The sequence below is a fragment of the Thermosulfurimonas dismutans genome (genome assembly GCF_001652585.1).
Classification (GTDB): domain Bacteria; phylum Desulfobacterota; class Thermodesulfobacteria; order Thermodesulfobacteriales; family Thermodesulfobacteriaceae; genus Thermosulfurimonas; species Thermosulfurimonas dismutans.
In genome coordinates this window covers 1-54,193 of record NZ_LWLG01000012.1, presented here as the reverse complement: position 1 = coordinate 54,193, position 54,193 = coordinate 1, and the positions used below count along the sequence as shown (strand labels likewise).

At 50.9% G+C, this 54,193-nt stretch carries 60 protein-coding genes and 4 tRNA genes (1 of these 64 cut by a window edge); 47 read left to right on the top strand and 17 right to left on the bottom strand.

Features of this window, described 5'->3' with window-relative positions; translation table 11 throughout:
• The 4 genes in view from glk to TDIS_RS07825 are tightly spaced (at most 22 nt apart) and all read right to left on the bottom strand, a layout consistent with a single transcriptional unit that may run on beyond the window.
• A protein-coding gene (gene glk, locus TDIS_RS07840) for a glucokinase (protein WP_068671051.1) crosses the window boundary here: on the bottom strand, positions 1-377 show its 5' portion. It extends 562 nt beyond the left edge of the window; the window shows 377 of its 939 coding nt (coding positions 1-377); it begins with the start codon at positions 375-377; its stop codon lies off the left edge, out of view.
• Positions 378-905: an OmpH/Skp family outer membrane protein gene (locus TDIS_RS07835; protein WP_068671049.1), complete on the bottom strand. Its 528-nt coding sequence runs from the start codon at positions 903-905 to the stop codon at positions 378-380. It lies immediately after the preceding gene.
• 22 nt (positions 906-927) lie between these two features.
• On the bottom strand, positions 928-1,545 hold the full coding sequence (gene pal, locus TDIS_RS07830; RefSeq protein WP_068671047.1) for a peptidoglycan-associated lipoprotein Pal: 618 nt from the start codon (positions 1,543-1,545) through the stop codon (positions 928-930).
• Between the two features lie 17 nt (positions 1,546-1,562).
• Positions 1,563-2,126 (bottom strand): hypothetical protein, encoded by a 564-nt coding sequence (locus tag TDIS_RS07825; RefSeq protein WP_068671045.1) that lies wholly within the window; start codon positions 2,124-2,126, stop codon positions 1,563-1,565.
• A gap of 61 nt (positions 2,127-2,187) precedes the next feature.
• Between TDIS_RS07825 and TDIS_RS07820 the strand changes: the two genes are divergently transcribed.
• The 8 genes from TDIS_RS07820 to holB are packed head-to-tail and all read left to right on the top strand — an operon-like array spanning position 2,188 to position 9,487.
• Positions 2,188-3,063, top strand: coding sequence for a YicC/YloC family endoribonuclease (locus tag TDIS_RS07820; protein WP_068671043.1), 876 nt, complete (start codon positions 2,188-2,190; stop codon positions 3,061-3,063).
• Between the two features lie 49 nt (positions 3,064-3,112).
• The gene (locus tag TDIS_RS07815) at positions 3,113-4,051 is read left to right on the top strand and encodes a magnesium transporter CorA family protein (protein WP_068671041.1); all 939 of its coding nucleotides are present in this window, start codon (positions 3,113-3,115) and stop codon (positions 4,049-4,051) included.
• 28 nt (positions 4,052-4,079) lie between these two features.
• Positions 4,080-4,826: an undecaprenyl-diphosphate phosphatase gene (locus tag TDIS_RS07810; protein WP_208595686.1), complete on the top strand. Its 747-nt coding sequence runs from the start codon at positions 4,080-4,082 to the stop codon at positions 4,824-4,826.
• Positions 4,813-5,817 carry a S1C family serine protease gene (locus TDIS_RS07805; protein WP_068671037.1) on the top strand — a complete coding sequence of 335 codons (1,005 nt, stop codon included), beginning with the start codon at positions 4,813-4,815 and terminating at the stop codon, positions 5,815-5,817. Before TDIS_RS07810 ends, TDIS_RS07805 begins: the two co-directional genes overlap by 14 nt.
• On the top strand, positions 5,814-6,449 hold the full coding sequence (locus TDIS_RS07800; protein ID WP_068671035.1) for a class I SAM-dependent methyltransferase: 636 nt from the start codon (positions 5,814-5,816) through the stop codon (positions 6,447-6,449). Before TDIS_RS07805 ends, TDIS_RS07800 begins: the two co-directional genes overlap by 4 nt.
• Positions 6,449-7,282, top strand: coding sequence for a peptide chain release factor N(5)-glutamine methyltransferase (gene prmC / locus TDIS_RS07795; RefSeq protein ID WP_084271023.1), 834 nt, complete (start codon positions 6,449-6,451; stop codon positions 7,280-7,282). Before TDIS_RS07800 ends, prmC begins: the two co-directional genes overlap by 1 nt.
• On the top strand, positions 7,279-8,598 hold the full coding sequence (gene murA / locus TDIS_RS07790) for a UDP-N-acetylglucosamine 1-carboxyvinyltransferase (RefSeq protein ID WP_068671033.1): 1,320 nt from the start codon (positions 7,279-7,281) through the stop codon (positions 8,596-8,598). The genes prmC and murA overlap by 4 nt, the downstream gene beginning before the upstream one ends.
• The gene (gene holB, locus TDIS_RS07785; RefSeq protein ID WP_068671031.1) at positions 8,540-9,487 is read left to right on the top strand and encodes a DNA polymerase III subunit delta'; all 948 of its coding nucleotides are present in this window, start codon (positions 8,540-8,542) and stop codon (positions 9,485-9,487) included. The genes murA and holB overlap by 59 nt, the downstream gene beginning before the upstream one ends.
• Here holB and TDIS_RS07780 read toward each other — a convergent pair.
• Complete coding sequence (locus TDIS_RS07780; RefSeq protein ID WP_068671030.1) at positions 9,464-10,084, bottom strand: FmdE family protein; 621 nt, start codon at positions 10,082-10,084, stop codon at positions 9,464-9,466. The genes holB and TDIS_RS07780 overlap by 24 nt on opposite strands.
• A 185-nt stretch (positions 10,085-10,269) precedes the next feature.
• Here TDIS_RS07780 and speD point away from each other — a divergent pair, with 185 nt between their 5' ends.
• The 12 genes from speD to TDIS_RS07720 all read left to right on the top strand — a co-directional run bounded on the left by speD (position 10,270) and on the right by TDIS_RS07720 (position 21,899).
• A complete protein-coding gene (gene speD / locus TDIS_RS07775; RefSeq protein WP_244147497.1) occupies positions 10,270-10,728 on the top strand; it encodes an adenosylmethionine decarboxylase in 459 nt (152 codons plus the stop codon).
• Positions 10,729-11,595, top strand: a complete 867-nt coding sequence (gene speB, locus TDIS_RS07770) for an agmatinase (protein ID WP_068671028.1) — start codon at positions 10,729-10,731, stop codon at positions 11,593-11,595. It abuts the gene before it with no gap.
• Positions 11,596-11,613: 18 nt separating this feature from the next.
• Positions 11,614-12,960 carry a sigma-54-dependent transcriptional regulator gene (locus TDIS_RS07765; RefSeq protein ID WP_068671026.1) on the top strand — a complete coding sequence of 449 codons (1,347 nt, stop codon included), beginning with the start codon at positions 11,614-11,616 and terminating at the stop codon, positions 12,958-12,960.
• Positions 12,950-14,095 (top strand): ATP-binding protein, encoded by a 1,146-nt coding sequence (locus TDIS_RS07760; RefSeq protein ID WP_068671024.1) that lies wholly within the window; start codon positions 12,950-12,952, stop codon positions 14,093-14,095. The genes TDIS_RS07765 and TDIS_RS07760 overlap by 11 nt, the downstream gene beginning before the upstream one ends.
• Positions 14,096-14,212: 117 nt before the next feature.
• Entirely contained in the window at positions 14,213-14,917 is a 705-nt protein-coding gene (locus TDIS_RS07755) for a MamS/MamX family magnetosome protein (RefSeq protein WP_068671022.1), read from the top strand.
• A gap of 11 nt (positions 14,918-14,928) precedes the next feature.
• A complete protein-coding gene (locus TDIS_RS07750) occupies positions 14,929-15,735 on the top strand; it encodes a DUF4405 domain-containing protein (protein WP_068671020.1) in 807 nt (268 codons plus the stop codon).
• An 11-nt stretch (positions 15,736-15,746) separates the two neighbouring features.
• Positions 15,747-15,995, top strand: a complete 249-nt coding sequence (locus TDIS_RS07745) for an HPr-rel-A system PqqD family peptide chaperone (protein ID WP_068671018.1) — start codon at positions 15,747-15,749, stop codon at positions 15,993-15,995.
• Positions 15,988-17,016 carry an ATP-grasp domain-containing protein gene (locus TDIS_RS07740; protein WP_068671016.1) on the top strand — a complete coding sequence of 343 codons (1,029 nt, stop codon included), beginning with the start codon at positions 15,988-15,990 and terminating at the stop codon, positions 17,014-17,016. Before TDIS_RS07745 ends, TDIS_RS07740 begins: the two co-directional genes overlap by 8 nt.
• Positions 17,013-18,353, top strand: a complete 1,341-nt coding sequence (locus TDIS_RS07735; RefSeq protein ID WP_068671014.1) for an alanine racemase — start codon at positions 17,013-17,015, stop codon at positions 18,351-18,353. Before TDIS_RS07740 ends, TDIS_RS07735 begins: the two co-directional genes overlap by 4 nt.
• Complete coding sequence (locus TDIS_RS07730; RefSeq protein ID WP_068671012.1) at positions 18,350-20,425, top strand: urea transporter; 2,076 nt, start codon at positions 18,350-18,352, stop codon at positions 20,423-20,425. The genes TDIS_RS07735 and TDIS_RS07730 overlap by 4 nt, the downstream gene beginning before the upstream one ends.
• Positions 20,422-21,288, top strand: coding sequence for a hypothetical protein (locus TDIS_RS07725; RefSeq protein ID WP_068671010.1), 867 nt, complete (start codon positions 20,422-20,424; stop codon positions 21,286-21,288). Before TDIS_RS07730 ends, TDIS_RS07725 begins: the two co-directional genes overlap by 4 nt.
• On the top strand, positions 21,288-21,899 hold the full coding sequence (locus TDIS_RS07720; RefSeq protein ID WP_068671008.1) for a tetratricopeptide repeat protein: 612 nt from the start codon (positions 21,288-21,290) through the stop codon (positions 21,897-21,899). Before TDIS_RS07725 ends, TDIS_RS07720 begins: the two co-directional genes overlap by 1 nt.
• A 27-nt stretch (positions 21,900-21,926) precedes the next feature.
• On the opposite strand, the gene TDIS_RS07715 is transcribed toward TDIS_RS07720, so the two are convergent.
• From TDIS_RS07715 to TDIS_RS07705, 3 genes are all read right to left on the bottom strand, one after another.
• Positions 21,927-23,453: an MBL fold metallo-hydrolase gene (locus tag TDIS_RS07715; protein WP_068671006.1), complete on the bottom strand. Its 1,527-nt coding sequence runs from the start codon at positions 23,451-23,453 to the stop codon at positions 21,927-21,929.
• A 944-nt stretch (positions 23,454-24,397) separates the two neighbouring features.
• The gene (locus TDIS_RS07710; protein ID WP_068671004.1) at positions 24,398-25,516 is read right to left on the bottom strand and encodes a tyrosine-type recombinase/integrase; all 1,119 of its coding nucleotides are present in this window, start codon (positions 25,514-25,516) and stop codon (positions 24,398-24,400) included.
• 12 nt (positions 25,517-25,528) lie between these two features.
• Positions 25,529-26,308 carry a hypothetical protein gene (locus TDIS_RS07705; RefSeq protein ID WP_068671002.1) on the bottom strand — a complete coding sequence of 260 codons (780 nt, stop codon included), beginning with the start codon at positions 26,306-26,308 and terminating at the stop codon, positions 25,529-25,531.
• 141 nt (positions 26,309-26,449) lie between these two features.
• Here TDIS_RS07705 and TDIS_RS07700 point away from each other — a divergent pair, with 141 nt between their 5' ends.
• From TDIS_RS07700 to TDIS_RS07655, 10 genes are all read left to right on the top strand, one after another.
• Positions 26,450-26,665 (top strand): helix-turn-helix domain-containing protein, encoded by a 216-nt coding sequence (locus TDIS_RS07700; protein ID WP_068670999.1) that lies wholly within the window; start codon positions 26,450-26,452, stop codon positions 26,663-26,665.
• Positions 26,665-28,827, top strand: a complete 2,163-nt coding sequence (locus tag TDIS_RS07695) for a DUF3854 domain-containing protein (protein WP_068670997.1) — start codon at positions 26,665-26,667, stop codon at positions 28,825-28,827. The genes TDIS_RS07700 and TDIS_RS07695 overlap by 1 nt, the downstream gene beginning before the upstream one ends.
• Positions 28,814-29,833: a TubC N-terminal docking domain-related protein gene (locus tag TDIS_RS07690; protein ID WP_068670995.1), complete on the top strand. Its 1,020-nt coding sequence runs from the start codon at positions 28,814-28,816 to the stop codon at positions 29,831-29,833. The genes TDIS_RS07695 and TDIS_RS07690 overlap by 14 nt, the downstream gene beginning before the upstream one ends.
• 18 nt (positions 29,834-29,851) lie before the next feature.
• Complete coding sequence (locus TDIS_RS07685; RefSeq protein ID WP_068670993.1) at positions 29,852-31,555, top strand: DEAD/DEAH box helicase; 1,704 nt, start codon at positions 29,852-29,854, stop codon at positions 31,553-31,555.
• A gap of 89 nt (positions 31,556-31,644) precedes the next feature.
• Positions 31,645-32,379: a hypothetical protein gene (locus tag TDIS_RS07680; RefSeq protein ID WP_068670991.1), complete on the top strand. Its 735-nt coding sequence runs from the start codon at positions 31,645-31,647 to the stop codon at positions 32,377-32,379.
• A 43-nt stretch (positions 32,380-32,422) separates the two neighbouring features.
• A complete protein-coding gene (locus TDIS_RS07675) occupies positions 32,423-33,058 on the top strand; it encodes an ImmA/IrrE family metallo-endopeptidase (protein ID WP_068670989.1) in 636 nt (211 codons plus the stop codon).
• Positions 33,055-33,672, top strand: coding sequence for a hypothetical protein (locus tag TDIS_RS07670; protein WP_068670987.1), 618 nt, complete (start codon positions 33,055-33,057; stop codon positions 33,670-33,672). The genes TDIS_RS07675 and TDIS_RS07670 overlap by 4 nt, the downstream gene beginning before the upstream one ends.
• Before the next feature lie 187 nt (positions 33,673-33,859).
• A complete protein-coding gene (locus TDIS_RS07665; protein WP_068670985.1) occupies positions 33,860-34,483 on the top strand; it encodes a hypothetical protein in 624 nt (207 codons plus the stop codon).
• A gap of 25 nt (positions 34,484-34,508) precedes the next feature.
• Positions 34,509-34,703 (top strand): hypothetical protein, encoded by a 195-nt coding sequence (locus TDIS_RS11175; protein WP_161939501.1) that lies wholly within the window; start codon positions 34,509-34,511, stop codon positions 34,701-34,703.
• Positions 34,704-34,752: 49 nt separating this feature from the next.
• The gene (locus TDIS_RS07655) at positions 34,753-34,941 is read left to right on the top strand and encodes a hypothetical protein (protein WP_068670981.1); all 189 of its coding nucleotides are present in this window, start codon (positions 34,753-34,755) and stop codon (positions 34,939-34,941) included.
• Between the two features lie 40 nt (positions 34,942-34,981).
• Here the strand turns inward: TDIS_RS07655 and TDIS_RS07650 are convergent, their stop codons facing one another.
• The 3 genes from TDIS_RS07650 to TDIS_RS07640 are packed head-to-tail and all read right to left on the bottom strand — an operon-like array spanning position 34,982 to position 35,621.
• A complete protein-coding gene (locus TDIS_RS07650; RefSeq protein WP_068670979.1) occupies positions 34,982-35,206 on the bottom strand; it encodes a DUF2283 domain-containing protein in 225 nt (74 codons plus the stop codon).
• Positions 35,203-35,433 (bottom strand): hypothetical protein, encoded by a 231-nt coding sequence (locus TDIS_RS07645; protein ID WP_068670977.1) that lies wholly within the window; start codon positions 35,431-35,433, stop codon positions 35,203-35,205. Before TDIS_RS07645 ends, TDIS_RS07650 begins: the two co-directional genes overlap by 4 nt.
• A complete protein-coding gene (locus TDIS_RS07640) occupies positions 35,430-35,621 on the bottom strand; it encodes a ribbon-helix-helix domain-containing protein (protein WP_068670975.1) in 192 nt (63 codons plus the stop codon). Before TDIS_RS07640 ends, TDIS_RS07645 begins: the two co-directional genes overlap by 4 nt.
• A gap of 109 nt (positions 35,622-35,730) precedes the next feature.
• Between TDIS_RS07640 and TDIS_RS07635 the strand changes: the two genes are divergently transcribed.
• The 5 genes from TDIS_RS07635 to TDIS_RS11050 all read left to right on the top strand — a co-directional run bounded on the left by TDIS_RS07635 (position 35,731) and on the right by TDIS_RS11050 (position 37,339).
• Complete coding sequence (locus TDIS_RS07635) at positions 35,731-35,931, top strand: hypothetical protein (RefSeq protein WP_068670973.1); 201 nt, start codon at positions 35,731-35,733, stop codon at positions 35,929-35,931.
• A gap of 21 nt (positions 35,932-35,952) precedes the next feature.
• Complete coding sequence (locus TDIS_RS07630) at positions 35,953-36,294, top strand: hypothetical protein (protein ID WP_068670971.1); 342 nt, start codon at positions 35,953-35,955, stop codon at positions 36,292-36,294.
• Positions 36,295-36,311: 17 nt separating this feature from the next.
• A complete protein-coding gene (locus tag TDIS_RS07625) occupies positions 36,312-36,686 on the top strand; it encodes a hypothetical protein (RefSeq protein WP_068670969.1) in 375 nt (124 codons plus the stop codon).
• 79 nt (positions 36,687-36,765) lie between these two features.
• Entirely contained in the window at positions 36,766-37,155 is a 390-nt protein-coding gene (locus TDIS_RS07620) for a hypothetical protein (protein ID WP_068670967.1), read from the top strand.
• 22 nt (positions 37,156-37,177) lie between these two features.
• Positions 37,178-37,339 (top strand): hypothetical protein, encoded by a 162-nt coding sequence (locus tag TDIS_RS11050; RefSeq protein ID WP_153303807.1) that lies wholly within the window; start codon positions 37,178-37,180, stop codon positions 37,337-37,339.
• A 38-nt stretch (positions 37,340-37,377) separates the two neighbouring features.
• Here the strand turns inward: TDIS_RS11050 and TDIS_RS07615 are convergent, their stop codons facing one another.
• From TDIS_RS07615 to rpsT, 3 genes are all read right to left on the bottom strand, one after another.
• The gene (locus TDIS_RS07615; protein ID WP_161939500.1) at positions 37,378-37,707 is read right to left on the bottom strand and encodes a thermonuclease family protein; all 330 of its coding nucleotides are present in this window, start codon (positions 37,705-37,707) and stop codon (positions 37,378-37,380) included.
• A 703-nt stretch (positions 37,708-38,410) separates the two neighbouring features.
• Positions 38,411-38,486: transfer RNA gene (locus TDIS_RS07610), tRNA-Ala, on the bottom strand.
• A gap of 8 nt (positions 38,487-38,494) precedes the next feature.
• A complete protein-coding gene (rpsT, locus tag TDIS_RS07605; protein WP_068670963.1) occupies positions 38,495-38,779 on the bottom strand; it encodes a 30S ribosomal protein S20 in 285 nt (94 codons plus the stop codon).
• A gap of 65 nt (positions 38,780-38,844) precedes the next feature.
• On the opposite strand from rpsT, the gene TDIS_RS07600 reads away from it, so the two are divergent.
• Together TDIS_RS07600 and hypD are read left to right on the top strand one after the other, a co-directional pair.
• Positions 38,845-39,624 carry a DUF72 domain-containing protein gene (locus TDIS_RS07600; protein WP_084271021.1) on the top strand — a complete coding sequence of 260 codons (780 nt, stop codon included), beginning with the start codon at positions 38,845-38,847 and terminating at the stop codon, positions 39,622-39,624.
• Positions 39,621-40,673 (top strand): hydrogenase formation protein HypD, encoded by a 1,053-nt coding sequence (gene hypD / locus TDIS_RS07595; RefSeq protein ID WP_068670959.1) that lies wholly within the window; start codon positions 39,621-39,623, stop codon positions 40,671-40,673. The genes TDIS_RS07600 and hypD overlap by 4 nt, the downstream gene beginning before the upstream one ends.
• Here hypD and TDIS_RS07590 read toward each other — a convergent pair.
• From TDIS_RS07590 to mobA, 3 genes are read right to left on the bottom strand one after another with little or no spacing between them, the layout of a single operon-like run.
• Positions 40,623-42,632, bottom strand: coding sequence for a GAF domain-containing sensor histidine kinase (locus TDIS_RS07590; RefSeq protein WP_068670957.1), 2,010 nt, complete (start codon positions 42,630-42,632; stop codon positions 40,623-40,625). The two genes, hypD and TDIS_RS07590, sit on opposite strands and share 51 nt — an antisense overlap.
• Positions 42,629-43,768 (bottom strand): response regulator, encoded by a 1,140-nt coding sequence (locus TDIS_RS07585; RefSeq protein WP_068670955.1) that lies wholly within the window; start codon positions 43,766-43,768, stop codon positions 42,629-42,631. Before TDIS_RS07585 ends, TDIS_RS07590 begins: the two co-directional genes overlap by 4 nt.
• A complete protein-coding gene (gene mobA, locus TDIS_RS07580) occupies positions 43,765-44,391 on the bottom strand; it encodes a molybdenum cofactor guanylyltransferase (protein WP_068670953.1) in 627 nt (208 codons plus the stop codon). Before mobA ends, TDIS_RS07585 begins: the two co-directional genes overlap by 4 nt.
• Positions 44,392-44,539: 148 nt before the next feature.
• Here mobA and sat point away from each other — a divergent pair, with 148 nt between their 5' ends.
• The 10 genes from sat to TDIS_RS07530 all read left to right on the top strand — a co-directional run bounded on the left by sat (position 44,540) and on the right by TDIS_RS07530 (position 54,171).
• Complete coding sequence (sat, locus tag TDIS_RS07575; RefSeq protein WP_068670951.1) at positions 44,540-45,895, top strand: sulfate adenylyltransferase; 1,356 nt, start codon at positions 44,540-44,542, stop codon at positions 45,893-45,895.
• Between the two features lie 30 nt (positions 45,896-45,925).
• Complete coding sequence (locus tag TDIS_RS07570) at positions 45,926-46,285, top strand: DUF6955 family protein (RefSeq protein WP_068670949.1); 360 nt, start codon at positions 45,926-45,928, stop codon at positions 46,283-46,285.
• A 177-nt stretch (positions 46,286-46,462) separates the two neighbouring features.
• Positions 46,463-46,927, top strand: coding sequence for an adenylyl-sulfate reductase subunit beta (gene aprB, locus TDIS_RS07565; protein ID WP_068670947.1), 465 nt, complete (start codon positions 46,463-46,465; stop codon positions 46,925-46,927).
• Positions 46,928-46,970: 43 nt separating this feature from the next.
• The gene (gene aprA / locus TDIS_RS07560) at positions 46,971-48,971 is read left to right on the top strand and encodes an adenylyl-sulfate reductase subunit alpha (RefSeq protein ID WP_068670945.1); all 2,001 of its coding nucleotides are present in this window, start codon (positions 46,971-46,973) and stop codon (positions 48,969-48,971) included.
• A gap of 126 nt (positions 48,972-49,097) precedes the next feature.
• Positions 49,098-50,339, top strand: coding sequence for a CoB--CoM heterodisulfide reductase iron-sulfur subunit A family protein (locus TDIS_RS07555; RefSeq protein ID WP_068670943.1), 1,242 nt, complete (start codon positions 49,098-49,100; stop codon positions 50,337-50,339).
• 3 nt (positions 50,340-50,342) lie between these two features.
• A complete protein-coding gene (locus TDIS_RS07550) occupies positions 50,343-52,541 on the top strand; it encodes a hydrogenase iron-sulfur subunit (RefSeq protein ID WP_068670941.1) in 2,199 nt (732 codons plus the stop codon).
• A gap of 11 nt (positions 52,542-52,552) precedes the next feature.
• Positions 52,553-53,824 carry a quinone-interacting membrane-bound oxidoreductase complex subunit QmoC gene (qmoC, locus tag TDIS_RS07545; protein WP_068670939.1) on the top strand — a complete coding sequence of 424 codons (1,272 nt, stop codon included), beginning with the start codon at positions 52,553-52,555 and terminating at the stop codon, positions 53,822-53,824.
• 80 nt (positions 53,825-53,904) lie between these two features.
• Positions 53,905-53,986 (top strand) — tRNA-Tyr (locus tag TDIS_RS07540).
• Between the two features lie 19 nt (positions 53,987-54,005).
• Positions 54,006-54,078, top strand: a tRNA-Gly gene (locus tag TDIS_RS07535).
• A gap of 17 nt (positions 54,079-54,095) precedes the next feature.
• A tRNA-Thr gene (locus TDIS_RS07530) sits at positions 54,096-54,171 on the top strand.
• Positions 54,172-54,193: the final 22 nt, after the last annotated feature.

Here is a 54,193-nt window from a genome sequence, read left to right as displayed (position 1 = left end):
TTACCGAAAGGCGGCCTTCCACGCTGTAGAATTTCTAGATCCCGAGACTTGAGTTTGGGAATACCATAGGCCGCAGCCTCGAGATCATTGAGAAGGTAGACCTTCTTGAAACCGAAGGCCCGCCGGAGATTTGCAACCGATACTTGCCAGCCTAGATTGGTGAGGTGGACTTCTTGTCCCAGAACCGGACCGGCTAAGGAAAGGACCGCGGCCTCAGGACGAGCTCCGGTTTCCTCAAGATAGATCCGGATGAGATGGCCTACCCCTCGGAAATCTTTCGAAGGGTAAATCTTCAATTTTTGAGGACGAAGGGGCCCGCTTTCCGAAAAAAGGGCTAACCTCGCCCGTGTGCCCCCTAGATCTCCGCAAAGGAGCATCTATTTTTCAGCCTTAGAGGATCGATACTGATCGTAGAGTTCGATCACGTGCTGGGTGATCTCCACCCCGGGGGAGACCCAGTAGACTCCAGGCATGTTCTTTTCGATAATGAGATCGTAGCCTTCCTTCTGGGCCATTTCCTTTATGACTTTTTCAAGATCCTTAAAGATGGGCTGGAGGGCCTTCTTCTCCGCCTCCTTCATTTCATACTGGGCATCCTCCTGCTGGGCCCGGAATTCCCGAATCATTTTCTGGTATTCCCGTTGCTTTTCCGCCCGGGCCTCTTCGGAAAGAAGCGGGGCCTTTTTTTCAAACTCGGCTTTGAAAGCTGCGATTTCTTTTTGTTTGGCTTCCAGCTGCTTTTTTAATTTTTCAAACTTGGCCTGGAGCTGAGTCATGGCCTCCTGGCCGGCCTTGGAAGACCTGACTACCTTCTGGAGATCAATCACGCCTATCTTGAGATTTTCTGCCAGAGCGGTGCCGAAGCTGAGGCTGAAAATAATAAAAAAAAGCAGTAACTTTTTCATCTTTTCCTCCTTTATTTAATTTTTAATAGGTTTCTTTGATAATAACTAAATCTACCCGACGGTTGAGGGCCCAGGAACGTTCGTTGTGCCCGGGGGCAAGCGGTCTTTCCTCACCGAAGCTTACGGTGGAGAGCCTGTCTTCCGCCACCCCTAGGTTTACCAGAAAGCGCTTGACCTCAAGGGCCCGCTTCTCTCCTAAGGCTAGGTTATAGTCCCGGTCGCCGCGCTCGTCACAGTTCCCCTGAAGCTCTACCCGGTATTCCGGATGGGCCACCAGAAAACGGGCATTCTCTTTAAGTCTTTCGATCATGTCCTTACGGATACGGTAATCGTCAAAATCGAAGAAGATGGCCTTAAGGGGAGGAGTGCTCCGACCATAGATCTGCCAGCGTTCCTCTGGAGGAAGTTTCTCTGCCCTGTGAGCGGCTTCTTCTAAGCTTTCCTCGGTAAATTCGGGGGAAGTTTCGATCGCCGAGAGCTTTCCTGTTTCGGTTTCTTCAGGTTGAGGAGAGATCGCTTCCGGAGGGAGCACCTTTTCCGTAGCTGGAGCTTCTTCCGGAATGGGGCCTACCGGTACCTCCTTTTTGGCACAACCGACAAGTAAGAAAATAAGCCCTAGAAAAATCACCAGTCCTTTCATGATTCCCCTCCCAATTCTTAAATGTAGCCGGTAAGATCTAATTCCTGCATGAAGTCTCCGGTCCAAAACTCGAGTCGGGACCGCATGAGACTAGTGATCCGATAAAGGAGCGTGAGTTCATCGTTCAATATCTGGGTGATGTGGATCATCTCTTGTTCCGGGACCTTTTTGTGAAGTCTCCGGCAAAAATAGTCTCGGCAGAGCATAGGGCGGGCGAAGATCTTGCATCCTAGAGGCCCAACAAAAAAGCACCTTCCGGGAACTTCCCTATCTTTTGGGAATTCTACTCCTAGTAAGCGATTCAAGAGCAAAATCAATACCGTGCACTCGTTCTCTAAACCTATTTTGCAACAACCTAGGCCTTCTTCAACGCTACAGAGATAACATTCCCTAAAGGTACCCGCGGCTTCCATGGCCTGGTTAGATTTTTCTACCGCCTGGCGGTAGGCCTTGAGAAGCTCTGGGAGTTCTGGGTCTCGTAAAAGACTTTCTCCCCAGAGATTGAAAAGTTCCTCGGCTACGGCCATTTTTTCCTCAATGAGCTTGGTGGGATCAGGACGCCTTTCGCGGAGATACCGCATGCCCTTTTATTTAACACAGAGGGGGAGTAAATAGAAGGGCAAATTTTGTCGGAGGTTCGAGATGAAAAGTATGACCGGTTTCGGTAGAGGAGAGTACCAGGGAAAGGGCTTTAGCCTCCAGGTGGAGGTGAAGAGCCTTAACCATCGTTTCATGGAAATCATTTTGCGCCTTCCCCGCCGCTATCACGTCCTGGAAGAACGTATCCGTCGAGAAATTCAAGCCCGGTTTAATCGGGGGCGCTTTGAACTCCAGGCCCGTCTGATCGGCACCCCATCTGAGACGGCCCTTCTTTTCGTAGATCGGGCGCTAGCCGCCCAGTATTTGAGGACTTTAAGAGAGCTTAAAGTTGAGTTTGGTCTTTCCGGAGAAATCGAGGTAAGGGATCTCCTACGTCTTAAAGAAATCTTTACCCTGGCCGAAGCCCAACCGGAGATAGAGACTTTGTGGCAGGAATTCGAGCCGGCTCTGACAGAAGCCCTTGCGGCACTTTCGGAGATGAGGAACCAGGAGGGAGTCTATCTCAAGGAAGTTATTTTTCAGCACTTAAAGACCCTGGATGAGCTCCTGTTACAGATTGAAAACATCAAAGAAAAACATTTTGAGGAGGCTCGCCGACGGCTTGAAGAGCGCATTATGAGTCTCCTTGGGGACAAGGGGTTCGATCCCATAAGGCTTCATCAGGAGGCGGCCATCCTGGCCGACCGTCTGGATTTTACCGAGGAACTTGACCGTTTGAAGAGCCACCGAGAACATTTTGCAAAAGCGATAGAGGGAACCGGCCCCCACGGCCGTAAGCTCGACTTCCTTTGTCAGGAGATGTTTCGGGAGATAAATACCCTGGCCAACAAGGCAGCCTCGGCCGAGATCTCTCAGCTTGCAGTAGAGGTCAAGGCCGTTATCGAAAAAATACGCGAACAGGTGCAAAATATAGAATGATCTTCCTAAGGTTGACCGTAAAGCGTTTAAGGGGTTAGATAGAGGAGCCATGCTCAGGATTTATCGTTCTGAAAACGGTTTTCTAGTCCCAGCGGAAAAGATAAGCCCCCATTCCCTAGTAGTCCTTACTGCACCCACCGAGGAAGAACTCCACTATATGGAGAACAAGCTCCGCATCCTTCCGGATTTTCTGAAATACCCTCTCGATGCCGAGGAAAGGCCCCGGATCGAGGTCGAAGAGAAACAGCTTCTGGTGATCTTTCATGTGCCTGATCCTCGGCACGAGGGCGACATCATTCGTTACGAGACTATTCCGGTGGGTATCATCCTTACCGATGAAGCTGTTGTGGCCCTCTGTCTCAAGGAAAATCTGGTCTTCGAAGAGGTGTTGGCCCTCTCCGGCAAGACTTTTGCGGTGGACCTTGAGAGGCCCACGACCTTCATCTTCCTATTCTTTTATTGTGTAGCCAATCTGTATCTGCGTTATCTACGCTTGATCGATCGCCTTATAGACGACTATGAGGCCGAACTTCACCGCTCCATGCGAAACCGAGAACTCTTGAAGATTCTTAGCTTGGAGAAGAGCCTGGTCTATTTCAATACTGCGCTTCGGGGCAATGACGTCGTGCTCATTCGCATACAGTCCGGCCGCTACCTCCGCCTCTCGGAAGAGGACTTCGAGATGCTTGAGGACATCCAGATTGAGAATCGACAGGCCATGGAGATGGCCAAGATCTATTCTGACATTTTAGGCAACACCATGGATACCTACGCCTCCATTATCGGAAATAATCTCAATATTGTCATGAAATTCCTTACAGCTATTGCCATTGTTCTAGCTCTCCCGACCCTGATATCAAGTATCTATGGTATGAATATTCGCTTGCCTCTCCAAGACAATCCGCACGCCTTTTGGATATTGATGGGGGCGTCCTTTTTTCTTTCAGGTTCGGTGGTGGCTTATTTTATAAAAAAACGCATGTTTTAATCTTATGAAAATTGTGGAAGCATTTTTTTTGGGATTGGTTCAGGGGGCGACAGAGTTTCTCCCGGTCTCAAGCTCAGGGCATCTTATTTTGACGGAGGCCTTCTTTCGTGTCCGAGCAGGGTTGGCCTTTGATACCTTTATTCACTTGGGGACCCTCATGGCGGTTCTCATCTATTTCCGCAGGGACTGGCTGATGATTATTTCCTCTTTTAGAAGACCTGGCTTCGGAAGGTTGCTATTCCTTATGCTTTGCGTGGGGACTATTCCCGGAGCTGTGGCTGGCTTGTTCCTTGAGGATATAGTTTCGGCCCACTTTCGAGTGCCGGAAAGGGTGGCCTTCATGCTGATTCTCATGAGTTTACCCCTTTTGGCTGGCGAATTTTTCGGCCGAAAGGATAAAAGTCTTCGGGAGCTTGGTTTGTTGGGGGCCGCAGTCATTGGTTTGGCTCAAGCCCTGGCCCTCATTCCCGGGACCTCCCGGAGCGGAATCACCATGGCTGCCGGGTTACTTCTCGGGCTTTCAAGAGCCGAAGCCGCCCATTTTTCCTTCCTCCTCTCCGCGCCTATCATCACCGGGGCGGGTCTTTTTGAGGGCGTCAAAATCTTATCTCAGGGCGAATTGCCTTTTTTGACTCTGTTTTCCGGGGCCCTGGCCGCTTTCCTATCTGGTTGGCTGGCCATCTCCTTCCTGTTGAGTTTTCTCCAAACCCGGAGTTTTTATCCGTTTATCGTTTATCGACTCCTTCTGGCGATGCTGGTCTATGCAATCTTTTAGGCTGAGCGTAGTAATTTTTTTAATACTTAGCCTTTTAAAGACGGCTGGAGCCGCTTCGGAGCTAGACTTTTCAAGAGTAGTTACAGTACTTACCAAACCCGTGCCAGCCACGGCTCTCTACCGTAACGATAAAACCCTAGGGGCGACTACGGGCTTGCTTTTGCCCGGAGGGCGTTATGTAGTGGCTCCCTATTCCGAGGTTAAAGAAGCCCTTTTCATCGAGGTTGTCCTTCCAGATGGAGATTCTCTGTCCGCCAGATTTAAAACCTACGACCAATTTACGGAACTGGCCTTTTTAGAACTGGAGCACCAGATTCGGGAGAAAAGAAAACTCACCTATACCCGGAGAACTCCAGTCCCAGGCGAGAGGGTTTATCTTGTAACCCGCAGGGGGGAGCTTGAGGTTTATCCGGGATGGGTGGTCAGAAACCCAAGCCCTTTAAGGGTTCACGGATATCTTCGAGAGGACTATTTCAAGGTCTTCTCCCCGGCCGTTTATTCGGGGCCGGTTTTTAATGCCCGAGGAGAGTTTTGCGGTTTTTTGGTATCCCTGCCTTCAACGGTAGGAAAATTTGAAGCCTTAGTGGAGTCTGGACGCACGATTAGGCTCGCGGTGGAGCGTTTTTTGCAGGAGGGCCGAGTGACCTGGGCCTGGCTAGGGGTGGAGACCGTACCTATAAGTGCTTCCCTGGTAAGGGCTTTGGGAATCCCGAGCCGGCGGGGTCTCCTGGTTACTAAAGTCTATCCTAGGAGTCCGGCTGCCAGGGCCGGGCTTAGGGCCGGAAGGGCTACCAAATCTGTGGGAAACCGCATCTATCAGATAGGGGGGGACCTTATTCTCAAAGTTTCGGGACTTCCGGTGGAACGGCCCGAAGAACTTTTTAATTTAGTCCTTTCAAAGAGACCGGGTGAGACCCTTGAACTCGAGATTTTGCGGAGAGGCAAAAGACGGTATATTGCGATAAAACTCTCAAGGAGACCGGAGAGATGATTAAAGATCTTTCCCTAGTTAAAGAGCCTCTTCGCGTAAGGGACAAGGAGATTGTGATCTTCAGACCAGCGGATCTTAGCCCCTTTTTTGAGGGAGAGAGCGTTAGAGTTTCGGAGTTTCCTTTCTGGGCCAAGCTCTGGGAGGCGGCTATCGTGCTGGCGGACTTTGTGGCTACCCTTACCCCTCCCAAAAAGATCCTTGAGATTGGAGCCGGTTTGGGGGTGCCGGGCCTCGTGGCTGCAGCCTTTGGACACGAAGTCACCCTTACGGACTACGATGAGGTGCCACTGGAGCTCATCCAGCGCTCCGCGCAGGCCAATGGCCTTTCCGTAAAAGTTGCCAGACTGGACTGGTTTAAGCCCGATGACCTGGGAGAATTCGAAATCATCATTGGGGCCGAAGTGGTCTATGCCGGTAGATTCTTTCAGCCTCTCTTCGATCTTTTTAGGCACTATCTCCTACCAGGAGGTGAGATTTATCTGGCCCACGACCGGGAAAGGCTCAGGGTGCTCGCGCCTTTTATCAAAATGGCGGAGAATCAGTTTGATGTGGCCACTAGTATTCGTCGTCTCCGGTCCGGAGAAGATCAATATGAGATTATTCTAAATCGTCTGCGTCCCAAAGTTTTCTGATGACCGTCTCCGAGGCTCTAGCCCTGGGGAAAAAGTTTTTCCTCTCCCGGGGGTTTGACGCCAGGGACGCAGAACACGAAACCCGTCTCATCCTGGCCTTTCTCCTTGGCCTCCGGCCTCTGGATCTTTATCTTCGTTTAGATAGCGAGGTCCCAGAGGGACTATTCCGGAGACTACTTGCCGAACGGGCTTCCGGCAAACCCCTGGCCTATGTGCTGGGAGAGGTGGAGTTCTGGGGGCGGACATTCAAAATTCGTCCCGGAGTCCTCATCCCCAGACCGGAAACCGAGATCCTAGTGGAAGCCTTCCTCAAGGCCAAAGTTCCCGAGGGCCCGGTGCTTGAGCTCGGAGTGGGCTCCGGGGTGATTCTTGTTACCTGTCTCCTGGAGCGAGCTGGGCTAAAAGGGCTCGGGATCGACATCCAAGAGGGGGCCCTTAGACTGGCCTTAGAGAACGCCAAACTCCACGGAGTGGCCGAACGGATGTTTCTTGTGCGGGGCGACTGGCTTTCCCCTCTAAGGTTCGGTCCTAAATTTTCGGCCTTAGTATCCAATCCTCCTTATGTGTCCGCAAGGGATCTCTCCGGTCTTTCTCGGGAAATCCTGGATCATGAACCCCTTGAGGCTCTCTATGGGGGGTGGGATGGTTTGGCCTTTGTTCGGAGAACCCTTGAGAAAGGCCCTGGTTATCTCAAACCCGGGGGTAAGATCTTTCTTGAAATCGGTTACGATCAGAGAGAGGCCGTGGAAGAGATTTGCCGAAGATGTGATCTTAAGGTTTACTTTGAAAAAGACCTTTCGGGTATAGCCCGGGTGGCGGTGGTGGAGAAATGAGGGCCTTCTTTGAGATTGAAGGCGGTTTCCCAGTTTCGGGCGAAATAAAGATAAGCGGGGCCAAAAACGCCGTACTTCCGGCCCTGGCAGCTACCCTCCTTTCCCCTGGAGTCTATCGTTTCACCAACGCCCCTAGAGTGAGCGATCTTTGTACCATGCTTGAGCTTCTTTCCCATCTAGGGGCGAAGTGGTGGGAAGAAGGGCAAACTCTTCTAGTGGATACTTCTGGGGTGACGGAATTTGAGGCCCCCTATGATCTTGTAAGGCTTATGCGCGCCTCGGTGTTGGTGCTCGGGCCCCTCGTGGCCCGGTTTGGAAAGGCCCGGGTGGCCCTTCCCGGTGGGTGTCCCATTGGCAAACGCCCGGTTGATCTCCATCTCCGGGGGCTTGAACGCCTGGGGGCTCGGATAGAGATTTCACACGGTTACATTTTGGCTTTTGCGGAAAAAGGTCTTTCCGGAACGGAAATCGTCCTAGATATCCCCTCGGTTACGGCCACCGAAAATTTGATGATGGCTGCGGCCCTAGCGAAAGGGCGCACAGAGATCAGGAACGCCGCCCGGGAACCCGAAGTAGTCTTCCTCGGAGAAATGCTTTTGGAGATGGGGGCTAGGATCGAAGGCCTAGGGACCGAACGGATCGTGATCTACGGTCGCGATGATCTCTCCCCTCCTCCTTCGGAAGTAAGAATCATCCCGGATCGTATCGAGACTGGAACCTATCTCGTGCTTCCGGGTCTTACGGGCGGAGAACTCGTTCTCTCCGACACCGATGTCTCTTTCCTTGAAGCCCCGCTGGAAAAGCTTCGGGAAGCTGGTCTTGAGATCGAGACGGAGTCTCATCGGATCTTTGTAAGGGTTTCTCGAAGGATTTGCCCTCTCAAGGTGGTGACTGCTCCCTATCCAGGTTTTCCTACCGACCTTCAGGCCCAGATCATGGTCCTTATGACCCGGGCCAAAGGAGTTTCCCTTATCACGGAGAACCTTTTTGAAAATCGTTTTCAGCATGTCTTTGAGCTCCGGCGTATGGGGGCGGAGATCGAGGTTGACGGCCGAACCGCCGTGGTAAAAGGACCGGTGAGACTCCAAGGAGCCGAAGTCGAGGCCTCGGACCTTAGAGCTAGTGCTTGCCTGGTGCTAGCGGCTCTTGCGGCTGAGGGTGTGAGCCGGGTCTACGGGCTTGAGCACCTGGATCGGGGTTACGAAAGGATGGCTGAAAAGCTTTCCTCTGTAGGGGCCCGGATAAGAAGAGGAAGAGATGAAGCCGAGGAGTTGGGAAGAAGTTGTTGGTCAGGAGCCAGCCGTAAGGCTTTTTAAACGCGCCCTCGCCTCCGGCAAATTGGCCCAGACTTATCTTCTGGTAGGCCCGGAGGGTACTGGTAAGAAGACCTGTGCCTTTCTTTTGGTGAACTATCTTTTCTGTTCGGAGTCTTCGCCCTGTCATGAATGTACCAACTGTCAGAAACTATCCCGGGGAGTACATCCCGATCTTATGGTCCTGGACCCCCAGGGGGAAAATATCAAGATCTCTCAGGTGCGAGAGGCCGAAAATTTTATGAGGTTCAGGCCCCTTGAGGCTCCGGCCAAAGTGATTTTGATTCTTTCGGCTGAACGGCTTACTCCTGAAGCTGCCAATGCACTCCTAAAGTCCTTGGAGGAACCTCCCCCTTACGTTCATTTCATTATTACTGCAGTATCCACCGATACCCTCTTGCCTACCATTGTTTCTCGGTCACAGGTGGTGCGTTTCCGGGCCCTACCCCCGGAATTGGTGACAAAGATGCTCATCGAAAGGTTTGGTAGAGAGCCTGAGGAGGCCCAAATGCTGGCCCTGTTATCTGAGGGAAGCCTTGGGCGGGCGCTCTCCTTTGCGGAGAAGGGGCTACTTGAGGAACTCAACCGGGTGGTCTCGGTGGCCCGGATGAACGATCCGGCTCTGAAACTTAAGGCTGCCGAGGGGCTTGCTCAACGCAAAAAGGATCTGCCAGAGTTGATCTATCTTTTGAAACTCTGGCTCTGGTATTCCTATCTCAAAGCCAAAGGACTTTCCGAATACCCCAGAGTCTTTCCTGAACCTGCCCCCGCGGAGGCGATTAAAATTATTTCCTTTACGGATCGTATCTTAGAGGGTTTGGAACGTTATGCCAATCCGGAGTTGAGCCTCCTAGCTCTGATACTGGAGTTATCCTGTTTGCTCCAGAGGTAAGGTCCTTTTTACTCTGAAATACCCCCCTTCGGCACAGGGACGGCAAAGGATGCGGCCTTCCTTTTCTACTTCGCGTCCGTCCTGGACATGGATTCCGCAGACCTCGCATCTTACACGTTTTTTGGGCCTTCCCGGAAGATCGAATTCCGAAACCTCCACTTCTACTTCCTGCACCAGAAAAAGTTCTTCTTCCGGCATGACACGGTAGGCCTCAAGCTGACGACGATATTTGTCCTCGATTTCCGGGAAATAGCGATCAGCAAGTTCCCGAGCCTCCTCCCGGGCGATTACCCGATAGGCCTTGCCGGTCTCTAGATTTAGAAAAGTGGCGGCCATGATGCCGTAGTCGCAGAATTTGAGACTTCGCTTGCCGAGACTGGCTCCGGTTACGGACTGGATGGCATCTGTGGCGCAGCGATCTATTTCTACGAATACTAGGAATTTCTTGCGATCTTTTCCTTTCGGCTCTTGAATGCCGATGAGGCGTAGGCCCAAAAGGGCCAATCTTACGCCCAGAACCTGACCGGCACAGAGGTGTCCATGCACACGTACTGATTCCTCAAGGATCTTTTCAAAAGGGACTTCAAAGATGTTCATTTTCGGTTCTCCATGACCGTTTTTTTGAGAATCATACCATATTTATGTTTTGACATCCCAGGGGTTGACAAAGGGGAAAAGGTGGGTATTTTGTGTCTCGCCCAGGGTGGCCATCTAAGGGGTGGCTGCCCTTAATTTTTTGGCTGGGGCGGGTTTTTTAAGGAATTAAGCGAAGGAGGGCCGCCATGGAAAAGAAATTTATGGATTCGGAAAAGGTGGAGTACGGTTTCGGGCAGCATCTCATTCTTGACGGCTATGGTTGCAATCGGGAAAAGCTTATGGACTTGGATTTTATTTACAATTTTCTGAGTGAATACCCGTCCCAAATCAATATGACTAAGATTATGCCTCCTTATGTCTTCAAATATTATGCTCCGGTGCCCGAGGATTGGGGTATTTCAGGCTTCGTGATTATTGCTGAAAGTCACATTAGTATCCATACCTTTCCGGAAAAGCTTTATATGAGCGTGGATATCTTTTCCTGCAAGCCCTTCGATGTGGACAAAGCCATCGAGGATATTTCTCGACTCTTTGAAGTCCAGAAGAGCGAAATCCGGCTTCTTGATCGGGGCCACGAGTTTCCGCGTTCCATTCGGGCGGTGGAGCGTTTCATCCGGACCGAAAGGAACCAGCTTGCGGTCTAGATGAGACGGACCTTTCTGGGGCTACCCGAGGTCCGAGAGAAGGCTCGGGTAGCCCTCATTCCTGCTCCCTACGACGCCACTACTTCTTGGCGCCCAGGGACGAGAGAGGGCCCGAGACGTATCCTAGAGGTTAGTCCTTATCTCGAGTTTTTTGACGAGGAAACCGGAAGCGAACCTCACCGTAACTTGGGTTTCTATACCTTTCCGGAGCCCGAACTTCCGGTAGACCCCGAGAAAGCCATTCTTACTATAGAGAGCCTGGTCTGTAAGGCCCTGGACGAACAAAAGTTTCCGGTTCTCCTCGGGGGTGAACACACCGTTACCCTTGCGGCTCTGAGGGCTTTAAAGGAGCGCTTTTCGTCATTCAAAATCCTTCAGATAGATGCCCATCCAGATTTGAGGGATGTTTACCAGGAAACTCCCTTCAGCCATGCTTGCGTTATGCGGCGGGCTTATGAGATGGGCCTTGAGGTGGTGGCCGTGGGAATACGGACGGCCTCCCGGGAGGAATACGAACTCATTCAGAGGGAAAAACTTTCTGTCCTGTGGGCCCGGGACCTCAAACGGGACTTTGAAGCCGGTCTTGCAAACTTGAAAGACCTTTTGGGGGAGGGGCCGGTTTACGTGACTTTAGATCTTGATGGTTTTGATCCCGCGGAGGCCCCCGGAGTGGGCACTCCCGAGCCTGGAGGGCTTACCTGGTATGAGGTCCTCGAAATTTTGAAGTTGGCAGCCTCCTTCCGGGTCATTGGTTTTGATGTGGTAGAGCTTTTGCCTATTCCCGGAGATCCCCGTACGGAATACCTGGCTGCCCGTCTGATTTACAAGTTCCTAGCTTATTTGGAAAGGGGCCTTCGGACGTCTTAAAATGTTTTCTAAGCTACTATGAAAAGAAAAGAGGTCGACTCCGGTCCCGAAGGCGATAGCCTGCGTATCCTGATAGTAGAAGACGAGAAGATCCATCGCGAACTTCTGCGGAAGACCTTAGAGGAAGAAGGATATCGCGTTTGGAGTGTGCCCAGTGCCGAAAAGGCCCTGCCCGTGTTGAGCCAAGAAGAAATAGATGTGGCCATTTTGGATGTCCGGCTTCCGGGGATGAGCGGCTTGGAACTCCTTGAGCGTATAAAAGAGAAGAGTCCAGAAACCGAAGTCCTTATCATTACAGCCTTCGGTGAGATAGAAGACGCAATTTCTGCGATCAAGGCCGGGGCCTTTCACTATCTGGTAAAACCTTATGAGCCCGAGGTCCTCCTTAATTTGGTGAGAAGGTGTGGGGAACTCGTTAGTCTAAGAAGACCCCGAGAGCCGGGGCCTTTGGTTTATCGTTCACAGGTAATGAAGGATCTTCTGCGGCAGGCCGAGATCTTTGCCCGGCCCGAGGCCCCCATTCTTATTCTAGGAGAGTCCGGAGTGGGAAAGGAGCTTTTAGCCCGTTATATCCACGAAAAAAGCGGGCGTAAGGGTCGGTTTGTGGCCGTGAATTGTGCGGCCTTGCCTGAGCAACTCTTCGAAGCCGAACTTTTTGGTTATGAGCGTGGGGCCTTTACCGGGGCTGAAACTTCTCGGTCGGGTCTGATCGAAGAAGCCCAAGGCGGTACGCTTTTCCTTGACGAAATCGGAGAGATGCCCCTTGTTCTTCAGAGCAAACTCCTACGGTTCCTCCAGGAAGGCGAATTTCGTCGTCTAGGCAGCAATAAGATTCTGAAAAGCGACGCCAGAATCATAGCGGCTACCAATGAAGATCTTAAGGCCGCGGTCTCTCGACAAAAATTTCGAGAGGATCTCTATTTTCGCCTGAATGTCCTAGTCCTAAAGATTCCACCCCTTCGCGAACGAAAGGAAGATATTGCTGAACTTGTTGCTTATTTCCTGCGGAAGTTTAACCAGAAATACCAAAAAGATGTAAAGATCACCCCGGAAGCTATGGAAGAGCTACTCCGTTATTCTTTTCCGGGAAATGTCAGGGAGCTCGAGAATCTTATCCACCGGGCGGTGTTGGTAAGCGGCAGGGAAATTACTCCCGAAGTTCTTGGACTTGAGACTAAGGGCGAGTCGAAGATCGATCTGCATCTTCCGCTAGGAAAAGCCCTCCCCAAAGTCCTTGCCGACGTGGAGAAGCTCCTTCTCAAGGAAGCCCTAGAGCAGACTGGCTATGTGCAGACCAGGGCTGCCGAACTTCTGGGGATAGACGAGAAGTCCCTACGTTATAAACGCAAAAAATATGGCATCTAGACGTTATCTCTTTCTCTTTTTTACCGTACTTTTGGCCTTGGGTCTGGGTTTTCTTTACGATTTTTACCGTTTGAAGAAGGAATGGGAGAAATTTTTTTATTTGACGCTGGAGGAAGAAAAACGGCGTATTTATTCGGTTCTCAAGGCCACTGTGATCTCTGGAGGCGATCCTGTGGAAACCCTTGCAGAATATATGGAGGATTCCGACCTTCTCAAAGGGGCAGCCCTTATCCTTTCCGGAAGAACCATCATCGTTCCGGGGACGGACATTCCTCCCAAAAATCTGATTTACACCCTGGAACTCAACCCCTTCGTATTTAAACTCTACTTCTCGGGGGAGGTCTTTTACGAGATCAAACGCCATTTCTACATTGAACTCAGCTTGTGGTTACTCCTCAATTTCATGGGGTTAGGGTTAACCCTTTGGTTGCTCAGGAGTTATTACGAAAGCAGACTGATCCTTGCTCAGGAAAGGGCCGAAGCCGAACGGCTAAAAAGCGTATCCCTGGCCATCGCATCCATGCTTCACGAGGTCAAAAACGCCCTGAATAACCTCAATTTTGCGGTCTTTCGCCTGAAAAAGAAGACTTCGTCCGAAGAAATAAAAATCCTTGAGGAGGAAATTAGGCGACTCACCCTTTATCTGGTAGAGGTCTCCGATTTAAGGAAGCCTCTGGCTCTAAGGCCTGTTGAAACCAGAATAAACGATTTGATAAAAGAGATCCTCGGAGAATTTTCCGAAAGAGTAGAAGATCTTGGAGTCGAAACCGAGGTCAGACTTGCGCCCGCAAAACTTTCCGTTGATCCTGAAAAGATGCGCGTGGTCCTTCGAAACCTTATTAGAAATGCCCTGGAGGCCCTGGCTCAGGCACCTCCTCCCCGCAGAATGAGGCTTTACGGGGACGTTGAGGGCGAATTTTATCGTATAGAGGTGGCCGATTCTGCAGGCCTTCTTCCCGAGACCACCGAACTTTTCAGGCCCTACAAGAGCCAAAAACCCGGAGGCTTCGGTCTCGGCCTCTTCAATGTCAAGAGAATCGTAGAGGCCCACGGTGGAAGCGTCAAGGCCGAATTATGTTCCGGTTGGACCGTTTTTACCATTAGACTTCCCCTCGGAAACTTTTCCGAAAAATGATCCCTTTTTCGGAAAAGTTTCCGAGGTCAGAGACCTCGGAGCCGCTGTTTTTAAAGGTTTAGGGTTGGCATACCCTTTGCTTAATTTTTGCTAAAAAGGAAAAAGGAGGTCGTAGGTATGAACACGAGAAAAATTGAAATATTTAGTTTGCTTTTTCTTCTAATATGGTTCGGAGCCGCCTTTGGAAAGGGTCCCGGGGTTCCTATGCAGGAGGTGGAGGGCACGGTCAGGGAGATCCGGGTGGAAAAGGCCTCTCCCAAGGCCAGGTTCGGCTTCGTGACCGCGTTGGTAGCCACCGAGAAAAAGGAAATAAAGGTGAGGCTTTATCCCGAATGGTGGAAGCTCAAGCCTCCCTTTACTACGGGAGACCGGATCAGGGTTAGAGGCTGGATTCCCCCACGTACGGCCTTTGCCGGTCAGCCGGTTTTGGTGGCGGCGGAGGTAAAAAATCTCGATACCGGGGCGGTCCTCGTGCTGCGAGAGGGGCCAGGCAAGCCCTGTTGGAGAACTAGTCTGAAACCGCTGGTCTATTCCGGGGAAATCGTGGCCCGGAAGAGCAGCCCCGGTATAGGTCGGCCTCAGATTAAATGGTTGGTAATAGAAGTAAAAAATAGTGAGGGCCGGGTGGCTACCTTCAGGATTTCTCCCCTTTGGTTAAACGATTATCCGGAGCTTAAACCTGGCGAGAAGGTGGAGATCTTGGCCTACCAGCCTCCATTCTGGGCTGCTCGCAACATAGACGAATACATGGCCTGCCGGATCGTACTCCTCAAAGACGGCCGGACTTTGAGCCTTAGAAAATGCCCTCAGGAAAACAAATAGGGGGATCTGGGATGAGAAGCTTTGTTAGCCTCTTTCTCTTCTATGCTCTGGGGCTCACGGTCCTAACAGGACTCGTGCTTTATATCATGCCGCCTGGCCGCGTGGCCTACTGGACGGACTGGCGCCTTCTGGGACTGGGAAAGGATCAGTGGGAGGCTATCCATATCCTCTTCGGGGTTCTCGTGATCTTTCTTGCGGCCTGGCATTTCTATCTGAACTGGAAGCCCTTTAAACGCTATCTGGGCTCGACAAGGGCCCCGAGCAAGGTTTTGGTTTCCCTGACTCTGGTTACGGTGGCTCTTACGGTCCTAGCGATAAAGGATCTTCCGCCGGCAAGCCTGCTAATGAGCCTCCAGGAAAGATTTAAAGCCTCTTGGCACAAGCCGGCAGTTCCTCCCCCAGTGCCTCACGCTGAACTTCTTTCTCTCGAAGTCGTTGTCAAAAGAGAGGGTCTTTCCCTGCAAAAAACTATACAGGTCTTAGAAGCTCGAGGGTTTAAAATTCCCTCTTCCCAAATGTCTCTCAAGGAGCTTGCCCGTCTAAACAAGACCTCCCCAGCGGATCTTTATTTGATAATCATCAGTCAGAAACAGAGCGCTTCCACCGCTAAGGGTTCTGTAGCACCGGTCATCGCCCATCCTGGTAAGCGAACCCTAAAGGAGGTCTGTGAGCTCTTCGGGCTTGACCGTAAGACCTGTGAGGGGATTCTTAAGAAACACGGAGTGCGCCCAGATTGGAATAGCCCTCTAAGGGAATTAGCCCTTTCCCATGGTGTTACTGCCTGGGATATTATGAAATGGCTCAGGGAAAATAGATAAGGAGGCCCGAAATGAAGATCTCTCGCCTGGCCATAAGTGATGAAGGCTTTGTGTTTGATCCCGAGACCGGAAACAGTTATACCGTAAACGAAACTGGGCTTTTTATCTTGCAGAAGCTCAAGGAAGGATTGTCACCCACGGCAATCGTTGAGGCCATCCTTGAGGAATACGAGGTTTCCCCTGAAGAGGCGGAACGGGACGTGGAGGAGTTTCTGGAGGGCTTAAGGAGATTCGGGCTCTGGAGGGAAAGCCATGATTAAGGTTGCGGTCTCCGGGATAAACGCGGTTGACAATCCTGGCCCGGGAATCGGAATTATAAAAGGTCTTCGGGAGGGAAGTCTTTCGGTCTCCGTGGTCGGCCTAGCCTATGATGCCATGGAACCCGGAGTCTATCTCGAACAACTGATTGAGCGGGCCTATCTTATGCCCTATCCTTCCGAGGGCGAAGCCCCTTTTCTCAATCGACTCCTTTATATCCGGGAAAAAGAGGATCTTGAGGCCATCATCCCGGCCCTGGATGCCGAACTGCCTCTTTTTATAGATCTCCAGGAAAGGCTTTCGGCCTACGGAATAAAAACCTTTCTTCCCTCCAAAGAACAGTTCCGTCTGCGGGCCAAGGATCGGCTACCGGCAGTAGCCGAGACCATCGGAATCAAGATCCCTGCCACCCTGGTAGTTACTTCATACGAAGAATTCTCCCGGGCCCTCTCACAGCTGAAATTTCCGGTCATGGTTAAGGGCCTTTTTTATAAGGCCCTTAAGGCCCACACCCCCGCGGAAGCGGAGCAGTACTTCCACAGTATTTTGGCGGAATGGGGATTTCCGGTGATTCTTCAGGAAGTGGTTGCGGGCGAGGAGATGAACGTGGTGGGGGTCGGCGACGGAGAGGGAGGACATTTCGGGCTGGTGACCATCAAAAAACTCTGGATTACCTCCCTGGGAAAGATCTGGACCGGGGTGACCGTAACCCACCAAAGGCTACTTTCCGCCGCCGAGGAGTTCGTAAGGGCCTTTCGATGGCGTGGAGCCTTTGAGCTGGAGACTATTGTGAAGGACGAAGAGATCTATCTCATCGAGATCAATCCCCGCTTTCCGGCCTGGATCTATTTTGCGGTGGGCGTAGGGGTTAATCTTCCGGAAAGACTCCTTAAAGCCGCCCTCGGAGAGGAACCGGAAAGGGAATCCCATTACGAGGCCGGGAAACTCTATATCCGTTTTACCGACGACTTTGTAACCGATATTCAAATCTTTCAGCACATGGTTACTAGGGGGGAGAGATGAAAAAACTCTATCAAAAACCGAGTATTCTTAAACTGCATGTAGGTTTTATGCGGGAAAAGAAAAGCGCCGCGCGAACCCTTATCCGTTCGGAGATAGATGGAATTCCGGTGAAGACCTTGGTTGAGAAATTCGGCTCTCCACTTTTCGTCTTCTCGGAAAAGAGGCTCCGAGAGAGGTTCCGGTATCTCAAACGTCTCTTTGAGAGCCACTATCCCCGGGTGGAGTTCAGTTGGTCCTACAAGACCAACTATCTGGACGCCATCTGCCGGATCTTTCACCAGGAAGGGGCTACGGCGGAGGTAGTCTCGGATTTTGAGTACGAGAAGGCCCGAAGACTCGGAATTCCCGGGGAAAAAATAGTCTTTAACGGCCCTTATAAACCGCTAGAGATTCTAGAGCGCGCGGTCTCTGAAGGGGCCCGAATTAACGCCGACTCCTTGGACGAGGTCCTTGATCTTGAAAACCTGGCCCGCAAGATGGGCCGGCGCCTTAAAATCGGCCTTCGGGTTAACATGGATACCGGCATCTATCCCCGCTGGGACCGATTCGGGTTCAATCTTGAAAACGGAGAGGTCATGCAAGTGGCCCGGCGGATAGCTGCCGGAGGCCTCCTCGAGGTGGTTGGGCTTCACTGTCACCAGGGTACCTTTATTCTTGAACCAGGGGCCTATGGCCAGGCGGCCGAAAAACTGGTGAGGCTTGCCGGAGAGTTAGAGAACCGTTTTGGCTGGCAGATAGAGTATCTGGACCTCGGAGGGGGCTTTCCATCCCGCAATCGCCTAAAAGGTATCTATCTTCCGCCGGAGGTGGCGGTTCCTTCGCTAGCGGAGTACATTGAGGCCATCGGCCGGGCCATGCTTTCCGGACTCCCTCCGGGAAACTATCCGCTTCTCATTATGGAAACCGGCCGGGCCCTGGTGGATGAGGCCGGGTTCCTCCTTACTACCGTAAGGGCGACCAAAAGGCTTCCTGACGGCCGGCGGGCCTATATTCTTGATGCCGGGGTTAATCTCCTTTTTACGGCCTTCTGGTACCACCTCAAGGTGGAGATGGAGAGAGAGATTCCTGGTCCACCCGAACCCTGCGTCCTTTACGGTCCCCTCTGCATGAACATCGATGTGGTGGAGGAGAGTGCTCTCCTGCCCCCACTTCCTAGAAACACCCATCTCATCCTCTCCCCGGTGGGGGCTTACAATGTGACTCAGTGGATGCAATTTATTACCTACCGCCCACGGGTGATCCTCATCACGGAGGACGGCCGGGCAGAGGTCATCCGCGAGGCCGAAAATCTGGAGGACATCGTAAGAAAGGAAAGAGTTCCCGAACATCTGCGATGAAGGCTCTTAAGACGGCCATCCATTCACTCCTGAACAGTTACTCCGGCATCCTTTTTATAAGCGAGCCTGGAGCCGGACTGGTCCTTTTGGCCCTTTCCACCCTCATGGATCCCAATCTGGGACTCTCGGGCCTTATTTGTGTACTTTCGGCCTACGGCTTTGCGAGGCTTATCGGACTTAAAGAAGATTTCCTGAGACTTGACTACTACATCTATAATCCCCTTCTGGTGGGCCTTTCCGTGGGCTATTACTTTCGGCTTGATCCTTTAACCCTTCTCTTTATAATCCTGCTAGGGATTTTTACCTTTCTCCTTACCTATGGTCTTTCTTCCTTTCTATCTTATTACTTGAGGCTCCCGGTCCTGAGCCTTCCGTTTGTGATCGGAAGTCTTGTGGCTACTCTTGCCTCCTACCATTATTCCAATCTCTTGGTCACAAGTCTTAAACCCACCTTCCATTACAGTGTGGGAGGTCTCCCCCTGTGGCTTGAGGGCTTTTTCCGTTCTCTAGGGGCCATCTTTTTCATGCCTCACCCCCTTCCCGGTTTCATAGTTTTCGCCCTCATTCTCCGGTTCTCAAGGATTCTCGCGCTTTTGGCCGCACTGGGCTATTTTTCAGGAACCCTTATGGCTTACCTCTTCACCGGTTCTTCGTATCAGGTTTTCTCCAATCCCATACACTTCAACTACGTCCTCATCAGCATGGCCCTGGGAGGGGTTTTCCTGATACCCTCTCCCCGGAGTTATCTCCTGGCGATCCTGGGGGCGGTGGTGGCGGTGCCCATAACCGAAGCCTCTCGGGTCTTCTGGGAGAAGTTCGGTCTCCCGGCCTTTGCCCTTCCATTTAACCTGGTAACCCTGCTTTTTCTCTATGCCCTCATAGTTTCAGGCTTCAGGAAGCTTACCGCCCTTTATAAGGGCACGCCCGAGAAAACCCTGGATCATCATCTAAGCTTTGAGATCCGGTTTCCTTCTCTGGTTCCAGAGGTGGACCTTCCGGTAAGTGGACGTTGGCTCATCTCTCAGGGACCAGACGGCCAGTTCACCCACAAGGGGCCTTGGCGTCACGCCCTGGACTTCGTCGTAGCGGACGAAAACGGCCGCACCTTTGCCGGAGAGGGGATGCGCCCCGAGGACTATTACGCCTATCGTAAGCCGGTCTTTTCCCCGGTCTCGGGCCGGGTGGTGGAGGCCGTAGATGGGCTTCCAGATGAGCCTCCAGGCTCAGCTAATCGGGAAAATCCCTGGGGGAACCATGTGGTGATTTACGATCTCCGCGGTTTTTATGCTGTGCTTGCACACTTCAGCCCCGGAACCCTGCGGGTCAAAAAGGGAGATTGGGTAGTGAAAGGAACGGTGCTCGGGCTCTGCGGAAGTTCGGGCTATGCACCGGAACCCCATCTTCACTTCCATATCCAGCATGGGCCCGAGATCGGCTCGCCCACCCTGCCTTTTGTCTTCTCCGGGTATCTGGAAGAGGGGCTTTTTAAGGATTTTTCCTTGCCCGTGGAAGGTTCAACGGTTGAGCCCTTGGCCCCGGATAAGGCCCTCAAAAAGCGGCTCAATCTCCTCCTTGGCCAGAAGTTGGCTTACAGCCTATATGAAAACGGCAGTCTTTTCGGAGAAATTGCGCTTTCTGTGGAAATGGCCCCGGACGGGACTTTTTACCTTACTGATGGCCAGAGTAGGCTTTATTTTGCCTTAAAGGAAAAGGCCTTCTACTTCCTGAGTTTTGAGGGCCGTAAGTCTTCACCCTTGAAATGGCTCTTCCTTGCGGCCCCGAAAGTGCCTCTGGCCTTGAAACCAGGCCTTCGTTGGGAGGATAGTCTTCCACTTGAAATAGGACTCTCGGGCTTTAAAAAAGAATGGTATCTTTTTCTTATTTCTTTTTATCCACGATATTTCCAAATAAAAGCCAGATATGAATCACAAAGCCTACTTGATTTTTCGGGTAAAATCAACTTGAATAATGAAAAGATAGAAACTAAGACGGTCCTTGCCGAAGATGTAGGCTTTGAAGAGATCGAAATAAAAATCAAAAATCGAATTTATCAATTAAGGAGGAAGAGATGAGAAAAGTATGGTTGATGCTTATTGTAGTTTTGATTCTGGGTCTGACTTGGGGCACCGGTCGAACTTCGGAACTCAAGAAGTATTTTGCCCTCTACGGGGCCTATTTGAATTATGGCAACTCCAAGGTCAAGGATGATGGATATTCTTTTACGGCCTACGGAAGCCTTGGGGACGGAAGACATCATGGCCTTGAGGCCGCGGTCTCCCAACTCCACATCAACTATGAGTCCGGTTATTCGGACCTTGATCAAACGGATTACACCCTGGCCTACACCAACACCGGGAGCCTTTATCCCAATCTATCTTTGCGTCTGGGAGGCCACTATATCTCCACCGACGATGACCTCACCGATGAAGGGCTGATTCTTTTTACGGACCTCACTTATTTCGTGCCCTGGAAGTGGAATGCCGGGCTGGAATTCTTCTATTCGAACTATGACGAAATGGTGGATCTGGACGTCTTTCAGATCTCTCCTCACGCCGGAAAGTTCTTCTATTTCGGAAAAAGGAGTCTTTATCTCGAGGCCCGGGGCTACTACATCCATATTGACGAGGACGAAAAAATCGGGCTTTCCATGGAAAACTATTACTCCTTTGAGCTTTCTGGAACCTGTACTCGAGGGCCTTTGAGCGTAAAGCTGTCCGGTTGGGTAGGACAGCAGATCTTTGCGGTCAAAAATTCCGGTTTTGTGGTTTACAACCTTACGGAAAAGTACCGCGGCGGGGCCTCCATGGAAGTCACTTACCGATTCAATAATTACGTTCTAGGTCTTACCGGAACTTGGAATACCTATAAAGAAGTGGAATCTGACAAAAGTGTCAACCAGGCCATAATTACTGGTTTCATCGGTTTTAACTTCTGATGCGAAAGATTCTTTTGAGTCTTCTCATCCTGGTCCTTGGAGTTAGCTGGGCCTGGGCCTTGGATTATAAGGCTATCAAGCGGGCCTACCATCTTTCCTATGAGTTTGAGAGGCGGGGAGAGTATGTCAAAGCTAGAGAGGCCCTTCTTCCAGTTTACGAGAAATTCCCTCGGGGCTATACCGTCAATTTAAGATTGGGTTGGTTATTTTATCTAGAGGGGCGCTATCGGGAGGCCCGAAAACACTACGAAAAGGCCGCAGAGGTAGCCCCGCAGGCCGTGGAACCACTTCTGGGCTTGGGCCTTACCTATATGGTTCAAAAAAGGTGGAAAGAAGTGGAAGAATTGATGACTCGAGTTTTGAAAATAGATTTTTATAACTACTATGGCAATCTTCGCCTCGCTCAAGCCCTGCGAGAACAAAAAAAGTATCGCCAGGCCGAAGCCGTCTGCCGGAAGATGCTAACCCTTTATCCTACGGATGTGGCTTTTCTTACTCAGTTGGCCTTAACCCTGTATCATTCTGGTCAAAAGAAAGTAGCGATCTCCATTTTTGGGGATATCCTGATTCTAGACCCCCAGAATCGGATAGCTTCCCGATTCGTCCCCTGAAAGATTATTTAGAACCCCCGGTTCTGCTTAAGGCCGCGGCCCAACCGGATGGTAGCTTTCTATTTTACCAAAGGCCTTAAGCTTTCCTTCCTCTAGCACTGAGATTGCGCCATGGCCGCCGCAAATAAGACAGCGCCGCCCCTTTGAGCGCAACCTCAGGTCGGTCTCCTTGGCGATCTCAAGCAGGGCCTCCCTCTCCTTAGTGGCGATCTCGCTATCCACATTCACCGAGGTCATAAGGATCTTGGCCAAACGGCTGAACTCCAGGCGTTCCGGGGTAAAGCTTTCAAGATTCAGGAGGCTATCTCCGGTAAATAGGAGACCAACCTCGGGACAGAAGAAAAAGACCTGGCCGTAGAGGTGCCCACCGAGGCTTTCGAGCACCTCAAACTCCAAGGGCCCCACCCGGAAACTCTGGATCACCGGAAAGATGTTCCGAAGCCCAAAGACCTCCTGTGGGAACAGGACCATTTTTTGGGGCGGGGTGAAGTGGGAAAAGAGATTGATGAGCTTGGTGTAGACCTCTTCCAGGATGGAACCTTCTACCCGGGAACCGTAGGCCCGGTTGGCCTTCTCGATGATCTCTTTGGTGCCGGGATGAAGGTGGGAGGGGGCCTTGAAGAATCCCGCGGCCCCGGCGTGGTCGGCGTCGGCATGGGTGAGAAAGATCCGGGAGAGTCGGGAGAGGTCCCCTAGGCCGTAGTGCTGGAGAAGCCGCACTACGTCTTCGTGGTAGAGACCGTAGCCGGTGTCGATCATGATCATTTCTTCCCTGGTGTCCAGCACAAAGATGTTTCCTCCGAAAGGGAGTTGAAAACAGAAGAGACGCACCCCATCGGTCACCTCGAAGTGCTGGACGTCGGCGTAGAAGCCCACGCCGGTGGTCTCCTTGAGTTTTTGCCCGGTGGCCAGGATACACCGAAAGACTTCTTGAGGGTCTTGCTTGAGGTTGGTGAGCTCCTGGACGATGTGGTTGATGTCGTGGAGCAACCGCAGAAGAAACTCATCTTCGGCTTCGCCGATGAGCTCACGCAATCTCTGGGCGAACTTTAGGTAGAAGACGGTGTTGTCCAAATGGTCGCCGCGGGTGTCGTACTCGAGGATCTCCAGGCGATAACGGGATTTGAGGCGGTTTAAGAGCTTATCGATGATGGCGCTGCGTTCTACGGTAAGGCTTACGGTCAAACGGTCTGGGTGGCGGCCCTGATCGTCGAAGTCCAAAAAGGCGATGTTGGCCTGGGCGTCGGTGACGTAGTTCAGAAATTCGAAGAGCGCTCCCGGACGGTTGGGGAGGTAGACGTTAAATTTAAGAAATCCCAAGGGTTCCAACGATTCCTGTAGGTAGCCTATACGCTGGAGCTCTTCGCGGATCTTGCGGTAGTCCTCCTCTGAGGAAAGCGTCACCTCGAAAAAGACGGTGTGCGGGTCAATGCGCCGGTCGTAGTGAATGCGGTTGATGTTGCCTTGGTACTTGCGCACGATCTCTGCGGCTCGATGTAAGGCCCCGGGCTGGTCCGGCATACGGGCGACAAAGTAAAACTTGGCGCCACTCATGGAGTTTCCTCCCTCTTTAGGGAGATTTCCGGCCCCAGTGGGGCGAGGGGAGGCGCACCAGAACAGACACCCTTCCAGGGGCGTATTTCAATCGAAAGTCCCCACAGGTTTTAGTGGGAAGTCTCCAGCCATTTTATTGAAAGTTTTCACCTGTTTCAATGGAAACGTCCTCGCTTTTTGGCCTTCCTGAAATCAAATCCACGACTCGGAGAGAGGAGAGATGCCAAACAGGAGGTTGTCCATGCGAAATTGAAAAGCCCTTTAGGCTCTAAGTGTCTCAGGGGTTGTTTTCGAACTGTCTAGGGTTTTTGGTATTCTTAACTATACAAGAAATCGTTAAAAAATGGTGGAGATGGGGGGATTCGAACCCCCGACCTCCAGATTGCGATTCCTAAACGATAGCAAAACATTATCGTCATGAGCGTTTTTGAGGTCAAAATTAAGGGGAAAAGGGGAATATTTAGATCAAGGATGACATTAAGGTTGGAGAGGTTAGACACGAATATAGACACCAAAGAAAAAGCGAAGAACCCAAGTAGCCCAAAGCTTACATTATCTTTACTTTTTTATCTACTTTTCGAGAATATAGGGTAGGAGAAGAAAGGTATAACTCCCTCCTTGTTTAACAAAAGGGAAGGGAAGAGAGTCTGTTCCTCCCCTTTACCTTTTTGGAGGGGGAGAGAAGAAAGCTTTCTCTTTTTTCCTTCCTCAAAGAGTTACTTTTTACAAGCTTGCGAAAAAAGCGAAAAAAGTTCCCCGGCTTTCCCTTAAAGCCTTGTCTATCAAGGCATTGGGGCTATAACTTTTTTCTCTACCCCTTGCGAAAAAATGCGAAAAAAGTTTGATCAAAATCCTGGTAAAAGCCTTGCTTGCCAATGGTTTGGGGCTTATCGACCCTCGATGCGAAAAAAGTGCGAAAAAAGTTAGTAGGTAAAGTGATCCTCTTAAAGGGCCTCTTCGAGGAGGTCCGGGGAAATGATTTTGTTGGCTTCTTGGAGCTTGGTTTGCTGGTCTAGGTGGACGTAGCGCAAGACCATCTGGTAGGTTCGATGGCCGAGTAGGTGCTGAAGGATAATCGGGTTCACCCCGTTTTTGATGGCGAGGCTTGCGTAGGTGTGTCGCAGATCATGGACCCGCACATGCGGGGGTAGTCCGGCCCTTTTTACGGCCCTTTTGAAAGAAGCATAAAAGCCATCTCCACGGTATGGTTTGCCCTCTGGGCCATGCCAGAAGACGTAAGGGGAGGATATATGCCTCGGGCGAGCTTTAAGGATTTTGAGGGCGGCGTCCGAAAGTGGGATGATTAACTCCCGGCGGGCCTTGTATTCCGAGGCAGGAATTCTCAGGTAGCGTTCTTTCAGGTTCACTTGATCCCACCGAAGTTTCAGAGCATTTTCTCGGCGCAGGCCGGTGGCAAGCATAAAAGCTACAATGGGCCTTATACCGGGAGAGCAAGCCTCAAGGAGACGCTTTATTTCCTCCTCGGAAAGAAAGTAGGGCGGTCTTTCCTCGGCTCTCACTAAGGAGACCTTTTTGGCTGGATTGCTCTCTAGCTCCTCGATCTTCACCGCATAACCCAGGGCATGCTTTAGAACAGCCAGTTCGGAGTTCACGGTTCCGGGCTTGGCTCCTTCGGAGACCCGCCGGGCTTTGTATTCTTCAATCATTTTCACCGTGATGTCCCGCAAGCGGACATTGCCGAAGACCTTTTTAAGGTGATGTTCGTAAATTTCGCTTTTGCGGAGTAGCCACCTCTCCGAATTACGGCAGGCTTTGACGCTATAGTCCCAGTAATGTTTCCGCCAGAATTCGGAGAAGGTCATCGTTCCCCGGACTTTGGAGGGAGTGTAACGTCTTTCGGCCACAAGCTTTTTGATCTCGGCTTCAAGGGCTTTTGCGGCGCTTAAAGAGTGTCCGGCGGGCTTAAGCTCATATTGCCCGTTGCCCACGTGGACCCGGACGTAGTATCTGGGGTTACGGAAGGAGACTCCGCATTTAGGACACTTCCTATGTTTTAAGGCCCACCGCTTATGACATTCGGGGCATTCTTTAAGGATGGCCATAAAGATTTTCCTTTAAAAAGGCAATTCGTTATCAACGCTCGCTTCTTCTTCAGGTGTTAATGGGCGAGACGGTACAACCTGGAATTTACCCTTACGGATAAGGTCTAAGATAAGCTCTTCTGGTTTACCAGTCTGGAACACTTCTTCCATAGATTTAGGGAATCCTGAAAATTCCACTGCCTTAACTGCCCGAGGATCGTAATAAGGGGGAGGCCCTTCAAGAGGAAGGCCCCATGTGGAGCTATTCATGTCTAGAAGATAGGGAGATGTGAATTCATAAAGATTTGGGGGAAGCTTGTAAGCTTCAATTCCTAAAAGATCCAGAGATAAATAAAGAAGCGCTGGAGCTCGCTTTTCCCAAGGTAGTTCCCGAACCGCAGAATAGAGATCAACTTTTTGGTTATGGAAGGTCCCAAAAACTTCGAGCCTTTCAAAAGGTAGTTTGAAGTGTATGAAACCTCCGTTTTCTAGGTGGGCTAATACTAGCTCAAAACGTGTCTTTTCTACCGAGTCTTTAGGAGGCGCTTCTTCTAGAGTTATCCTCAATATTCTTTTGGTAAAGGCATTTACGATATCGGTTCCTTGGACAAAAACTTCCCCTTTCCAAAACATAAAAACCAGATTGTCTCGTTTAGCCCTTTCTAGTAAAGCCTCTTTGAGCAGTACTACTCCCTCTTCGTTTTCACTTCTTGCGCTTCGGCTTGCCCACCAGTTTATGGATAACTTCAAAAGTTTAGGTGCTCTCCATGAAATTTGAGCATCTTTTTTAAGCTGCTCCACGGTTGTAAGCATGGCCTCCCTCCCAAAACCTCAATAGCGATACTGTCATAATAAGCAATGGATTTTTGCAAGTCAATAGCGGTCTTGTAGGGACTTGACAGAAAGAACTTATGTATTTAAAATACATGCAAATAAAGAAAGGAGGTGCATTTCATGAAAAGTTTTAGCCCTAATGATCCTATCCCTCTAAGCGAGATTAAGCCTGATGTCCTTTACACTTTCCGGGAGGCCGCGAAAGTTCTGCGTTTGGGTGAGTCCACCCTTCGCCTGTGGGCTTTGACTGGTCGGATTCCAACGGTTCGACTTGGTAAACGGCGACTCCTACGGGGGGAGACCATCCTCAAAATGGTCGAGGAGGGCGTCAATTAATGCCACTTGACCTCCCTGCTTGGGCGCTTGAGGACCTTAAAAAGTCCGGTCTCACCGAGGCGACGATCCATAAGGCCGGAATCCGGGCGGTCCGGGATGCGGAGGATCTGAAAAGGCTCTTGGGCTTTGAGCGCTATAACGGTAATCCGATCTTGAAAGCGACCGAGGCTTACCTGATCCCTTACCCCCTGGCCACAGAACCATTTGGGCGGATTCGATTGCGGGAACCATTAAACGGGGCGAAATATCTCTCCCCCGCCAGCAATCACGTCCGGGACACGGTGCACCTTTATTTTCCGCCCAATCAGCCCGTTGAATGGTTGAAAAGCCCGAAAAAGCCGCTTGTGATTGTGGAAGGAGAGAAGAAGGCCCTTTGCTTGGCCCAATATGCCGAAGAGTTAGAGTTTGCGGTCCTCGGCCTCGGCGGGGTTTCAATGTGGGCCAAGGCTCCCGAATGGAAGGGCGTTCACCTTATTGGCAGGAGAGTTTTTCTTGCCTTCGATGCTCCGGACCGCCGGGAAAATGCCATGGTCAGGCAAGAGGAATTGGCCCTCGCGGGCTTTCTCTCCCTCATCGGGGCGCACGTTTTAGTGCTGGACTGGGGAGAAGACCCTCGAAAGAAGGGGATAGATGATCTCCTAGTTTCCGTAGCAGATCCCAAACAGGAAATATGTAATCTACTTGAAAAGGCTTCCGAAGTCTGGGCTTTCTACCGGGAGCTAGCCTCCCCCCAAGAGCTGATTCACGCATTGGTGGATCTGCTTAGAAGGATTAGTAAACGGCCAGAGCGCTTGAAGGTGATTCTTCCGGCTGTGGCCCAGGGTTTTAACGTCCCTCTCCCGGAACTAAAAGAAGCGATCTCCAAGCTATGGCACGCAAAAACCAAGGAGGACCGGGAGAGACAGCACAAACAAAAGGAAATAGAACTTTTGGAGCAGAATCTCTTAATTCCGACATGGCCGGAGCCGGAACCAACTTGCTTCTATGGATTGGCTGGGGACTTTGTAAAGGCGGTTTCAGATTACACCGAAGCTTCCCCCGTGGCCTTGCTTCTGACTTTTCTGGCTCGTTGGGGATGTGAATTAGGCCTAAGGTTTTACTTCCCGATCAATAAAACTCGTCATTTTCCCCGCTTGTTTGTTTTACTTTGCGGTCCCACGGGAAAAGGCCGGAAGGGGACATCTTTACGACTCGTGAGAGAATTTTTTCCTCTCCCCGATTTTTCAGCTACCGAAGTGTCTGGTTTTCTGCTCTCAGGGGAAGCCGCTAGCGATCTTTTTGAACTCCAAGAAGAAACTCCCCCAGAAGGTAATCGAATTTTTTTAATTATTGAAGAATTTGGGAGTCTCCTTGAGATCTCTAACCGTAAAGGGAATTTTCTTTCCGGTGTTTTGAGGTGTCTTTGGGATTCGGAGCATTTTAAAACCTTGGGGCGGAAGAAGAAGACGGAAATACATCAAGCTCATCTAGTAACTTTAGGGCACACCACAATTTCAGACCTTCGGGATAAGGTGCGATCTACTGATCTCTGTAACGGCTTTCTTAACCGTTTCATTATTGCGCTAGTCAGGAGATCCAAACTCCTTCCATTTCCTCCCCCAATTCCCGAAGAGGTGGAAACAGAGATCAAAGAGGCGCTTTTGGCTAGATTTTCAGAATTGCGGAACAAAGCCCCCCAACCTTTTCGTTTTAGCAGGCGAGCCGAGGATTTTTGGCGGGAAGTTTATCCTGAGCTTTCATTAGAACGGGGAGGATTAGCAGGTGAGGCAACTAATCGAGCCGAGGCTCATGTCCTACGGCTTTCTATGTGTTTGGCAACGCTGGACGGAAGCTTAGTGATCGATCTCCAGCATGTGGAGAGCGCATTGAGCATCTGGCGCTACTGCCAAAAATCCGTCGAACTTATATGGAGATTGCCCAGAAAGGGCGAGCATGTGGTTTCTAGGATTTTGACATTCCTCAAAGAAAAGAAAATGGCTCGTCTTTCCGAAATACACGACATGCTTGGGCGTCACGTTAAGGGCGAGGATTTAAACAAAGCCTTACAGCGGCTCGGGGAGCTGGGGCTTATCCGGGAGGAAAAAGATAAAACCGGCGGGCGTCCGGCAAGGATCATCAAATATATTGGCCCAGACGAGGGCACTTACCGTGGAGAAATTTGATTTTCAGGAGCCGAAAGCCCTTATTTCCTATCTCCGGTTTTTAGGGGTTCGATTGCGGGTAGAAGGGGAGCGGTTGATCTACGAGTCTTCACTTTTTCCTTTGAGTGAGGAGCTTCTTGAAAAGCTCCGTAAAAACAAGGAAGCCCTGAAAGCCATTCTTAAGGAAGAAGCCAGAGAGAAGAAATCTTCCCGGCATCTTACCAGGGGAAGCAAGACCGAGGAGGCCTCAAGAGAGGGAGCCTCCTCGATCCGGTTCTACCGGGGGATCTCTTGGTTTGGAGGTAAGCCTTGCCCTTGGCCGGAAAGAGACAATGAATCATTAAAGAAAGTCCTAGCTCGAAAGCCCGCTTCGGAGCTTCCCCGGAGAGTGGCCGAGTTTGAGCATACGGCCATTCTAGCCGAGGGCAAGCCCTTCTTCCCCCTGGCCTGGTGGCTTCACGGAGTAAGCCTCCCCGAACTACTCAAAGCCGAACCGGAGGCCCAAAACTTGCCAATTTATGAGGTTCGGGGTGAGGAGGTGGTCCTGGTTCATGATCCCCGCAAGGCCGGAGATTGCCCGGAGGGTATGGAACATCCCCACCGGTGCAAGCTTGGCGAGCTGGTGGAGGCCCAGGAGCGGATCAGCGGTTATGAGTGGAAGTGCCGAAAGCTTAAAGCCCCGTGCCCGGCCTACACCCAAAGCCCTCTCCGTCCCGAATGGCCTAACCGTATAGCCCAGGCCTTGAGTGAGGAGCAAACCTCTTCGGAGAGCCCAGACGAGGAAACCAGGGAGCTAACGGAAAAGCTCAAAAGTCTGCTTAGGCCCTTGGTGCTTGGCTTTTTGGCGAGCAAGGCCCCGATCCAGATAGACAAAAGCCGTAGCGTTTTGAACCCCCAAGAATTTATCAAGAGGACAGTTTCGGAGCTTTCGGGTCGTGGACAGGTGAGGGAAGCGGCCAAGGAGAGAGCCAGGCGGTTTTTGAAGGCCATTAGGCCTTTGCTTCAGGAGATTGGCAAGGAGGTCTAGATCACCTGGTGAATAGATATGAGGGAACTTGAAACCGGATTTAAAATTAGTTTACCGCACGAGGAGGTTTCCGGTCAAGGCCTTCTCTGGTCCCTGGTGAGGTCACGGAGCGATCTTCCTTTGCGGCCCTACCAAAGGACAGCCCTTGAGCACATTCTGGATGCCTACCTTGACGGGCGGCAGTCGGTGGCGATCTCGCTTCCGACCGGATGCGGAAAGACCATCGTCTTCCTGGCCCTGGCCCGGGGTGTAGTGGAGGCCGGAGGCCGTGTCCTCATCGTGGCCCACCGGGATGAGCTGATCTTGCAGCCCATTGAGAAGCTTTCTCTGGTGTGGCCCGGGGCACCCGAGCCGGGCGTCATCAAGGCCGAGCGGTTTGAGCCAGGTCGCCCCATAGTCCTGGCCTCGATTCAAACCTTATGGCGTCGACTTGACCGTTTAGTCCAGGGGTTTGACCTGGTGGTGATTGACGAGGCCCACCATGCGGCGGCCTCGACCTACCGTATGGCCTTGGATCGGCTCCTCGAGCTTAAGCCGGCCATGAAGGTCTTGGGCGTCTCAGCGACCCTTTTCCGCAGGGACGGGGAGAGCCTCCGGGAGATCTTCAAGGAAGTGGTCTTCGAGTATTCGGTCCTTGAGGCCATAGCGGACGGCTATCTTTGTGGGATTGACTACAGGGCGGTCAAGACCGGGTGTGATCTTTCCGGGGTGCGGTTCGACTATAGAGCCGGGGACTTTGCGGTCAACCAGTTGGCCCAGACTGTTAACACCCCGGAACGGAATACGTTTGCCGTAGAGACCTGGCTTGAACTGGCGGAGGGGCGCAAGACCATAGCCTTTTGCGTGGATATAAAGCACGCCCACGACCTGGCCGAGACCTTTCGGGCCTACGGTGTGGAAGCTCAGACTGTGACCGGCCAAACTCCGCTTGAAGAGCGTCGGGCTATGCTCAAGGCCTTCGCCCGAGGTGAGATTCCGGTCATCACGAACTGTCAGGTGTTAACCGAAGGGTTTGACGACCCGGCGGTGGACTGTCTTCTTTTGGCCCGGCCCACGGCAAGCAAGGCCCTTTATATCCAGATGGTGGGCCGTGGTCTTCGGCTCTACCCCGGAAAGAAAAACTGCCTAGTGATCGACCTGGTGGACAATTCAAGCCGCCACAGCCTGGTTAGCATTGCGGACCTTGATTCTAAGCTCAAACGCCGGATCGAGCTTGAGGAAGCCGTAGGAAGGGGAAGTCGGGAGAACGTCCAGCTAGATCTTAGCCTGGCCTCTCAGATTCTGGGAGTGGAAGAGCGGCAGGTCTTCGATCCTTCGGCTTTCTACTGGGCCAGAGGCGAATACGGTTGGGCGGCAAGCCTGGGGGACGGCCGGACGCTTTACATCCGGCAGACCAAGAAGACCAAACGGGAAGAGCTTTTTGTGCCTTACCTCATCGAGCGGGAAGGCATCCGGCCTCTCACTTCTCGGCCCGTGGACATCGAGCTGGCCTTTGGTGTGGCTAACGGGGTGCTCCGAGACCAAGGAGCGGCGGCCCTTTACAAGCCGGACGCTTCTTGGCGGAACTATCCGCCCACCGAGAAGCAGATCGAATTTTGCGAGCGTTGGGGCTTGCCTCGGCCCAGGACCAAAGGCGAGGCCTCGGACCTTATAACCCTGGCGATAGCCGAGTGGGCTTTCAAGAAGAATATCAGGAGTGCGTCTCATGGACCGCTTGCTTAAACCAAAACCTAAGTGCCGGGACCCCACCGGGCTGAGCTTTTCGGGTTAGGGGTTTGACTTAACACTAAAACTTTGCAGGAGGTGCAAAAATGAGAGACAAAGTCCAAAAAGCTCGGGACAAGTATTTTAAGGCCATCAAGGAAATTGAGAAGATCCAGGTCAAGATAGCGGAGCTTCAAAGGAAGATCCAGGCCCTCCAGGAGGAAAATGCTTCTCTCCAAAAGGAAGCGGGTGAAATCTTGGCCAAGATCAATCTGGGCGAGCTTCCCGAGACCGCCCGCAAGGAGGCCGAGGCCAAGCGGAAGCAAATGGACAAAAACGGTCTTGAGATTCAGGGATGCGAACTCGCCTTGAAAGAACTTCAGAGGCGGCAAGCCGAAAAGGAAGCGGAGGCGCAGAAGGCCAGAGTCGGAATTTACCTGGTCCTGCGAGACAAAGTAATGGACCTGGCCCAACGGGAACTACGGAACTACCAGGAGCTTGCACGGAAAATTCTACGGAGTCACACCATCTTTATCCGATCTCTCGATTGGCTCGATCAGATGGAGCTTTGTATGCAGAAGATAGGCTACAAACGGGACGGGAAACCCGAAGAGATTTTCGGGGAACTTCTGCACCGTCCGTTTGCTAGACCTGGCCTCCAGTTAGAACTCCTTGAAGAAGTGGCCCCTGGACAGTTCGAGGCACGCACAGCCGAAGTAAATGGCGACGAAATCTTTGGAGAAGAGCTTGGCTTTCTTACTGTCAGAGTAGACTTTTCGTGGGCCGAGGACCGCCTTACGAAGGCCCTTGATAAGGCTCTGGGGCTTGAGCCTGCGGAGTAAAACTTCGGGCCCGGGCACCCCGGGCCCTTGCGGGAGGAGAAATATGAACCCAAAAGTTCTCTACTCCACTATGAAACGCCAATATTTAGCCAATCCGACCCTAGCGAACGCCATGGCCCTCATGGGGGCTCTGGCCCACAAATACCCTCTCTTACAGAAGGCCCCCTTGAGCCCGATGGAGATCGAGCGACTGGCCCAAGAAGCGGGAATTGAGATCTGGCCTTACCCTTTGGAGCAAACAACGGTTCTCACGGTCATGGTGAGAGACCCCCAAGATCTTCCCCGTGAAATCGCCGGGAGAGACAAGCCCTTAATTACCGAAAGGGAGCCGGGCTTACTTTCAGACGAAATGCTCTCTCGGGTCAAGAAGCTCCTTGAGCGAGGTGGAGGCCCGGTGGTCATTATGCGGGAGAAGCTCCCAGAGGAAGAATATGCTCCGACCCTGGCCCATGAGCTTGGGCATATCTTTTTGGGACACCTTGAAAACTGGAGCGTGCCTCGTGGGGTTGCAGAGTTCCACGCTCATCTTTTTGCCCGGTGGGTTTCCGGTGTTCCGCATCCTCGCCTTGACTCTAAAACAAATTTGGTTCTTGAGGCTTTGACCACCGGGGAAGAAAAGCTCCTCAAAGAAGCCCTGGTCGTGCTCAAAGGCCAAGACCCTCAAGAGGTGCATCCATGAACGTAAATGCCGTCTACCTAATGATGCGAGACCGCTATCTCCGAGACCCTTCCTGGGAGAACCTTCTGGCCCTTCTTGGCTCGCTTCTTTACAAGTTTCCCGTGCTCTTCAAGGCTCCTCTTCCCCCTGAGGAAGTTGAGGGCTTAGTGAAAAATTGCGGGTTTGAGGTGCTTGAGGTGTCTATCAAGGCTTGTCATGGTCTGGCTCTTACCATAAATCCTGCAAGGATAGTCCGGAGAAAGCTTATTGAGAATCTCAAGAAGGGCGATCTTCCTGCTCCTGAGCCTGACCTGATAGACAAAGATCTAGCGAGAGACGAGATCTTTTGGAAGCTAACCGAGTGTGCAAAGCGGGAGAAAACCGGGCTTATCCTGATTAAGGAAGGTCTTGGGCCAGAAGTGAAGACCTATGCCTTAGCGCATGAGCTTAGTCACCACCTTTTAGGCCATACCCTTGCGGAGTGCGAGATGGAGTCCTGGCTTTCGGAGCTTCACGCAGACGTTGCGGCCCATTGGATAACTGGCCGCCCGAGCCCGTTTCTTTCCGAGGAAGAAAATCGTCTACTCGCCAAACTGGTAGGCTACAAGAAAAGAGCGGTGGGTGGCCATGCGTGAAACCTTGCGGGTCCTTCTGGAGGGCGGGCGGCAAGGGTCTCGGCCCCTGCGGCGAAAAAGGCGTTTTGAACTCGCCGGAAGCCGTGGCCGACACTATAAAAGCCCCGGCGAAGACCCAAAAAGCCTTGAGAAGACAGCCTTACAGGTTTTGAAGTCTTGTAGCTAAACGGCCAAAAGGAGGTTTGCGATGACCGAGAACGGCGAGCTTTACCTTTCGATCCAGGCCCTTCAAGATCTCTTTGGGCGATCTGAGAGAACTTTAAGGCGGTGGGCTTCGGCTTGCGAGGCTCGAAAGCAAGATAAAAATGGACGGGTGTTTTACTACTTACCGGATCTTTTGCGATACTACCTAGAGGACATTCACCAACCGGTGCCGGAAGAACTTGAAAAGATCCGGACCGAGCGAGAAAAGGTCAAGCTAGAGAAAGAACGCCTTGAGCTTGAGACCACCAAAGGGAATTTGATTGAACGGGACCGGGTAGAGGTTGAGTGGGCGCAAAGGGCCGCTGAATTTCGGCAAGGGCTTATTGCCCTGGAATTTAAGCTAGCCAAACAATTGGCAGGCCGAAAGCTCACCCTGCCCCAGGTGAGAGAGATCTTACGGAAGGAAATATTTGAGATCTTGCGGTCCTATGCCCGGGAAGGGGCCTATACGCCCAAGATGGATGAGAGGTGGAGCCTGGAGGAGTTTGAGGCCGCCTACTTCAAGTTTTTGCAGGCTCTGGAGAAAACGAACTGTCCTTTGAGCAAGATCAAAGTAAAGCTTGAGTGCCCTTCTCGGAACCGGAGAGCCAAAAAGGGCGGAAAATAGGCCTAGTTGTGGTAAAATCAGGGACATGGAAGACCTTCTCATGGGCTGGAAGGAGATAGCCGGGGTTCTGAGGGTTTCTGAGCGGACGCTTAAGGATAACTGGGAGCGATGGGGAGTGCCAATCAAATTGCTTCCCACCAAGCGTGGATATAAGAAGCCGGTTACTACGCTTTCAGCGCTTAAGAGGTGGCTGGAGGAGCCAGGGCCTAGCGGTTCTTGAAACTCTCGGAGCCTTGACGGACCCTCATTGGCTTGGGAAAAATGAGGCTATGAAGGCAATAAGCAGGGAAGAGCTAAACCAGGTCATGGCCTATTATTTTAAGGCCTCCTTTACGACCAGAAGTGAAGAGGCCGATAAAGAGGAGTGGTCCCGTATACTTCAAGAGGTAGAAGCCACCGAGGAGGAGCTTTCCACCCCTGAATGGCAAGAGGCCCTGAAATACCTAGCCGAGCACTAAGGGACTGCCTTTCCCCCAGGCCGCTAGTCTTCATGAGTAATCAAGCGGCCTTTTTGAGTGTGAGACCAGAGACAGGAAGGTTTATGATCTCAAGGTCCTGAAAGCGAACTTTTTGACTGGCGTTGGAAATCTCTATTCCTACCGGAATACCTTCTTCGTCAAAATCCACCACTATGTCGGGGGAGACCTCCTCGGATTCCACGCTTGGCTTGTCCTGGAGATCAATATAGATCACATCATCTTCGGGATAGTAGGTGATCTTCATGGCTTAAACCTCCGATCAAAAAAGGCGTTGTGGACAGTTTCTCCGTCCGGCTCCAGAATTACCCGGAGGTATTTATCGGCCTCTTTAATGTAACCCCAGAGCCGAATACGGCCATCCGGTTGAACTTCTCTTTTTATAGGGGCCTCCATAACTTGTTTAATCCATTCTACCTGCAAATAAGGCCGTTTTGAAAGAACTTTGTTAGTGAAGTAGGGGGTAAACTTCACGCTTTCTCTCCCTGGCCCTCCTCTGGCACCGGACGGCCATACTTGCGGAGGAGATCCCGCATGGCCTCTTCAAGGAGGTCGTTTAACCGGCGGTTCTGCTCCACGGCCAGGATCTTAAAAGCCTTCAAAAGCTCTTCGGTTATCGGAGTATTGAGGTGTCTTTTGGGTTTTCCTTTTGGTCTAGCCATGGACTTAGAATAACATCTTTTTTGCTTCTTGACAACCTAAAAAGGACATGCTAGCTTTTTATTGCAAGCAACGAAAAAAGATAAAACCCCTAAAATGGAGGGATTTCCTATGAGGAAGGAACTTATCAGCCAAGCCAAGAGAGACCCGATGAGGTTGAAGGCGGAGCGTATCCAGTATTGGCGGAACGGGATCATGGTAACGGCCCAAATGCCCCTTGAGACGGCCCGTCGGTTAGTGGCTGAAGGTGAAGCCTACGTGATTACAGACCAGGCCATTGGGGACATCCGGGAGCTTGGCTCCCTGGAATAAACCAAACCAAGGAGGTGCGTTATGATCGGCACAGTTAAGGATCACTTGAAGACCCTAGAGATCAGGAGCCGGGAGGTTCTTGAGCTTTCCCTGGCCCTGGACTTCCTCTCGGACGTGGCCCGGTTGGCCGAACAAGTCGCCGAAGCCGACCCGGAGGACAAAGAGGGTCTGCTTTTCGCCTCCAAACAGGTTCAAAACACCTTCTCTACCATCCTGGACGTGCTCCACACCCATGCCATGTGGATCTCCGAAGACCTGGGCCATCTGCGTTACAAGCTTGAAAAAAGCTTTAGGCCCAAAACCCATAACCCCGGCCCGGAAGACGAGGAGGACATTAACTCCGGGGCCGGGTGCGAAGACTAAACCGAGGAGGTGTAGCCATGACCCAAGCCGTAAACATGAAAGAGCACTTCCCCTTTGATCTCCTAGCCATGGATCTTTCCGATGAGGCCCTGAAAGTGGAAGAGCTAGGCCATGCCCTCGAAACCCTGACCTACCTCTCCCGCCTGGTTTACTCCCTCTCTCAGGGCCAGGGCTTTAAGGACCTGGACGTGAAAGACTGGGGTGAACAAGCCCTTATGGGCCTCGGCTCTCTCTTCGAAGTGCTGGCCCAATACGCCTTCGACCGGAAAGAAAACCTCTCCAAGACTCTGGAAAGCTTGAAGCGGTCTCACCAGGAAGAGCTGATCCTTGCCAAAGAGGAAGCCGTTAGAGAGCTGGCAAAGAAAAAGGCCCCCTCAAGCGAGGAGGCCTAGGGGGTAAAGTCACCGGGGCCACGGGAGTGAACTTGCCTCCCTGGCCCCACACCGAAAAACACCACGGAGGTGTCTAGCTATGGCTAAGGATACCAAAACCCACAAGCTTAATGAAGTGACCCTTGATGAGGCCCACTATATCCTCTCCGAGGCCTACCAAGAGCTTGAATCCCTACCGGAAGCCCTCCAGGGGATAGCTCAGGCCCTTGACCTGGTGGCCCACCACGAGGTCAGGCACCGGCATGAGTGCCCGACTTGCCAGAGAGGGGACTTTTGCCCAAGCGTTTTGAACGTCCGGGACATCCTTTCCAAACTCACCGATGCTCTCACTATGCTCTCTCGGTATGCCGAGCTTGAGCTTGAGTATATCCGGGACGCCGTGGGCGTGATCGGTCAAGAGCTTTACGGAGCGGATGAGAGGGCGCTACGGGAAGCCCGGACGCTTAGCCCGAGCCTTCCCTTGCGGTAATCCAGGGAGAGGGGGCGCGTGCATGAGGGGTAATTTCAAAAAGACTCTCGAAGTGAACTTGCCTTGCAGAGGCTTTTCCGGTAGGGCCACCGAGCTTTGGGAAGACCTCAAGCTTTTCGGGATAGCAACCATGGCCACCCTGGTGGGCAAAGGGCTTTTTCTAGTCTTAGAAAGGTTGTTTTAATACCCTGGCCCGGTGCCTCCTCGGTGCCGGGCTTTTTGTTAAAAGCCCCACAACCCTTTTGATTCTTGGCGGGCCCGTCTTTGAGCCTTCAAAAGCCGATCTACATACTTCACGTTGGGCGGGACGGTATAAACAACTGCCCATCCTTCGCGGATAAGCTTCTCATTTAGCATCTCCCCGTTTGGCAGCCATACATAACCCAGGACCCGGCCATAACGGTCAAGAATCTGGACGTCCAATTCAAGGACAAATCTGGTTTTAGCCTTTTTGCCAAGGTTAATCACTTCATTAACGGATGTGCGCCAGTTCCTGGCTTGCTTTTTAGCCCTTTTGTTGGAGCGGTTTTCTGGTGTGTCAATACCTATCAACCGAACTTTTATGTAACACCTTTGATTCTCGGTCCTTAGCCAAAGGATGTCTCCGTCAACTATTTTCACCACTTAGGCAGAGATCTTTTCATTAGGCAGAAACGAAATGGGAGCGCTTTTCTTAATGAAAGGGTGCACTCGAGCGGCCTGAAATTTTTTCGTTTCAAAAAACGAATAATTCGGACTCCGAACATAATCTTTTCGAAATCGGAAAAGAGGAGGTATAGTATGAATTTTTTTGAAATTTTATTATGGTTCACTTTATTTATCATCGCGATGCGGCAAAGCCGCTAACCGAAGTGGTAGAGGCGGAGCCTAAGCTCCGCCTCGCCACTACCGCTAAGGTCTAAGATTTGAATTTTCCTTTTTCTATGTCGACTTCCAGCGGTTCTGTTTAACTCAGGGGGACTTTTTTCGCAAAACCGATGCGAAAAAAGTAAAAAGCCAGAAAGCCTTTTAGCTCTAGGGAAAGCGGGCAATCCGGGAAACTTTTTTCGCAAGAGGTGCGAAAAAAGCCGATTTCCGGAAAACCTTGAAACTCAAGGGATAGCTGGCGATCAAAGGGCTTATTTCGCTTTTTTCGCCTATATGTAATCTCTCTCTACCAAAGGGAAGAGCTAAGGAGAAATGCAACGCGAGACACGATTATAGACACTAAAACATTTTAGGAAGAGGACAGCTTCTCGGAAACCCTTGAAAATATTGGTGGAGATGGGGGGATTCGAACCCCCGACCTCCAGATTGCGATTCTGGCGCTCTCCCAACTGAGCTACATCCCCACCCAAATTTAGGCCTGCCCTGAAAGGCTGGCCTTTTTGGCGTTGAGTTTTTGGGCTAGCCTCGAGATCTTTCTAGCGGCTGTGCGCCAATGAAGCGTGCCTTTGGAGGCCGCCCGTTGAATGAGGCTCTGGGCCTCCCGGAAGGTAGCCTCCGCTTTCGCCAGGTCTCCTTCTTCAAGGCTTTTTAGAAACTTTTTGGTAATTGTCTTGACCCTTGTTTTGATAGCCTTGTTCCGTAAACGACGCTTTTCACTCTGCCTCAGGGCTTTTGCTGCGGATCTATGCTGCGGCAAGACCAGTCCCTCCTTTTAAATATTTGGCGTAAAAATCTATAATGAGCTTTAGGGGAAGTGTCAATATGGAGATAAGAATCGGCACCTCGGGATGGAACTATCGTCACTGGCGAGGGATTTTTTATCCCAAAAAACTTCCAACGCGCAAATGGCTTTCTTACTACAGCCAATATTTTGATACCGTTGAGGTCAACTCCACCTTTTACGGAACTCCCAAAAAGGAGACCCTGGCCCGCTGGTTAGAGGAGACTCCGGAAGGCTTCCTTTTTGCGGTCAAGGCCAGCCGTTTCATTACCCACCTAAAAAGGTTGAAGGCCGTTGGGGAAGCCCTTGAACGTTTCTTTGAATCCCTCTCTCCGCTTTATCCTAAGCTCGGGGTAATCCTCTTTCAGCTTCCCCCGAGTCTCAAATACGAGCCCGAGTTGATGGAGGAATTTTTATCCCTTATTCCCCGTGATTTTTCAGTCACCCTTGAGATCCGAAATTCGAGCTTTCACAACCGGGACTTTCTTAGACAACTTGAAAGATACGGCGTAGCCCTCTGTCTTTCGGATACCGCCGGACGTTACCCTTCGCTTTTGGAGGTCATAACCGCCGATTTCACCTATATCCGTCTGCACGGTTCTCGGAGCCTTTACCGTTCCTGTTATACCCAAGAGGAGCTTTCCGCTTGGGCAGAAAAGATCCGGGCCTTTTCGGTCCAAAAGGTGTATGTTTATTTTGATAATGACTCTTTGGGATGGGCCCCGGAAAACGCCTTAAGGCTTAAGTCCCTTTTGGGATTTGCGACAAGGGCTCTCCCCGAGGAGGTTTTTAAGACTCTTTCCCGGAGGCCCCTTGAATGAAGGACTTGAAAGCCCTTTTTCAGGAATACCTTGTCCGCCCGGTGACCCTTATGGAGGTCTGTGGTACCCATACCGTAAACATTTTTCGGTTCGGCCTTAGAAGTCTCTTTCCTCCGGAGTTAACCCTTCTTTCTGGTCCTGGGTGTCCGGTTTGCGTAATGCCTCAAGAGGAGATTGATTTTCTTGTTCAGGCAGCCGAGAAACCGGGGGTGACGGTAGCCGTTTTCGGGGATCTTTTGAGAGTTCCCGGTACCCGCGCTTCCCTTAAAGAGGTCAGGGCCCGGGGAGGAGAGGTCAAGATTATCTATTCCCCGTTGGAGGCGGTGGAGCTGGCCGAAACTCACCCTGACCAAAAGGTTCTTTTGGCTGGAGTAGGGTTTGAGACTACGGCTCCGGCCCAAGCTGTGACCGTTCTTGAAGCCCATAAGCGCAGGCTCAAAAATTTCTTTTTCTTTTCGGCCCTGAGATTAATGCCCCCGGCTCTAAGGGCCCTCCTTTCCGATCCCGAAATCAAAATCGACGGCCTTATCCTTCCCGGCCATGTAAGTACCGTCATCGGAAGTCGTCCTTACGAATTTATTCCCCAGAAATTCGGAATCCCGGGTGTGATCACGGGCTTTGAGCCCCGGGACATATTAGAGGGCATTCTCATGCTCTTGAAACTCATCGCCGAGGGTAAGGCTACCATAGCCGTTCAATATCAGCGGGCAGTTCGTCCGGAAGGCAATCCGTGGGGAAAGCGTGTCTTGCGCGAGGTCTTTGTCCCTGCTGAGGGGCGGTGGCGAGGTCTGGGCGAAATTCCGGAAAGCAAACTCCGTCTTAAGGAGGAGTTCAAAGATTTTGAGGCCGAGGAAACCTTGGCTCTCGTTCTTAAGCCCGCTGAAGAAAACCCTACCTGTCGCTGCGGGGAGATACTTAAAGGCAAGCTCCGGCCACCGGACTGTCCCCTTTTTGCCAGGGTCTGTACTCCTGAAAAACCTTACGGGCCCTGCATGGTCTCAAGTGAGGGGGCTTGTGCGGCTTATTTCCGGTTCGAAGTTGAGGACTAGGCGTTGGATCTCGCGTGAAAAGGTTTCGCCGTTCAAGGTACCGGAACCAAGTTCTCGATGTAGGTAAGGATCTGTAAAGGAGATAACTAGTGGGCTTGAAGGGGAAATCTTCCCCGAAATGTTCTGTAGCTCTTCCGGTGACAAGCCCAGATCTATGACTGAAAGTTCATAATTTTCTTTTAAATCGGTATAAATTTCCAGATTTAAACTTGAGATTAGACGCTTGATTTCTTCAAAAAGATGGGGTCTGGCTTTGAGAAAGATTTTTGAGGGCAGGATTGGAAACAGGGAGAGATAACATTTCTTGGCCCTTTCAAGAGACAAGAAACTCGGTCGATCAAGACAGGCAAAATTGGCTCCGAAGATCCAGTAAAGCTCTCCTCTGTCCGAGGCTCGATAGACCAGCAGAGGAATTATAATTCCTTCTTGGTCCAGTTTTTTTAAGACTTTAAAGGCCTCCGAGCCTAAATGCCAAGGATCAAAGGCCAGAGCCCAGTTTTTCTTCTGGGTTTTAAGGATTTTGAGGGCAGGTTCGACTTCTGGGAAGATAGTAGACTTAACTCCTTCAGAAGTTAGATAGAGGGCCATTTTGCGGGCCACTTCAAATCTGGGCTCAAAGACCAACATTTCTAATGTTTTCTTTTCAGGATGTGCTTCTTGGGGGAGAAAGAAGATGAAAAAGCCCCCTCCTTCCGGTGGGCTCAGGGCCATGATGTTTCCGCCTTGGGCCTCGATCAATTCTTTGGATAAGGCCAATCCCAAGCCGAGCCCCTCCGGCTTTTCGGTGAGAAGTTTTCCTCCCTGGATCCAGGGCAGAAAGATGCGGTAAAGATCTTCTGGTTTTACCCCAGGCCCATTGTCTCGCACTTCAAAAGCCATCCAAGACCTTCCATAAAGGTCTTTTTCTAAACGACTCTTTAAGACTATAGTTCCCCCCGGGGGAATGAATTTTAGGGCGTTCGAAATGAGGTTAAAAAGAACCATTTTGGTCTTAAAACTGTCTCCTTTAATCTTCAAGTCATCTGAGAAATCTTTAACTATGAGGGCATTGTGAGAGACTATTTTCTTGTAGAGTAGAAAGACTACCCCGTCTATTAATTCTCCAAGATTGAAAATCTCGGGAGAGTAGCTCTTCCGGGAACGGTCAAGACGGGCAAATTTTTGGATCTCTTCGATGAGTTCCGCAAGATATTGGGTACTAGTTTTAATGTGTTGGAGGTAACGTTTTTGTTTTTCATTAAGCGGTCCAAAGATTTCGGAGAGAAGCATTTCAGAAAAGCCCAATATAGAAGTCAGAGGCGTTCGGAATTCATGCCCTAAATTGGCGAGCCACCGAGTTTGATTTTCTTTGAGACTTTGTATCTCGAGGTCCTTTTTGTGGATCTGATCTTTTGAAAGATAGATTTTCTTTTCAAGAATCTTTATGGTTTTTTCTTTGTTCTTTACCACTTCAAAGACCCGAAGAGCCAAAGAAACCAGGGCCACGTGGGGCTTTAGGAGATCGAGGTTTTCCTGAGAGAAAAAATCCTCTTTGGTGGAGTAGAAGTTCAGGGTACCAAAAACTTTATCTTTGGTGGTCAATGGAATGGCCGCCGAAGAACGGAAACCGAAATGCAGGGCTCGATCCCTCCAAGGAGCAAAGCTTTTAGAGAGGTGAATGTGTGGTTCTATGATAGTGGTCTTTTTGAGGATGGCCTGTCCGGTTGGGCCTTGAGACAGATTCGGGTCATAAATGTTGATCTTCAGGCCTTTGAGGTAAGATGGATACTTCCCTGCGAACCCGATGGGATGAACCTCTCCTGAAGGTTCAAGAAAACCGAGCCATACCAGATCCGCTCCGGTGAGTTTCTTCATGAGCTCACAAATGTGGGCATAAAAAATCCCGGGAGAACTTTCTATCTCTTCCAAGAGGTCTTCGAAGGTCTCTATAAAGATCCGGAGACTGTTGTTAGGTTTCACTTTTTAAGAGGTTTCTCTCGAAGACTTTTTATTAATTGATAGAGTTTGGGAGTCTCACTGTCCTTGAAAGTTTCTTTTATTTTGAGTATTTCTTCGCGGGCTTCAAGAAAGACTTCGGCCACTTTGGGATCGAAGTGGGACCCGATACCTTCCTCAATGATCTTGAAGGCTTCTTCGGTGGAAAGGGCCTTGCGGTAAGGGCGGTCGCTGGTAACGGCATCAAATACGTCTGCTACCGCCACGATCCTAGCGGCAAGCGGTATCTCAGATCCTTTTAGGCCACGGGGATAACCTGTGCCATCCCATCTTTCATGGTGATAAAGAGCCACGATTTCGCCCAATCGTACGAAACCGCTATTGGTGCCTTTCAAAATCTCGGCCCCGATTTCGGTGTGCTTTTTCATAATCTCCCATTCCCGTTCATCCAGGGGGCCGGGCTTGAGGAGCACCTCGTCAGGAATGCCAATTTTCCCGATGTCGTGAAGGGGAGCGGCATAAAGGATGCTTTCCACCACTTCTTCGTTTAATCCCAATCTACGGGCTACAATGGCCGAATAGTGAGCCATACGCTGAATGTGTTCGCCGGTGTGTTCATCACGGTATTCAGCCGCTCTTGAAAGCCTGAAGATTACCTCTAAAGAGAGTTCTTTTATTTTTCGATGGGCTTCTTTAAGGGCCTCTAAGGCCTTTTGTAACTCTTTGGTCTTCTTTTGGACTTCTCGTTCTAGGGCTTCCTTGTGGCGTTTGAGGTGATCTCGATGGGCCTTAACTTCAAGGAGCGATTTGAGACGGGCCTTGAGTTCCGGGAGGGCTACTGGTTTGGTCAGGAAATCGTCTGCTCCGACCTCGAGGGCCTTTACCCGATCCTCGATCTCGCCTAGGGCCGTTACCATTACTACCGGTATATCTTCCGTGTTAGGATCCTTCTTGAGTTTCTCGCAAACCTCAAAGCCGGAGAGCCCTGGCATCATAACATCCAGCAAGATCACATCGGGAAGATACTGACGGGCAAGTTTTAAACCTTCCAGACCATCTCTGGCCTCAATAGTATTGTATCCTAGAGCCTTAATAAAATCACATAAGAGTTCTAAGATGGTGGCATCATCGTCCACACAAAGGATAAGAGGCTTTCTCATAGAAAAAAATGCCTTTTTAATTTTTCGAGATCCTCCCGGTAGTTCACGTTCGCGAAACTCATGCCTTTTTGGTCCCAAACGTACCAGAGTTTCCAAGGAAGGCCAAGAATTTTCTCTGTAGGTAGGCTTTGAAGCCATTTTCGAACGGATTTTTGGCCATAAGATAGGAACCGTTCGAGAGATGGGGCAAGTTTCGGATCATAAACTCCAGGAAAGGGTTCTGGGAGTCCTTCAGGACTGATGCAGAAGACCGCCCAGAAGTTTCCTTTTTCGAAATTGGCTTTGAGGTTTTTTAATAATTCAGGACACAATAAGGGCTGATCACAGGAAGCTACCAATAGATAACTATTTTGATCTAAGTTTTTGAGGGCCGCCAAAAGCCCTGAAAGAGGTCCTGCTCCGGATTGAGCATCTAGGACGGTACGTGCAAAGCATTTCTGCAAATGGGCTTCAGGTTGTGATAAAGAGCGCAGTGAAAGCCAAACCTCTTCACAAACCTGATCCAGGGCCTCTTTGACCCAAAAGACTAAGGGTTTTCCTTTAAGGGTGGCTAGGGCCTTCCCGCCCCCGAATCTTCGGGCTTTACCTCCGGCAAGGATTAATCCGATAGAGCTTCTTTGCATGGAAATTTATTAGCAAATTTTGAATTTTTTGCTATATGGACTTTTTTTTGTCCTTGACAAAAAGACCGGATTAAATCTATAGTTGCTCTGGGCCGTAAAGGTTCAGAATATATAAAGTTTCCAAAATAATGTCTGAAGGAGGTGTATGATGTCAGGTCTTCTTATTGAGCGGCCTCTTCCTCATGGTGGTCGTTTGGTAGAAAGGGTGGTTACGGATAAAAAGGTTGCCCGGAAAATGATTCAGGGCTGTCCTACTTATGAAATTAAGCCCACCCTCCACTATGAGACCGGGGTTCCGGTTAGGAATGTTTACCGAGAGATTATGTCTATCTGTTATGGTTTCTTTAGCCCGGTCGAAGGTTCTATGAAACAGGCTGAGGTGGAAAGGGTTCTAAAGGAGAGGCGTCTTCTTAATGAATGGATTTTCCCTTATCCTTTGGTCTTCGATATCAGTAAGGATGATCTTAATAAACTTGGTGTTACCGTAGGAGATCGTCTCTGTCTTACCCTTAAAGGAAAGCCTTTTGCTATTCTTGATATTGAAGAGATCTATGAAATTGACCCTGAGGAGCTGGCATACAAGACCTTTGGTGATCCAGAGACTAATCCTGAGGTGGTACAGCAGAAGTTCGACAAAAAACACCCGGGATGGGTGATTTATCGCAGCCACCAGCCCTATGTCTTGGCTGGAAAATATACTATTATCAATGAGCCCAAGTTGAAACCGCCTTTTGATCGTTTCTGGTTCCCGCCGCGCAAGGCTCGTGAAGAATTTGATAAGCGTGGTTGGCGCACGGTTATTAATCATCAGACCCGTAACGTTCCTCATGTGGGGCATGAGTTTCTTATGAAATGTGCCGCTTTTACTGGCGACGTAGAACCCTGTCACGGTATCTTGGTGAATGCCGTGATTGGTGTTAAGCGTCGGGGTGACTATCCGGACGAGGCTATTGTCGAGGGTCACGAGGCCGTCAACAAGGGTGGATACATTAAGCCTGAACGTCATCTTGTGAGCATTGTGCTCTGGGATATGCGTTATGGTAATCCGCTTGAGTCTTTGCTCCACGGTATCATCCGTCAGAATATGGGGTGCACCCATCATATGTTTGGTCGTGACCACGCGGCCGTGGGTGAATATTATGACAAGTTTGCTACTCAGATCCTTTGGACCAAGGGTATTCCGAGCTTCGGTTTTCCGGCGCCGCCCACCGAGGTTCCCTATGGTCTGAAGATTCGTCCTCAGAATATGCGAGAGTTCTCTTACTGTCCTACTTGTAAAGAGATGGCGTACTCTGAGACTTGTGGTCATAAGAGGGAGAAGCTTTCGGGAAGCTTTCTGCGCGGCATGGTGGCTGAAGGTGTTCAGCCGCCTAGCATTATCATGCGGCCAGAGGTCTATAAGGTGGTGGTTAAGTGGTGGAAGAAGTTTGGTTATCCGTTCTGTAACGAGAAGTACGTTATTAATAAGGAAAAAGAGCTCGAGGTCGATCTGGAGGACCTTTAAGACTCAAAAAATCGAGAAGGAGGGAAAGAGATGGCCTACTTTATGGTAGTCCTTTTGGATGATAGCCGGATGGCAAAGCTAAGGGGTACGGGCTTGGAAGATAATATTAAATATATGTTTGGTGGTGAGCTCCGCCTTCTAGAGGTAGAGGTATCTGAGGAACTTAAGGATAAAATTTTGGCCGAGTTTGAGACTGCCCGGGTGGACTCTCGTGGAGCGATCACCGATGTCCCGGTGGCCTTTATGAGGGAACTTTTTAATCAAGTAGTAGAAAAGAAGTCTTTGGGGCCAGAGGTGGTTGAAGGGGTCTTGGCTAAGGTGGACGAGATTAAGGAAATGGCGGCTAAGGAGTCTGAGTATCTGCCTCCGCCTGACATTGAAACTGAATAAAGTGATATGAAAGCTTGTGTTTGGAATAGAGGAAATAGGTTAAGGATGCGAAATTGGAGTTAACCGGAAAAAATGGAACTTGAGCCTTGTGGAAGGATTAGGTATGGAAATTAAGAGTTTGAAAGGCTCCCATAGTGGGGGCTCGGGCTAGAAAAAATAAAAAAGGAGGTAGGGAGTATGCCGAGCTATGTTAATCCTGAAAAGTGTGACGGATGTAAGGGAGGGGATCGTACGGTTTGCATGTACATTTGCCCGAACGACCTCATGATTTTGGACACCGAGAATATGAAGGCCTATAACCAAGAGCCGGATCAGTGTTGGGAGTGCTACAGCTGTGTTAAGAGCTGTCCTCAGGGTGCTATTTCGGTGCGGCACTATGCGGACTTTTCTCCGTTGGGTGCTTCTTGTCAGCCTATGCGGGGTACCACGGACATTATGTGGACCATTAAATTCCGTAACGGTGTGGTGAAGCGCTTTAAGTTCCCTATCCGGACTACGCCCGAAGGTTCTGCTGATCCTACGGTTGGAAAGCCTGATCCTGATCTTTCGGCTATTGGTGACAATCGTCTTTTTACGGAGATCGCCGATGGTGTAACTCCTGCCACTCCTGAAAATCCGGTGGCTATTAAGTTTGCGGGGTAAACTGAAAAATCAAAAAAATTTAAAATAGAAAGGAGGGGTAATTATGGGCAGGATTTGGTCTTATAACCCTGGTTTAGAGTGTGCCGAGCCTGAAATCGTTGAGATGGAGACTGATATCCTTTTGGTAGGTGGTGGTATGGCCTGCTGTGGTGCGGCGGTAGAGGCCGTCCGCTGGGCTAAGCCGGCTGGTCTCAAGATTGTTCTCTGTGATAAGGCTGCTCTTGAGCGGTCTGGTGCGGTGGCTATGGGTCTTTCCGCTATCAATACCTATATCGGCGAAAATAAGCCCGATGATTATGTTCGTATGGTTCGTTGCGACCTGATGGGAATCATTAGAGAGGATCTTTCTTTCGATGTTGGCCGTCACGTGGATGATACTGTTCACTGCTTTGAGGACTGGGGTCTGCCTATCTGGAAGACTACCGACGATGGTAAGACTATCGATGGTGCGGAGGCTAAGGCGAAGGGGCTCACTCTTCGTGGGGGTGCCAAGCCGGTTCGTTCCGGTCGTTGGCAGATCATGATCAACGGTGAGTCCTATAAGGTCATCGTGGCCGAGGCTGCCAAGAACGCTATGGATCAGATGGGTGAGAATGGTGTGATCCTTGAGCGTGTCTTCATTGTTCGTCCTCTCATGGATGCTAACGAGCCCAACCGTTGCTGCGGTGGTGTGGGTTTCTCTGTTCGTGAGAACAAGGTTTATATCATCAAGGCCAATGCTACCCTGGTTGCCACTGGTGGTGCGGTTAACATCTTCCGTCCGCGTTCTGTTGGTGAAGGTCAGGGGCGTGCTTGGTATCCCGTCTGGAACCCCGGTTCCGGTTATGCCATGTTCGCTATGAGCGGTGCCAAGCTGGTCCTTATGGAGAACCGTTTTGTTCCCGCTCGTTTTAAGGACGGTTATGGTCCGGTTGGTGCCTGGTTCCTCCTCTTTAAGGCCCGGGCTACCAACGCCTTCGATGAGGACTATATTGCCAAGCATAAGGACGAACTCAAGAAGTTCGCTCCTTACAGCGAAGCCTCCGTGGTGGGTACCTGTCTGCGTAACCACGCCATGCTGATTGAGATGAAAGAGGGTCGTGGTCCTATCTTTATGCACACCGAGTGGGCTCTTCAGGAGTCCATGAAGAATATGGATAAGAAAGAGTTCAAGAAGCTTGAGGCTGAGGCCTGGGAAGACTTTCTTGACATGTGCGTCACTCAGGCTGGTCTCTGGGCCTGCTTGAACATTGAGCCCGAGAAGGTGCCTTCCGAGATCATGCCTACCGAGCCTTACTTCCTCGGTTCGCACGCCGGTTGTGCGGGTGCCTGGTGCTGTGGTCCGGATGAAGACTGGGTGCCTGAGGAATATCGGAAGGCTTGGGATGACGTTGGTCGTTACAACCGTATGACCACGGTCAAGGGTATGTTTGCTGCCGGTGACACCGTGGGTGCTTGCGGTCATAAGTTCTCCTCTGGTTCCCATGTGGAGGGTCGTATTGCGGCCAAGGCTATGATCAAGTTCTGTCTGGATAATAAGGACTTCAAGCCCACTCCGAAGGAGAATCCCGAGGAGCTGAAGAAAGAAATTTATGGTCCTTGGTATCGCTTCCAGGAGTTCAAGAACGCCACCACGGTTTATGAGATCAACCCCAATTACCTCCTGCCGCGTCAGATCCAGCTCCGTCTTATGAAGATTATGGACGAGTATGTGGCTGGAATTGCCACTTACTATCAGACCAACAAGATCATGCTCGAGCGCGGCCTTGAGCTCCTCACTATGCTCAAGGAGGATATGCAGAAGGCTGCGGCTCGTGACCTCCATGAGCTCATGAGGGCTTGGGAGAATATCCACCGTGTCTGGACCGCGGAGCTCCATCTCCGTCATGTGCTCTTCCGTGAGGAGACTCGTTATCCTGGTTACTACTATCGGGCCGACTTCCCTGAGCTTGATGATCAGAACTGGCGTTGCTTTACCCTCTCTCGCTGGAATCCTGAGACCGGTGAGTGGGAGATGGAGAAGTTCCCCTACATTCAGATCATTCCTGATCCTCTGGGACCGTAAGCGCGGTTTAGGAAAATTTGAGGGGGGGCTAAGCCCCCCCTTTTTTGGGCCTGCTTGGTTTGGGCGGGAGGCCATTTATCGGCCTTCGGTGCAAGCCAAGCGTGATAAAACCGGGAGGAGGAAGTTATGGCTTACGATAAGATTTTGGTGGTCGGAGGAGGGATAAGTGGTATTACGGCGGCTGTGGAAGCAGCCGAGATGGAATATGACGTGTATTTGGTCGAAAAGCAGCCTTCTTTGGGAGGTCGTGTGGCACAGCTTCGTTATTATTTTCCGAAGCTTTGCCCCCCTACCTGTGGTCTGGAAATGAATTATCGTCGCATAAAGACCAATCCTCGGATTACGGTTTACACTATGGCCAATATAAAAAACATTTCCGGGGGGCCGGGTAATTACAAGGTTACGGTGGAGATAGCTCCTCGATACGTCAATGAGAATTGTACGGCCTGTGGAGAATGTGAAAAGGTCTGTCAGGGAGAGAGGGTAAGCGACTTTGATTTTGGCCTGACTAAGACCAAGGCTATTTATCTGCCTAGTCCCATGGCCTTTCCTCTGCGTTACGTGCTTGATAAGTCGGCACTGGCGGACGGCGATCTGGATCGTATTATGGCGGCCTGCAAATATAATGCCATTGAGCCTGATATGCAGCCTGAAACGGTTGAGCTTGAAGTCGGGGCCATCATTTGGGCCACGGGTTGGAAGCCATATGATGCCACTAAACTCGACAACTTGGGCTATGGGCGTTTCGCTAACGTGATTACTAATATGGAAATGGAACGCCTGGCTTCACCTACGGGCCCCACGGGAGGCAAGATTCTTAGACCCTCCGATCAAACCGAACCCAAGACTGTGGCCTTTGTACAGTGTGCCGGCTCAAGGGATGAAAATCACCTTCCCTATTGCTCTTATATCTGCTGTTTGGCTTCTCTAAAGCAGAGTCTTTATCTTGCAGAGCAGGACTCGGAGACAAATATCTATTTCTTTTATATAGACATTCGTACTCCGGGACGATATGAGAAGTTTTTGCGTCGGGCTCAGGAGGAGGCTCGGATCAATTTTATTAAAGGGAAAGTGGCCAAAATCGAAGAGGATCCTGAGACCAAAGACTTGATTGTTACGGCTGAAGACGCTATTTCCGGAAAACGAGTCAATCAACGGGTGAATATGGTGGTGTTAGCTCTAGGTATGCAGCCTTCGCTGGCGGTGGAAGGTGTGCCCGGGGTAGCGGTGGATGAAAACGGATTTGTGAAGATTTCGGATGGCATGTATGCTTGTGGCTGCGCCCGGATGCCACTGGACGTGATGACCTCCAACGAGACGGCTACGGCCGCAGCCTTGAAAGCTATTCAGACTATTGTAAGGGGGTAATCCATGAAGATAGGGGCTTTTATTTGTACCTCTTGTAATATAGGGGATCGGCTTGAAGTGGGAGATTTGGAAGCCGCGGCTAAAGATCAGGGAGCGGCGGTCGCGGTCTCAAAGGAATTCCTCTGTAGTAAGGAAGGGGTGGCTTTTATTGGTGAAACCATCAAAAACGAAGAGCTTGATGGTGTGGCCATTTGCGCCTGCTCTCCGCGGGTGAACTATGATGTTTTTAACTTTGGGAATGTAAGAGTCGAGCGAGTAAGCCTGCGGGAAGGGGTGGTCTGGAGTCGTTTCCCTGTACCGGATGAAGGCGAGGAAGAGGTGGATGATTCCAAGGAAGTTGCCGAAGGGACTACTTTTAAAGATGAGTTGATGTCTCTGGCTAAAGATTACGTCCGTATGGGCGTAGCTAAGCTCATGAACTCCCAGGCTCCGGTCCCTTATCAGCCTGAGGAAGAGATTTCGAAGACCGTATTGGTGATTGGTGGTGGGGTAGCCGGTATGACCGCGGCTCTGGAAGTGGCCAAAGCTGGTCATCAGGCCATCATTGTGGAAAAGGAGAATGAACTGGGTGGCTTTGTGGCCAAGATGAAGGCCCAGATCAAGGCCGAGGCTCCTTTTGATGGGCTTTCCGAGCCGGTGACGGATCGGCTAATCTCGGAAGTTCAAAATAATGAGAACATAACGGTGTATACCGGTTCTCAAGTGACCAGCATTAAGGGGGCTCCGGGGCTTTTTAGGGTGACCATCAAGAAGGGAGGAAGCGAGGAGGAGATTAAGATAGGCGCCATTGTGGTGGCTGCTGGTTGGAAACCTTATGATGCTTCCAAACTTGAAGAGTTGGGATATGGAAAGTTTGCGGATGTGGTCACCAATGTGGAATTCGAAGAAATGTGCGCTAAAGGAGAGCTCAAACGCCGTTCGGATGGGGCCCCGGTAAAAAGTGTCCTTTTTGTGCAGTGTGCTGGGCAGCGCGACGAGAATCATCTAGCCTATTGTTCGTCGGTTTGTTGTATGGTTTCTCTCAAGCAGGCGAAGTATATTCGGGAGACTGATCCAGAGGCTAAGGCTTTTATTATTTATAAAGATATGCGGACAGCGGGTATTTATGAGAATTTCTATAAAGCTATGCAGGATGATCCTGGAATTTTCCTTACCAAGGGGGAAATTAAAGAGATCAGCGAGGAAGAAGGGAAATTGTTGGTGAAGGTAGATCAGACCCTCCTTGGTGAGGAGCTTGAGATTCCGGTAGATATGGTGGTGTTGGCTACCGGTATGGTTCCGGCTACGGCCGATGATCCTATTATTCCACTTGAGTATCGACAGGGAGCTGGTTTTCCGGAACTAGAACTCTTTTACGGTTTTGCAGATTCTAACTACATTTGTTTCCCTTATGAGACGCGGCGTACGGGTATTTATGCTGCGGGAGCGGTTCACCAGCCCATGACTGTTTTTCAGGCCATGGAGGACGCTACTGGAGCGGCATTGAAGGCCCTTCAGTGCCTCAAGGCTATTGAAATGGGGCATGCGGTTCATCCGCGGACGTGGGATTTCGCCTATCCGGAATGGGATCTCAAGATGTGTACCCAGTGTAAGCGGTGTACGGAGGAGTGTCCTTTTGGGGCCCTAGATGAGACGGAAGATGGTACTCCCATGCCCAATCCAACCCGTTGTCGCCGTTGTGGAACCTGTTTCGGAGCCTGTCCGCAGCGAATCATCAACTTCAAAGACTACAGCATTGACATGGTTACCCAGATGATCAAGGCCTGTGAGATGCCGGAGCCGGATTACGGGCTCTATCGGGTCCTGGCACTGGTGTGTGAAAACGATGCCCTTCCGGCCCTGGATATGGCGGCTTACAAGCGTCTAAATATCCCGGTAGCTATTCGGGTGATTCCGGTGCGTTGTCTGGGAGCGGTGAATGTGTCGTTTATCAAGGACGCCATGAGCAGTGGTTATGATGGTATCATCCTGCTGGGTTGTAAGTTCGGTGAGAATTATCAGTGTCATTTCATTAAGGGTAGTGAGCTTGCCAATCGACGGATGGAAAATGTAGCCGAAACCTTGCAGCAGCTAGCCCTTGAGAACGAGCGGGTTAAGATTGAGATCGTGGCTATTGACGAGGTTGAGAGGATACCTCAGATTTTGGGTGACTTTGTGGCCATGCTTCAGGAATTTGGAGAAAGCCCATTTAAGGGATGGTAAGGAGGTAGAATATGGCCCGTATAGAGCCCGATGTAAGAATTGTAGAAGAAATTCAGTCGGCTGGTGGGGATACGGTCAAGAAGTGTTATCAGTGCGCAACCTGTGCCACGGTTTGCCCCCTGTCTCAGGACGAGATGCCTTTCCCTCGGAAGCAGATGCTCATGGGACAGTGGGGACTCAAGGAGCGTCTCCTTTCGGATCCTAGTATTTGGCTGTGTCACCAGTGTGGGGACTGTACAGTTTATTGTCCCCGGGGAGCAAAGCCTGGAGATGTCTTGGGGGCCCTGCGGAATATGGCCGTGCGGGAGCTCTCGGAGTTTAAGTTCCTTTGGACCTTTTATAACAAGCCCTGGGGACTTCCTATAATCTTTTTGATCGCTTTCTTTTTTGTTTTTCTCTCTTTTTCTTTCTTCTTTGGGGGTATTCCCGGTATCTTCAGCCTAGATCTGATTCCGGTGCTATCGCTGGACGTTCATGAGTCAGTGAGAAGGGTTTTGATGGTAGATGCTATTTTTGTTCCTCTGGCAGCGTTTGTGGTGGTGATGGCGGGTATAGGAATAAATCGGATGTGGAATGGTATGTGCCAGAATGTAAATATCCCGGCGGCTTATCAAAAGAGCCTGTGGGGTATTCTGAAGATCTATTTAGTCCCGGCGATCAAGGAGATTTTAGCCCATTCCCGGTTCCGGGATTGTGGGGCTAACCAGTGGCGTTTTAATGGTCACCGGATGCTCCTTTGGTCCTTTATTATCCTGGCGTTTGTTACGGGTGTGGTTTTTATCGCAGCCGATGTGTTCGGCTTCCATACTCCCTGGCCTCTTTATAACCCTATTAAGATTTTGGCCAATATTGGGGCCATTCTCTTGCTCTATGGAGTAATCAGTCTGATAGCCAATCGGAGCCGGGCCTCGGCTGAGGGCAAGCTTAGCAGCAGTTATCAGGATTGGTTTCTCATTTATCTTATTTTGGCGGTGGGTGTTACTGGTCTCCTTACGGAGATTTTGAGGCTGGTTCACAACGCCTTTTATCCCGGTATGTACGCCCTTCATCTGATAGCGGTTTTCATGCTCTTTTTGAGTATCCCTTACTCCAAGTTTGCGCATCTCATTTACCGGACCACGGCCTATGTGTTTGATCTTTACGTCAAAGACGTGAGGGCTCAGATGGCTGCCCTGGAGGTGAAAGAAGAGGCTTCGCCTCAGGAGGAAGTTAAAGAGGAGGCTCCGGAGGAGGCCTCTCAGGAAGAATCTTCTGAGGAGACTAAGGCCGAAGGAAATAGTTAGTCTTTTGATATTCTTGACACCCCAAAGGTTTCTATTATAATTAAGGAGCAGGTCTGAAGGGTCAGACCTGCTTTTTTGATGGAGGGGTTCCCGAGTGGTCAAAGGGGTCGGGCTGTAAACCCGATGGCTCAGCCTTCGGAGGTTCGAATCCTCCCCCCTCCACTTTTTGTTGAATGAGGGAGCGGGAGTAGCTCAAGTGGTAGAGCATCAGCCTTCCAAGCTGAGGGTTGCGGGTTCGAGTCCCGTCTCCCGCTCTTGTAGAGTTTAAGGAGCCCACGTAGCTCAGGAGGTAGAGCACTTCCTTGGTAAGGAAGAGGTCACCGGTTCGAGTCCGGTCGTGGGCTCCAGAGATTTAGCTCGATAAAATAG

Excerpts from the sequence above, each read along its gene's own strand:
- TDIS_RS07835 (WP_068671049.1), bottom strand. The coding sequence starts at position 905 with ATGAAAAAGTTACTGCTTTTTTTTATTATTTTCAGCCTCAGCTTCGGC.
- TDIS_RS11175 (WP_161939501.1), top strand. The coding sequence starts at position 34,509 with ATGGAAGACCTTCTCATGGGCTGGAAGGAGATAGCCGGGGTTCTGAGG.
- TDIS_RS07685 (WP_068670993.1), top strand. The coding sequence starts at position 29,852 with ATGAGGGAACTTGAAACCGGATTTAAAATTAGTTTACCGCACGAGGAG.
- TDIS_RS07725 (WP_068671010.1), top strand. The coding sequence starts at position 20,422 with ATGAGAAAAGTATGGTTGATGCTTATTGTAGTTTTGATTCTGGGTCTG.
- TDIS_RS07665 (WP_068670985.1), top strand. The coding sequence starts at position 33,860 with ATGACCGAGAACGGCGAGCTTTACCTTTCGATCCAGGCCCTTCAAGAT.
- TDIS_RS07815 (WP_068671041.1), top strand. The coding sequence starts at position 3,113 with ATGCTCAGGATTTATCGTTCTGAAAACGGTTTTCTAGTCCCAGCGGAA.
- murA (WP_068671033.1), top strand. The coding sequence starts at position 7,279 with ATGAGGGCCTTCTTTGAGATTGAAGGCGGTTTCCCAGTTTCGGGCGAA.
- TDIS_RS07600 (WP_084271021.1), top strand. The coding sequence starts at position 38,845 with ATGGAGATAAGAATCGGCACCTCGGGATGGAACTATCGTCACTGGCGA.
- TDIS_RS07570 (WP_068670949.1), top strand. The coding sequence starts at position 45,926 with ATGGCCTACTTTATGGTAGTCCTTTTGGATGATAGCCGGATGGCAAAG.
- TDIS_RS07765 (WP_068671026.1), top strand. The coding sequence starts at position 11,614 with ATGAAAAGAAAAGAGGTCGACTCCGGTCCCGAAGGCGATAGCCTGCGT.
- speD (WP_244147497.1), top strand. The coding sequence starts at position 10,270 with ATGGAAAAGAAATTTATGGATTCGGAAAAGGTGGAGTACGGTTTCGGG.
- TDIS_RS07750 (WP_068671020.1), top strand. The coding sequence starts at position 14,929 with ATGAGAAGCTTTGTTAGCCTCTTTCTCTTCTATGCTCTGGGGCTCACG.
- TDIS_RS07630 (WP_068670971.1), top strand. The coding sequence starts at position 35,953 with ATGATCGGCACAGTTAAGGATCACTTGAAGACCCTAGAGATCAGGAGC.
- TDIS_RS07585 (WP_068670955.1), bottom strand. The coding sequence starts at position 43,768 with ATGAGAAAGCCTCTTATCCTTTGTGTGGACGATGATGCCACCATCTTA.
- TDIS_RS07625 (WP_068670969.1), top strand. The coding sequence starts at position 36,312 with ATGACCCAAGCCGTAAACATGAAAGAGCACTTCCCCTTTGATCTCCTA.
- TDIS_RS07700 (WP_068670999.1), top strand. The coding sequence starts at position 26,450 with ATGAAAAGTTTTAGCCCTAATGATCCTATCCCTCTAAGCGAGATTAAG.
- TDIS_RS07655 (WP_068670981.1), top strand. The coding sequence starts at position 34,753 with ATGAAGGCAATAAGCAGGGAAGAGCTAAACCAGGTCATGGCCTATTAT.
- TDIS_RS07710 (WP_068671004.1), bottom strand. The coding sequence starts at position 25,516 with ATGGCCATCCTTAAAGAATGCCCCGAATGTCATAAGCGGTGGGCCTTA.
- TDIS_RS07760 (WP_068671024.1), top strand. The coding sequence starts at position 12,950 with ATGGCATCTAGACGTTATCTCTTTCTCTTTTTTACCGTACTTTTGGCC.
- TDIS_RS07805 (WP_068671037.1), top strand. The coding sequence starts at position 4,813 with ATGCAATCTTTTAGGCTGAGCGTAGTAATTTTTTTAATACTTAGCCTT.
- aprA (WP_068670945.1), top strand. The coding sequence starts at position 46,971 with ATGGGCAGGATTTGGTCTTATAACCCTGGTTTAGAGTGTGCCGAGCCT.
- pal (WP_068671047.1), bottom strand. The coding sequence starts at position 1,545 with ATGAAAGGACTGGTGATTTTTCTAGGGCTTATTTTCTTACTTGTCGGT.
- hypD (WP_068670959.1), top strand. The coding sequence starts at position 39,621 with ATGAAGGACTTGAAAGCCCTTTTTCAGGAATACCTTGTCCGCCCGGTG.
- TDIS_RS07650 (WP_068670979.1), bottom strand. The coding sequence starts at position 35,206 with ATGAAGATCACCTACTATCCCGAAGATGATGTGATCTATATTGATCTC.
- TDIS_RS07620 (WP_068670967.1), top strand. The coding sequence starts at position 36,766 with ATGGCTAAGGATACCAAAACCCACAAGCTTAATGAAGTGACCCTTGAT.
- TDIS_RS07675 (WP_068670989.1), top strand. The coding sequence starts at position 32,423 with ATGAACCCAAAAGTTCTCTACTCCACTATGAAACGCCAATATTTAGCC.
- TDIS_RS07820 (WP_068671043.1), top strand. The coding sequence starts at position 2,188 with ATGAAAAGTATGACCGGTTTCGGTAGAGGAGAGTACCAGGGAAAGGGC.
- TDIS_RS07730 (WP_068671012.1), top strand. The coding sequence starts at position 18,350 with ATGAAGGCTCTTAAGACGGCCATCCATTCACTCCTGAACAGTTACTCC.
- TDIS_RS07740 (WP_068671016.1), top strand. The coding sequence starts at position 15,988 with ATGATTAAGGTTGCGGTCTCCGGGATAAACGCGGTTGACAATCCTGGC.
- TDIS_RS07705 (WP_068671002.1), bottom strand. The coding sequence starts at position 26,308 with ATGCTTACAACCGTGGAGCAGCTTAAAAAAGATGCTCAAATTTCATGG.
- prmC (WP_084271023.1), top strand. The coding sequence starts at position 6,449 with ATGACCGTCTCCGAGGCTCTAGCCCTGGGGAAAAAGTTTTTCCTCTCC.
- TDIS_RS07555 (WP_068670943.1), top strand. The coding sequence starts at position 49,098 with ATGGCTTACGATAAGATTTTGGTGGTCGGAGGAGGGATAAGTGGTATT.
- holB (WP_068671031.1), top strand. The coding sequence starts at position 8,540 with ATGAAGCCGAGGAGTTGGGAAGAAGTTGTTGGTCAGGAGCCAGCCGTA.
- TDIS_RS07680 (WP_068670991.1), top strand. The coding sequence starts at position 31,645 with ATGAGAGACAAAGTCCAAAAAGCTCGGGACAAGTATTTTAAGGCCATC.
- TDIS_RS07640 (WP_068670975.1), bottom strand. The coding sequence starts at position 35,621 with ATGGCTAGACCAAAAGGAAAACCCAAAAGACACCTCAATACTCCGATA.
- TDIS_RS07695 (WP_068670997.1), top strand. The coding sequence starts at position 26,665 with ATGCCACTTGACCTCCCTGCTTGGGCGCTTGAGGACCTTAAAAAGTCC.
- TDIS_RS07735 (WP_068671014.1), top strand. The coding sequence starts at position 17,013 with ATGAAAAAACTCTATCAAAAACCGAGTATTCTTAAACTGCATGTAGGT.
- TDIS_RS07755 (WP_068671022.1), top strand. The coding sequence starts at position 14,213 with ATGAACACGAGAAAAATTGAAATATTTAGTTTGCTTTTTCTTCTAATA.
- TDIS_RS07800 (WP_068671035.1), top strand. The coding sequence starts at position 5,814 with ATGATTAAAGATCTTTCCCTAGTTAAAGAGCCTCTTCGCGTAAGGGAC.
- TDIS_RS07550 (WP_068670941.1), top strand. The coding sequence starts at position 50,343 with ATGAAGATAGGGGCTTTTATTTGTACCTCTTGTAATATAGGGGATCGG.
- TDIS_RS07635 (WP_068670973.1), top strand. The coding sequence starts at position 35,731 with ATGAGGAAGGAACTTATCAGCCAAGCCAAGAGAGACCCGATGAGGTTG.
- speB (WP_068671028.1), top strand. The coding sequence starts at position 10,729 with ATGAGACGGACCTTTCTGGGGCTACCCGAGGTCCGAGAGAAGGCTCGG.
- TDIS_RS07745 (WP_068671018.1), top strand. The coding sequence starts at position 15,747 with ATGAAGATCTCTCGCCTGGCCATAAGTGATGAAGGCTTTGTGTTTGAT.
- TDIS_RS07720 (WP_068671008.1), top strand. The coding sequence starts at position 21,288 with ATGCGAAAGATTCTTTTGAGTCTTCTCATCCTGGTCCTTGGAGTTAGC.
- TDIS_RS07780 (WP_068671030.1), bottom strand. The coding sequence starts at position 10,084 with ATGAACATCTTTGAAGTCCCTTTTGAAAAGATCCTTGAGGAATCAGTA.
- aprB (WP_068670947.1), top strand. The coding sequence starts at position 46,463 with ATGCCGAGCTATGTTAATCCTGAAAAGTGTGACGGATGTAAGGGAGGG.
- sat (WP_068670951.1), top strand. The coding sequence starts at position 44,540 with ATGTCAGGTCTTCTTATTGAGCGGCCTCTTCCTCATGGTGGTCGTTTG.
- mobA (WP_068670953.1), bottom strand. The coding sequence starts at position 44,391 with ATGCAAAGAAGCTCTATCGGATTAATCCTTGCCGGAGGTAAAGCCCGA.
- TDIS_RS07825 (WP_068671045.1), bottom strand. The coding sequence starts at position 2,126 with ATGCGGTATCTCCGCGAAAGGCGTCCTGATCCCACCAAGCTCATTGAG.
- TDIS_RS07715 (WP_068671006.1), bottom strand. The coding sequence starts at position 23,453 with ATGAGTGGCGCCAAGTTTTACTTTGTCGCCCGTATGCCGGACCAGCCC.
- TDIS_RS07670 (WP_068670987.1), top strand. The coding sequence starts at position 33,055 with ATGAACGTAAATGCCGTCTACCTAATGATGCGAGACCGCTATCTCCGA.
- qmoC (WP_068670939.1), top strand. The coding sequence starts at position 52,553 with ATGGCCCGTATAGAGCCCGATGTAAGAATTGTAGAAGAAATTCAGTCG.
- TDIS_RS11050 (WP_153303807.1), top strand. The coding sequence starts at position 37,178 with ATGAGGGGTAATTTCAAAAAGACTCTCGAAGTGAACTTGCCTTGCAGA.